Genomic DNA, 54752 nt, shown 5'->3' with positions numbered 1-54752 from the left:
ATTTCATGCGCGACGAGGACGGCGACGTCCACGCCGTGACCAGATGGACGAAGGACCAGCTGAAGTCCATGCCCGAGCATCACGACTGAGCACGGGAAGGTCCGGCGAGAGCCGGGCCTCCATTCAGCAGGTCGCGCTCGGCGGCCTGCAAGTGGCCCCCGCGCTCAACGAGACGACGGCGGTGGAGAAGCCGGCGACGCCGCTCCGCCGCGGCTCCCCCTCAAAAACTGGTAGATTGCCGTGAGCCGCACTGTCTGGTTGGATATTTCGAGCTTGTTGCCGGGGCTAACGAAGGAGGCCATCAGCCCTACATTGAATTGCTGTAGACCTGCACGCCGACGCGCTCGTTGCGGCGCCAGCGCACCACGGCCCGATAGACGGCGTCGTCATCGGGAACAATGAGCGTGAAACGGTCGGGCAATTCCACCTGCGGCCCGACGCGCAGTTCGGCGCCATGCTCGTGCTGGTTACGGACGGAGCACTTGATGCTGGCGTCGCCGGTGACGATCGTGGCCTCCTTCAGCACGAATTCTCGTGAATGAAGACGGCGCTCTAAGTGGGGAAAGGTGGCCATGATGCACTGGTCCCGAAACTTGCCCGGCGGGCTCAAACTCCCTCGCCCGACGCACCACCCTAGCGCGGACGTGTTTCCGTTCCGTTAGCGTTTTCTAATCACTGCCCACTCGCCGATCCCGTTTCCGCACAGGCGGCGCCGGACCGAACGAGGTTGCCGCAAGACGCTAATGCCGCTTGAAATACTGCACCTCGCGCTCGTGCTTTTCGGCAGCCTCGCGCGACTTGAAGGTGCCGAGATTCCGGCGTTTGCCGGTCCTCGGATCCACCTTGCGCGAATAGAGCCGGTAGTCGCCGGACTTCAGCTTGCGGATCATGGGACACCTCCTCTGCTCGTAAGTCTAATCCACTCGACCTGTCCAGGGTTCCAGCAGCGAACGTGATCCATTTCACGGAAGCGCCGCGCCGAATGTCGGAATCGACGCGGTAGCGACACGATTGGGTCGGATTATTTGTACTCAAACGACTTCCGCGGCGTTAGTCTTTGCGTCCGCGAGCATGCCGGACTGGAGGAGGGTGAGATGGCGACGGCCAAGCTTCACGGCGTTGAACTCGTCAAGGGCCAGAGGTGGACGGTGCGCGTCACCGCCTACGGCACAACGATGACCTTCCCTTTCGAAGCCGAGCAATATGCGCGCTCCTATGCCGATGGTCAGGCCTTCCGCCTTGGCGTCGAGGTGGTCGAGTTGAAGGACTGCGCCTGATCGGCTGCCGGCGTAGCGATCGCCGCCATGGGTTCGCCGCGCGACAAATCTATCGCCAAGCTCCGATAGCGGCGGACCTTATGCAGAAACTGGCAAGAAGTCGGTGTCGTGCCGCATCACTTTGTCGACCCGTTCGCAAACCACGAGCCTCGATCTACTTCATGAAGCATCTGGCGCTCTAGGTTTGCGGCAACCAGGCGACCTTCTCGCCATCCTCCTTGATGAATTCGCGCACGGGGTTGTCGAGCAGCGGCAGCACCGCCTCCGACGGCCGGCAGAGCCTCGTGCCCTTGGGCGTCTCCACGATCGGCCGGTTGATGAGGATGGGATGGGCGAGCATGAAATCGATCAGCTCGTCGTCGCTCCATTTCGGATCGGCGAGGCCAAGCTCCGCGTAGGGCGTGCCTTTCTCCCGCAACAGTTCGCGCGGGGTGATGCCCATCGCGGCGATCAATTCGAGTAGCCGTTCGCGGCTCGGTGGCGTCTTCAGGTATTCGATCACCATCGGCTCCTCACCGCTGGCGCGGATCATGGAAAGCGTGTTGCGCGAGGTGCCGCAAGCGGGGTTGTGGTAGATGGTGACCGTCATGGCTCGGCTTTCAGTGGCTCGGATTGCTCGATGGATTCGGGCCGCAGCAGCCATCCCATCAGCGCCAGCGCGATCAAGGCGCCGAGCAGTTCGGCGACGATGAAACCCGGGAGATCGGCCGGCCTGATGCCGGAAAAGCTGTCGGTGAGCGCACGCGCCACGGCGACGGCCGGATTGGCGAACGACGTAGAGGCGGTGAACCAGTATGCGGCGGTGATGAAGAGGCCCACCAGCCATGGCACAGCCCGTCGCTCGAAGCGCATGCCGGCGAGAATTACAGCGACCAGGCCGAATGTCGCGACAACTTCCGAAAACCATTGCGCCGGTCCGGCGCGCGGCTTGGTCGCGATCTCCAAGGCCGGCAGGGCGAACATGAGGTGCGCGGCGATCGTGCCGGCGATGCCGCCGGCGAATTGCGCGGCGAGATAGGCAGGCAGATCGCGCGCCGGCAGCGACCGGTTCAAACAGAAGACGAGCGAGACGGCCGGATTGAAATGCGCCCCGGAGATCGACCCGAGGATGGTGATCAACACCATCAGCATGGCGCCGGTCGCGAGCGTGTTGGCGAGCAGCGCCAGCGCGGTGTCATGCGTCAGCGTCTCCGCCATGATGCCGGAACCGACCACCGTTGCCACCAGCAGGCCGGCGCCCAGGGCTTCAGCAACGGCACGTCGCGGCAGATCGTAAGAGATCATTGCCGGGTCCCCTCGCCTGGCCGGCAGCACGGGGCGGCGAGCGCCGGCGCGCAGATTTCCGGCCGGCCCGAGCAGCAATCCTCCATCAGGAAGCGGATCAGAGCGGAAAGCGCATCGTATTCCGCGCTGTAGACGATCGAGCGTGCGTCGCGGCGCGTGCCGACCAGGCCGGCGCGCTCCAGTTCCTTGAGATGGAAGCTGACATTGGACGGAGAGACCTCGACCTGTTCGGCAAGCGAACCGGCGGCGATGCCGTCCGGCCCGGCAACCACCAGCAACCGAAGCAGTTTCAGCCGCGTTTCCTGCGACAGCGCACCAAAGGCCATCAGGGCTTGACGCTCATCCACGTTTCAACAATCCTTGAAATATTGAAACGAGGCATAGCCGACATGCTCACTCCTGACAAGAAATATCGTCCCCGCTCCTCCATTGGATCCTCGGACCTGACCATCGGCGATCTGCTCCACACGGTGGCTGATTACCAAGACAAGCCGCTGGTGTTTCGTTACGACGCGGCCGGCCGGTGAAATTTCCACCCCAACTAGGATAGTGGGTCGGTTTGAAATCGCGAGTTAGCCCAAACTCCCCCGTCCATCACGCTCTATTGAACGAATGTGAATGATCGCCAGCTTCCCCCAAACCCTTGATTGTGATGATTATCCGACCGCCAGAGCACACCAACAATGTCGCTCTCAGCAAGGAAAAGGGCTCGCGTCTAAACGCCGCGAGCCCTTCTCTTTTGCGTCACGCGCTTTTTGTAAGGGCCGCGCACTGTGGGCTTCTCGGCTTCGACAAGCGCAACGATGTTCGCGATTCTCCCAAAGCTGGTCGGTGACGCCCGTTTCCGTCTATTTCCAGACGGGGCCTAGGCGAAAGCGCCTATTCTGATCGGGGGTGGACTTCAAACTGACCTGCTACCCAAATTAGCGATCTCTTGTATTTCCAGAAAATGAGGATCATGCTTGGCTCAATGCGTGGCAACCTGATGCGCAGCGGGGTGGATAAAAGGGTAAGGCGCCATGGAATTCGCAGTCTGCTATGACCACAGCGTGATCGATCTGGCTTGGTCGATCTTCCTCGGCATCACGACGGTTTTCATGTTCTTGGCGCCATTGGCCGTTGCGCGGCTGATTGCGATCTCGCGCGGGGCACCTGTCGGACGGCTTCAGCCGGCCTGACAGCCGAGAAACCTCTCCTAGCCGACGATTTTTAGGCCAGGCACTTCGCCGAACAGCGCCGAGCAGTCGATCTCGTCCCGGAAAAGCGCGTCGGGATCGAGCACCAGCCACGATGTATGCGTACGAAGATCCCTCAGTCTGGCGTTCTTTTCGGCGCGCGCCTGGCGCTCCGCCTCGGCAATCGAGGCCAAGCCTGGCATCTCGGCCTTGTGAAGGTGAGAACTCCTCGACATAGCGAGACAAAACGCGGTCGCCCTGTTTTGCGTTCCAGCCCATCCGCCTGAAAACAAGTGCCGTGATCATACCCGCGAGCACGACCAAAAGCCGGATGGCCAAGGCCGCCCCAAGCCGCCGCACGTTTCATTCGCGCCGCCATCGCTACGAGCGGCCCGGCTCGAATCAGCGCAGACCCAGAAAACTCAAAATGGCGATCACGATGACGATAGCACCTACGATCCAGATGATGTTGTTCATGGTCCTCTCCACATGTCAGCGGTCAGGAAACGCGCCTGCCAAGGGGGCATAGGCCGAAGTTTCTTTCGGGAGCCCTCGCAAAGACCTCAACACTTAGAAACTGCTAATGTTCCGCCCGCATCTGAGCCGGGGGCCGGACTAGGCGTTCTTGGCACCTGCAAGCGGTTTCTGCAGCCTCGACGGCCGCGCTGTTAACCGCTCGCCTGAAGGCCGGACCAAGGTCGGTGTCGCAATTGCCGCGGCTGGCCTATACTCTTTTTCGTGGTGGGGTGAATCGCGCGTATGGTCAGGGAGACCTTGAAGCGACCTGTGCAAATCTGGAGCGGGCTGTCGCTGGCCTGGCAGTTTGTGATTGCCGGCGGCATCGGGCTTTTGGCGGTGATGCTCGTGGTTGGCCTCTGGGTGACGTCGCAAATCCGCGAAGGCGTGATGCACAACTCCGCCACCACGACGGCGCTGTATGTCGACAGCGTGATCGCGCCGCTGCTGCCGGACCTGCGCAAGAGCCGCGAGCTCGACGACACGGTCAAACGGGCGCTGGACGAGACGCTCGGCCAGGGCGCGCTCGGCAAGAGGCTAGTGTCATTCAAGCTGTGGCGGCGCGACGGCACGGTGCTTTACGCCGATAACTCGAAGCTGATCGGCAAGACGTTTCCGCCCAACCCCAATCTGATCTCGGCCTTTGCCGGCAATGTCGTGGCGGAATTCAACAACCTCGCCGACGATCCTGAGACCAGCGAAGAGAAAGCGGTGACCGCGCCGTTGTTCGAGATCTACAACCCCGTGCGCGAACCCTGGTCGGGCGAAGTGGTGGCGGTGTCGGAATTCTACGAAGTCGCCGACGATTTCCAGGAGACGCTGAACTCAGCGCTCAGATGGACCTGGCTGGTGGTGGCCGGCGCCACCGCCGCCTCGCTGGCGCTGCTGTCGGGCATCGTGTTTCGCGGCAGCCGCACCATCCAGACGCAGCGTGCCGCGCTCGAAGCCAAGGTCACCGAGTTGCAGGAGGCGCTGGCGCAGAACTCGTCGCTACGCCAACGCGTGCAGCGCGCCTCGCGGCGAGCCACTGCCATCAACGAACGCTACCTGAGGCGCATCGGCGCCGACCTGCATGACGGCCCGGCGCAGCTGGTGGCGCTTGCCGCGCTCAGAATGGACAGTCCGGTGCTGGTCGACCCCGCCACGCCCAAACCGCAGCGCGAGGCGGAAATCGCCGGCATCCATAAGACGCTGGGCGAAGCGATGCGCGAGATACGCGGCATCTGCAACGGCCTGGTGCTGCCGCAGATCGAGACGCAGGCAGTGGCCGACATATTGCGGCTGGCGGTCGCCGAGCATGAGCGCCGCACCGACACCAAAGTGCTGCTGACGCTGCCGGAGCGCTTGCCGGAACTCGGCACCTCGGAGAAGATCAGCATCTATCGTTTCGTGCAGGAAGGACTGAACAACGCCTTCCGGCACGGCAAGGGCAAGGGCCAGCAGGTGAGAGCCACGATGAAGGGCGGCAAGCTTTTGGTCGAGGTGCAGGATACCGGTCCGGGCTTCAATCCTGCGCGAAGCGAAGGCCTCGGGCTTGCCGGCCTAAGGGAGCGTATCGAAAGCATTGGCGGGCAGTTCGAGACGCTTTCGGGGCCGGGGGGAACAAGACTGGTAATCACATTGTCTGTCGAGGAGCAGCCGTGACCGCACCCATCCGCATCGCTATTGTCGACGACCATCCGCTGTTTCGTGAGGGCGTGGCGCGCAGCCTCGGCGAGATCGGCGGCTTCGAGCTTGTCGGCGAAGGCGCCAGCGCCGAGGACGCCGAAAAGCTGGTCCGCGCCAGCGCGCCCGACGTGCTGCTGCTCGACATCAGCATGCCCGGCGGCGGCCTCAACGCCCTGGCCAGCATCCTTTCGGCGGCGCCTGAGCAGAAGATCGTCATGCTCACCGTGTCCGAGACCAATGCCGACGTCGCCCAGGCGCTGAAGGCGGGCGCGCGCGGCTATGTGTTGAAAGGCGTCGGCTCCAAGTCGCTGGCCGAGATCCTGCGCGACGTCGCCAACGGCCAGAGCTACGTTTCGCCGACGCTTTCGGCCCGGCTGCTGTCGGATCTCTTGCAGCCCACCAGCCGCAAGCCCGACCCGCTCAGCCAGCTCACCGGCCGCGAGGCCGAGATCCTGGGGCTGGTGGCGGAGGGCCTGAGCAACAAGGAGGTCGCGATGCGGCTGTCGCTGCAGGAAAAGACGGTCAAGCACCACATGACCCGAGTGCTCGCCAAGCTCAACGTGCGCAATCGGACGGAGGCGGCGCTGCTGATGCATGAAGCGAGAGAGAGGAATTAGTGAATAGCGGAAAGTACAGTGAATGGTGAAGCGTCGGCGCGTTCCCATTCGGTGAAGTGCGTTTCGTTGATTACTGTTCCCTGTTCACCATTCACCGTCACTTCAAAAGCAAATCACCCCCGCCTCTGAAGGCGGGGGTGACATGCGAAGGCGCGGGAAAAGGGGGTAGCTTCTCTCGGCCCTCACAAGCCTAGCAGACGGGCCAGATCCTTCTCGGTCGCCCGGCGCTCGACGATAGTGCGGCCTTGCGCATCGCTCATCTCGAAGCGTCCGTTCTCGATCTCTTCCTTCATGCCGTTGCGGTGGATGATGGTGATCCTGTTGCCGTCGATCTCGACTATGTCGCCCGTCGCCGCATTGACACGGCTGGCGGCCTTGCCGCCGGGGCTGGTGTTGCCTTTGCCGCTGTTGTTGCCAGGACCGGCATTGGCATTGCCGCCACCGGCATTGCTGTTGCCGGAATTGCCGCCAGCGTTTCCGCCGCCGCTATTGCCCCCACCGCCGTTGCCGCCGCCATTGCCGTTGCCGCCGCCATTGCCGTTGTCGGCATAAGCGGTGGCCACCAGGAGCTTGGCGAGGCTATTGGACGTGAAATGACCAGGCGCGGCAAAAAGCGCCAGCACGGCCGCGGCGCGCAGCGTAAGGCGGACAAACCTCTTTGAGGCGGGTTCGCGCATTCCGTCCTTGGTTCATGCCGGTTCCGCCTCGGCCATGCCGAAGTTCCGCTATCAGCCCGCCAAGGCGGAACCGGTGTCTTGACCAGACAAGATTCACGCTTTGGTAAGGTTACGGAAGCGGCCCACGACCCATGCCATGTCCGGTCGGACCTTTTTGCAGCCGCTTGGGGACCATCGTCGCAACCAGCCGGGAACACAACTGGAGGCTGCGACTGCCGTCGCGTTAACCAAAATCGCTTGGAAAGCGGTTAGCAATTCATTATGACTGTCGCACGCGAGAACGGCGCGGACACTCAACGAACCGCGGCATGCTACGGCGCATACACCCTCCTGGGCGGAAAAGCGCCGTATCCTTTGGTTTGCGCATGAATTGTTTCCCGGACTGCGGGGGCATGCGCCAAAAGCCCGCCTTATCCGGCAGCCGTCTCAAGGGCCCCAAAAAAGTACCCCCGCCAAAAGGCGGGGGCAAGGTGAGCAGCGGGAGTTCTGTCGTAAGACGATCAGGACCGAAGAGACGAAGCAAAAGGTGGCAACCTGATTTTGCAGCGCTGGCTTTTGGCCCCTTAAGATCTAATCCAGATAGAACCTCGCTCTCACAAACTCTTTAGGCGATCGAGATCGGCCACTGTGGCCTTGCGCTCGACGATGGTGCGACCAAACTTGTCCTCCATCCTGAAACGGCCGTTCTCGATCCTCTCCTTCATTCCGTTCCGGTGCGTGACCTGGATGCTATTGGCACTGACCTCAACCTTGTCGCCGGTCGCAGCATTCACATGATCATCGACATCGGCGGCGGCGGCAGTGTTTGTTGCGCCCTTGCCTTTGCCGCTATTTCCGTTGCCGTTGTTGCCGCCCGAGTTGCTGTTTCCGCTGTTGCCGCCCGAGTTGCCGTTGCCGTTACCGTTGTTGCCGCCGCCGTTGCCGTTACCGTTGCCGCCGCCGCTGTTCCCACCGCCATTGCCGTTGCCATTGCCGCCTTTGCCGGCATAGGCCTTGGCCACGACGGGACCGTCGAAGGAGAGATGAAAAGGCGCGACAACAAGCGCCAGCGCAACAAGCGCCCGCAAGACATGCCTGCAGCCCATGCGCGATACGCGCATCCCAATCTCCCCTTGCCAGCCATCCGACCCTTCGGCCGAACTACCCCACCGGCAATGTCGCAACATCAGCATCCCTAATCAACCCGTCGTGGGGAAGTGGCCCACGACCCTTGTCTTGCTTTTTCAGACCTTTTTCGCGATGAAATCGGACCTAAGTCCTATCTCAACCAACAGATGTAGTCGGACGCGGCTGCGCACGGCTTTTTTCAGGCGTGAATGAGCGCGTTTCGCTGAAACGAATTCGAGCGACGCGCTTCGAGTCTTTTGTTCTGATGCTCTACCAAAACCGGCGCGACCTCGGGCGACATGCATTGAGCCTCTAACCAGGCGCCGGAACCGGCGCTCTCGCCGTCACGGCCGCGCCGAAAGCAGCGGCGATGACGGCTCCGATACCGGTGCACTGCAAAACGCTCAGGCTCTCGTGCAGGAAGAGAAACCCTGTAAGCGCGGCGCCTGCGGGTTCCAGGCAGACGATCATGCCATAGACTTTCGCCGGCATTTTGGCGAGCACCAACATCTCCAGCCAGAAGGGCAGCGCGCTGGAAAACAGCCCGACGACGACCGCGGCCGCCATGACATGCGGGTCGGTGAGATAAGGTTCGGCTGCGGTGAAGCCGAGAGGCAGCGCGACCAGCGCGGCGATCGCCATGCCATAGGCCGAGGTGCGGGCGCCAAGCTCGGCGCCGGCCTTCTGCGCGAAGATGATATAGAGCCCCCAGCAGGCGCCGGCGGCAAGCGCAAGCAGCACGCCGATCGGATCGAGCCCGCGGCTGATATCGGCGAACGGCGAGAGCAGCACGACGCCGGCGACGGCAAGCACCACCCAGACGAGGTCGAGAAGGCGCCTCGAGCCGAGTGTGGCGACAAAAAGCGGGCCGGTGAACTCGAGCGCCACGCAGATGCCCAGCGGAATGCGCTCGAGCGCGGCATAGAAGAGCAGGTTCATCACCGAAACGGTGACGCCATAGGCGGCGAGCCAAGGCAATCCCTTTCGCGTCGGCAGCACTTTCCATGGCCTGAGCACTGCCGCCAGCATCAACGCGCCGATGACGAGCCTCAGCATCGTTGTGCCCTCGGCCCCAAGGACCGGAAACAGGCCCTTGGCGAAGGCGGCGCCAACCTGCACCGAAAGGATGGCGCTGAGCAGGCCAAGCACGGGCAAGGCCCCCAGCGGCGCCTGCGGTTTTGCGATCGGCGTCGACGTCACTTCTCCATCCCCCGCGCCCAGTCCGAGGTGGAGATAGAGACTGGCGGTTCCCTTGTCTTGAGGCAACGGGGCCGGATGGTTGGACAAGACCTCTAAGGTCTCGCGACTGGTTTGCTGCACCGCACAAGACTTTGAAAGTCAAAACAGTTTTCACAACGCCGCTTAGCAATCTTCAGCTAAGTGAGGCGTTACTGTAAATACAGGCCGAAACACGCGCTCCGGTTGCAGCGAAAAGCCCCAACATCCTTGGCGATAAATACTACCAAAGTCGGACCAAACGCCCCTGCGTATATAGGACCATAGGCCAAATCGCCCGCGGACAACTTTGTTCTGCAACCTTCCCGATCACAGCTTTATTTCAAACCCGTAAGCATTGTGTGTTGCGCCGCAACATAAGCCGAGACAGATGTTAACCAACATGGGCAGTGGAGGATGCCGCTACGTTGAGCCGAATGGGCATTCCGCTGATAGCCAAGGACGGCACTCTCGCCCCGGACGGAGATTCGTCGACAGGCCGAGCCGGCGTGCTTTGCAGGTCCAGCGCAGGATCTTACGGCGGAGCCGGGGGACCCCGCCAATGACAGGTCAGCGCGACATCCAGCTTGATGCAGTGCGAGCTGTAGCCGTCACGCTGGTGCTTTACGCGCATTTCCTTGCGCCGAACGGCACCTCCTTCCTCGGCCATCTCGGCGTGCGGCTGTTCTTCGTGCTCTCCGGCTTCCTGATCACCCGGCTTTTGCTGGACGCGCGTGACAGCAACGCATTCGCTTCCGGGCCAGCGCTGCGCGCCTTCTACGCCAGGCGCATAATCCGGATTTTTCCGCCTTATTTCGCGGTGCTGGCCCTGGTCTGGGTCACCAATCTGGAAGAGTCCAGCTCGTCGCTTGCCTGGCATGCGCTTTATCTCTCGAACTTCTGGTATGCGCTGCGCAACGACTGGAACCCCTGGCTGCTCTGCCATTTTTGGAGCCTCAGCATCGAGGAGCAGTTCTATCTCGCCTGGCCGCTGATCGTGCTGCTGGCGCCGCGCCGGCGTATCGAGGCGATCACGATCGGCGTCATCCTCTTCTCGTTCGCGTACCGCTTCTACTGGCCGCTCACCGCCAACCCGGCGCTCGCCCGGGACCTGTTGCCGCCGGCCTCTATGGACGCGCTCGGCTGCGGCGCCCTGCTTGCCGTTCGCCGCGCCAGGGGCGCCGATGTGCCGCGCTGGATGCGGCTCGGCTGGCCGGCTTTCGCGGTCGTTTTCCTGCTCGTCGTCTGGTCCGATCCGGGACCGGCGAACTCGGCATGGGAGTGGGGGCACTGGGCGCTGGTGCAGGTGCTGCCGCTGGTGCCGCTGGTGGCGATCGTCGCCGCCTGCTCCAACGGCCTCGGCGGCAGGCTCGGCAAGCTGGCCGAACTGCCACCGCTGCTTTTCCTCGGCCGCATCAGCTACGGCGTCTATCTCTACCACCCGATTCTTCTCGCCTACGCCGTCAAGGCGCAGCCCTGGATCCCGCTCAACGTCTCGGAGCAAGGGCCTGGCCGCTTCCTTGTCGCAGGCGCCGCCACGCTGCTTGTCGCCTCACTCTCCTGGGCGCTGTTCGAAAAGCCGCTCAACAGTCTCAAGCGCTATTTCCCCTATGTCGCGCGGTCGCGCGCGGGCATTGCGGGCGAGACAAGCTGGATAGGCCCGCCGGCCGGCGTGTCCGCGCTCGACCTGCAGCGACCCGAGGCGAGGCGATGATGGCGGGCGCCGCTCCCCTCATCTCCGTGCTGCTGCCGGTCTACAATGCCGAGCCCTATGTCGGCGCTGCAATCCAATCGATCCTGCGGCAGGATTACAGCCGGCTCGAGATCATCGCGATCGACGACGGTTCGACCGACCGGTCGCTGGAGATCCTCGACCGCTGCCGCAGGGCGGATAGCCGCGTATCCATTATTTCGCGCGAAAATCGCGGTCTCGTCGCCAGCCTCAATGAGGGGCTGGCGAGCGCGCAAGGCGAGCTCGTCGCGCGCATGGACGCCGACGACTTCGCCTATCCCTGGCGGCTGTCGCGCCAGGCGGCGCTGTTTGCAACGCGGCCCGAGCTCGGCTTCTGCGGCTCGATCGTCGACATGCTGGTGCGTGGCCGTATCGCGCCCGGCAGGTTCGACCCGGTGTTCCGCCTCGACCTCGCCGTGCTCGCGAAGTTCTTCACGATCTTCATGCACCCGACCGTGGTCTACAACCGCCGGGTGATCGGCGAGGCCGACCTTCATTACGACGCCGCCTACCGGCATGCCGAGGATTTCGACCTCTTCCGCCGGCTCGCCGACCGTTATCCGGCGGCCCTGATGGAGGAGAGGCTGCTGGTCTACCGCGTGCATTCCGGCAGCGTGACCAGCCGGCATGTGGAGGAGATGCGGCGCACGCATCTCCGGATCGTCGGCGAAAACCTCGAGCGCGAGGGTCTGACAGACGATACCAAGGACCTGCGCGCCATCGGCGATCAAGTTTCCGTCGCGACGGTGGCCGGGGCGGCGGCCTTCATTCGCGCGCTGGAAGAGCGGATTGCCGCGCTGCCCGCGGCGGTGCGCCCGAGCTTCGAGGCCGGTGCGCTCAACCTCTTCTATTTCCTCTACCAGCTCGTCAACGACGAGGAGCAACCCGCGCTCACGCATGAGCTTTTGACGCTTTCCGCGAAATGGAACGCGATCCGCCGCCGCGAGCAATATGCGTTGCGCCCCGGGGCCTTGGCACCGTGGCTCAGCCAGGCTTCGATGTGGGCCGGCAAGCAGGCCGATAGGCTCGCCTACCGCTTCAAATCCACGCCGGCGGCATCGGTGCTGGCGTCTTACAGGATGGAGGCGGCATGAGCAGCTTTGGCCGCGTCCACTCGCCGGCGCTGGAGATCGGCGAAAGCCGGCGCGACAGCCAATCTCCCCTCACAAGCGGGGAGGTCAGCAGCCTCAGCGCTGAGCCCTCTCCATGAACGACGCGCGCCATCCGCTGCCCCGGCACCCGGCTCTGCCCGCGCCTCCCTGGCCCAGGCAGCGGCCGCAGGTCTCCTTCATCGTCTGCACGCGCGACCGCGCGGCGGTGCTTGAAGCCTGCATCGATTCGATCCTTGCCGCCTGTCTTGCGCATCCCGCCTTCGCCGCCGAACTGGTGGTGGTCGACAATGGCTCGCGCGACGGCACGGCGGAATATCTTTCCCGGATCGCCGCGAGCTCCGACATTCCACTTACGGCGATCTCAGAGCCGCGGCCCGGGCTGGCGGCGGCGCGCAATGCGGGGCTGGCGCGGGCGCGCGGGCACGTGCTGGTCTTCATCGACGACGACTGCAGGCTCGACCGCAACTATCTCGCCGATCTCCAACGGCATTATGCAAGCGGCGAGAAATGGCTGATCCGCGGCGGCCGCGTCGAACTCGGCGATGCGCGCGACCTGCCCTTCACCATCAAGCGCTGCGACGAGCGCCAGCGGCTGACGCCCGCCGTGCATCCGGGCGGCTTCGTGCTCGGCTGCAACATGACCATGCATCGCGACGTCGCCGCTCGCATCGGCCCCTTCGACGAACGCTTCGGCGCCGGCGGGCCGCTGCGCTCGGCGGAAGACACCGACTACCTGGTGCGCGCCATGCTCGCCAGCATGGCGGTGGAATATGTGCCCGACATGACGATCTTCCATCACCACGGCCGGCGTGGCCGCAAGGCGATCGATCGGCTGCACCGCGACTATCATTTTGGCAATGGCGCGCTGTGTCTCAAGCATTTCCGCCGCGCGCCATGGCTGCTTCGCCATTTCTATTGGGCGGCGCGTGCCGCCACGCGCGAGCTGATCGGCGGCCCGCGCTTCGACCAGGATCTCAGGCTCTCGCACTGGCCGATCGTTTTGATGAACCTCGCGGGCGCGGCGAAGTTCATGACGCTCGTGCTGGTCGGCCGGCCCGATCGGCAGCCGCCGCGGGCTGAGGAAGCCGCCGAGGTCAGGACGGAGGCTGGCGCGCCATGAGCGGGCACCCGACACTGGCGATGCTGCGGCGGGCGCTCGGCCGCCGTCAGCTCGGCCTGCTGCCCGCTGTCGTCGCGCTCGGGCTTGCCAGTGCTGCGCTCGAAGGCTTCGGCATCGGGCTGACCATCCCACTGCTCGGCATCATCATGGGACATGGCGAGGCGACCGGCATGGCCGGCCTTTCCGCCCTGCTGCAGAAGGTCGGCGCCGGGCTCGGCGAGCGCGAGCGGCTGATCGCGATTTCGGCCGCGATCCTCGGCTCGATCCTGCTCAAGAACCTGCTTGCCTTCGCCAATGCGGTGCTGACCGCGCATATCTACGGCAAGGCCGGCCAGTCGATCCGCGGCGCGCTCGCCGAACGCCTGCTCAGCGTCGGCTATCCGTTCTTCCTGAAGGAGAGCCCAGGGCGGCTGCTCAACATCATCTCCAACGAATCCTGGCGTGCGTCGGATGCCATGCAGGGGGTGCTCGGCGCGATCGTCAGCGCCTCGGCGGCGGTTATCCTGCTTGCCTTCCTGCTGCTCTTATCCTGGCAGATGACGCTGCTGGTGATGCTCGGGCTGGCGCTGGTGCAAGCGGCACATATGGCGCTGTCGGCGCATCTCAAGGCGCCGAGCCGCAGCGTCGCGGCGCGCAACAGCGCTTTAGCCTCGCAGATGCTGCACCTGGTGCATGCCGGCCGTCTCATCCGCATCTTCGGCCAGGAGGCGCGCGAGAAGGCGGCGTTCGAGAAGGCATCGGACAGCGTGCGGCGGGCGGCCTTCACGCTTTCCAACCGCCAGGGCGCGCTGGCGCCGCTCACCGAAGTGCTGCACGCTGTGCTGTTCCTGGCAGTTGTGATCGGCGCCTGGCTTGCCGGCTTGAGCTTCCCGTTGGTCGCCGCATTCCTCATCCTGCTTTACCGCCTGCAGCCGCATGTGCGCGCGCTGCAGATGACCTGGAGCCAGCTGCAGGGGCTTTCCGGCTCGCTGGAGGAGGTGACCTGGCTGCTCGACCCCGAGGGCAAGCCCGCGCCGCCCACGGGCAGCCGCCCGTTCGCGGGACTCGGCGAGAAGATCGCCTTCGAGGGCGTCAGCTTCAGCTATGCCAATGAGGAGCAGCGCGCGGCGGTGCTGCATGCGGCGAGCTTCGACATCGTGAGCGGCCGCTCGACGGCGCTGATCGGCCGCTCCGGCGCCGGCAAGACGACCATCGTCAACCTGCTCTGCCGCTTCGTCGAGCCCGATGGCGGCCGCATCCTCGTCGACGGCGCGCCGCTCGGCGAGATCGACCCGGCCGAATGGCGGGCCCACATCGCTTTGGCCAGCCAGGAGCTGGAGCTGGTCGACGGCACCATCCTCGACAACATCACCTACGGCAAGGACACGGCCAGCGCGGAAGAGGCGCGCCGCGCGGCCAAGCTCGCCGAGGCGCATGGCTTCATCGAGACGCTGCCGCAGGCCTACCAGACGGTGGTCGGCTATCGCGGCGTCAACCTGTCGGCCGGGCAAAGGCAGCGCATCGCGCTGGCGCGAGCGCTGCTGCGCGACCCCGACATTTTGATCCTCGACGAAGCCACAAATGCGGTGGACGGGCTCTCGGAAGCGGCAATCGTGGAAACGCTGAAATCGCGCGCCGGCCGCCGCACCACGATCGTCATCAGCCATCACCACTCGACCATCGCGTTCTGCGACGACCTGGTGATCCTGGAGCATGGGCGGGTGAAGAAGCAGGCGCCGTTCGCGGAACTGGCGGCACGCAGCATGGATGAGCTGTACCAGCCGGAGTGAGGGCTTTCTTTGCGAGGGAAGTGGCGAAGGTTGGCGCGAGACACCCCCCTCTGCCCTGCCGGGCATCTCCCCCGCAAGGGGGGGAGATTGGCAGCTCCGGCTGCCGCGCTCTTCCTGCTCCGTCGGAAGTTGGCGAAAGCGGCGACGACATCTGATCTCCCCCTTGCGGGCCCTTGCGGGGGAGATGTCCGGCAGGACAGAGGGGGTGCTGTCCCGCCGGCGCTAAACCAGCTTCACCCCGCCATCGCCAGTGGCGCGGCGCTCTTGTTGGGGATCTGGATGTCGATCTCCAGCGTCGACATGGTGGCGCCGCGATCCATCGAGACCTGGAGATAGTCCTGGTCGATCTGCACATGCTTGGCAATGACGGCCATGATCTCCTCGCGCAGGATGGAGACGAGGTCTGGCTGGCCACAGCTCTGGCGTTCATAGGCGAGCAGCAGCTGCAGCCGCTCGCGCGCCACAGGCGCACTGGTGCGCCGCTTGAAGAGGTCGAGAATGCTCATGCCGCCCTCCTTCCGAGAAGCCGTTCGAGGAAACCCTTGCGCTCGAAGGGGACGACCACCGGCAGGTCCTCGCCTTCCAGGCGCCGTGCCGCTTCGAGGTAAGCCTTGGCGGCGATGTTGATCGGCTCGCTGAGCGTCACCGGCGCGCCGAGGTTGGAGGCCCTGAGCACATCCTGGCTTTCCGGGATGATGCCGAGCAGCGGCGTCGAAAGGATCTCCAGCACGTCGTCGATCGACAGCATCTCGCCGCGCGAGGCGCGCGTCGCGTCATAGCGCGTGACCAGCACGTGCTTCTGGATCAGCTCGCCCTGCTCGGCCTTCATGGTGCGGGCGTCGAGCAGGCCGATGATGCGGTCGGAGTCGCGCACCGAGCTCACTTCCGGGTTGGTGACGATGACCGCCTCGTCGGCGAAGCGCATGGCAAGCTGAGCGCCGCGCTCGATGCCGGCCGGGCTGTCGCAGAAGACATAGTCGAACACCGAGCGCAGCCGGGCGATGACTTCGGCAACGCCCTCCTCGGTCAGCGCGTCCTTGTCGCGCGTCTGCGAGGCCGGCAGCAGATAGAGCGTCTCCAGCCGCTTGTCGCGGATCAGCGCCTGCGACAGTTTTGCGGTGCCCTGGATAACGTTGACGAGGTCGAACACCACGCGGCGCTCGGCACCCATGATGAGGTCGAGATTGCGCAGGCCGACGTCGAAATCGACCAGCGCAACCTTCTTGCCGGTCTTGGCCACGGCAGCGCCGAGCGCGGCCGTCGAGGTTGTCTTGCCGACGCCCCCCTTGCCCGAGGTGACCACGACTACCTTGCCCATATATCCAGCCTCCGTTGGCGATTTTTATTCTCTGGCCGTGCCGGGCACGGCGGACTCATGAAGGACAATGGCACGCGAAACCGGTCCGAAGCTTGCGCGGCCAAAGACTCAGCCGAGCGGCACCACGCACAGCGCATCGTTTTCGAGGAAGGCCTGCACCGCCTTGCCGCGCGAAACACCTTCCATCTCCTCGGCCGTGGTGTACCAGCCGTCGACGGCGAGCAGCTCGGCCTCATTCTTGCGGCAGAAGATGCGCGCCGATGTGTTGCCTTCCGAGCCGGCGATCGCCCGGCCGCGCAGCGTGCCGTAGACATGGATCGAGCCGCCGGCGACGATTTCCGAGCCGGACGCGACCGAGCCCAGCACGATGACGTCGCCATGCGGATGAAAGACCGACTGCCCCGAGCGGATCGGCGCCTTGATCATCAGCGTGCCGGCGGAAGGCTCGTGCCGTGCCGGTACAGCACCCTGCCCCGACCCGGCCGGTTCCGACTTGGCTGCTTCGGCGGCTCGCGCGTTCTGCGCATCGAGCTTCGCCAGTTCATCCTGCGGCGCCCTCATTTGCCCCGGCTGCACGTCCTCGACCGTAGCCGTCTCGACCGTGATCTCTTCCGCCTTCGCCTTGCGCGCGGCCCTGCCCAGCAACCCCTCGGCGGTCGCCTCCTTGGCGCCGGCGAGCAGCGGCGGCAAATCGGGCCCGAGCTCGGCGCCCTCGAGCTCGATCGCGTAGACGCGGATGCCGCGCCGGGCGAGCGTGCCGACAAGTGCTGCGATCTCCTCCGGCCCCGGCTTCAAAGTGTTGAGATCCAACACTACCGGGCGGCCGTTGAAATAGCCCGGCGAGTTGCCGATCCAGTGATCGAGCCCCTCCAGCCACTCGTCAATCGGCGCCTCCGGCGTCAGCGTGAAAGCGACGAAGGAGCGGGCGCGGAAGCGGATGGATTTGTTGTGCAAAGGGGCGGCGAAGGTCACGGCCAGACGAATCCTTACTCAATGGTTAAAGGGTGCCGGGCGAATGGTTAACAAAAGGTTAATTCTGCGGGTGGCGGCCGCTGAGGAACTGGCGCGGCTAAGTTTTGTGGCGGGGTGGTCACAGTACCCGCCGCAGCGTCTATCCAGCACGCAATTCGACAGGGCGTGCGCCGGTAGGGAACGCTCAGCGGGCTAGCGGGCCAACAATCTGCTCGGAATTTCGGTTCTCGGCGCTTTCATCGACGCAAAGCGGAAGCCCGCTATTGGAGTCGGGCGGCGCAGGCGCAATTAGTCGCCCGGAAGCTTTTCAGACAACGGCCGTCGATAATATTATTTCGCCTCGCCTTGTCGCCGCTGCGGTTAAGCGCTATGTTTTTCCAATCGAACTTGTTGAACGAATGTTGTTTCTGCGCCTCGGCGCCCTGACGATCTTCCCTCTCAATTTCGAAGACTGCGACGTTTGGCACGCAGCCAGGCGACGATGATTTGCGTCGATTTGAAAGGCAAAATCGTATGACTACTGGAACCGTGAAGTTTTTCAACGCCACGAAAGGCTTCGGCTTCATCGAGCAGGGCAATGGGCAGCCGGACGTGTTCGTCCATATCTCCGCCGTCGAGCGGGCCGGAATGCGCTCGCTAGCGGAGGGCCAGAAGGTGAGCTTCGACATCGTGAAGAACCAGCGGAACGGCAAAAGCTCGGCGGAGAATATCCAGGCGGGCTGATGCCGTGCATCCATGGCCTTTGACCGCGGATGTACCGGCATTGGCCTTGGAGCACTTTGGTTTGCGGATGTCTTCGGCCCGAAACCGGTTCCCGTTTTCGGGCGACATGTTTTGGGATTTCACGCATGTCTTTCCGTAACCGGTTCCCACTTCGGGAGACATGCTTTGGGAGGTCGGGCTTGCCCGGCCTTCTTCGTTTCAAATAGCGAGGTAGACCATGGCCGAAACCAGTGTGTTCAAGCCGAAGGGCGACGCCAAGAGCGAAGCCACCACGAAGACGGCGCGCACGATAATCGAGGGCGAAGCGGCAGCGCGGCAGGCAAAGACGGAACGGCTCCGCGCGGCCAGGCTCGCCCGCGGGCCGGTTGAAGCGGAGCCAAAGAAGAAGCCGGCAAGGCGAAAATAGCGACAGAGGTCTCTGGGGAAGTCCCACTTCTCCCGACGCGATTCGGCTCGAGTTCCCGCGGCTGGGGATCGCCGATCCAATGCCCTCCAGCTGAACTATCCCAAACGCCGGATGGCCGGGCCGTTGAGGACAGTTCCGTCCGGCGCGAACTGCGAGCCGTGGCAGGGGCAATCCCAGCATTGCTCGGTCGAATTCCAGTGCACGATGCAGCCGAGATGCGTGCAACTGGCCGAATGCCGGTGCAGCTTGCCGTCGCGATCGCGGCACACGGCGAACTTGCTCAAGCCGTCCTGAAGTATGCCGCCTTCGCCGGGCTCGAGGGCGTCGGCCGACTTAACCTCACCGGGCAGCAAATAGCCGGCAAGGTTCTTCACCGTCGTAAGGTTCTCATTGACGTAGTGCGCGAGCGCGGCGGGCGGCGTCCGGTCGGGGGCGTAGACGGCTTCCCAGGAGTTCGATCCGTCCACGATCAGATCGCGGATCAGCAGTCCGGCCAAGGCGCCATGCGTCATGCCCTGGCCGGAGTCGCCGGTGGCGATGAAGACGTTGCCGTTGCCGGGGCTTCGGCCAATGAAGCCGCAAAAGTCGATCGTTTCGAGGACCTGGCCGGACCATCGCGCTCGTTCTCCGCCAAGATCGGGCACCAATGCCCTGATCCAGGCTTCGAGCGCGACAAAGCGCGCCGCGCCGTCATCCGCTTCGCCCGATTTGTGATCGCGGCCGCCGGCGATGAGACAGTCCGTCTTGCCGGGACCGGGATTGAGGCGGACATAGTAATAGGGATCATCCATGTCCCAGTAGAGCGCATCCGGGAGGGTTCCCCTGGCGATGTCGAAAGCCATCGCATAGGTGCGGTAAGGCGCCATCTTGCTGTGGATCTTGACCCAGGTGTTGATCGGGGAATTGGTGGCAAACACCGCGTTCGAAGCCGTGACGGTGGAGCCGCCGTCGCATTTCAGGCGAACCTTGTCCCCCTCCTCGATTTCGATGACGGCGCTGTCGGCGAATGCCTTGCCGCCTCGTTTCTCGAAATCGGCCAGCAGCGCGCGCAAATATTTCAGCGGGTGGAAGGTCGCCTGGTCTGGATAGCGCAGGATGGGCGCCGTTTCATGGCCCTTGAGCGGCACACCCTTGCCATGCTCAGCCTCGGCGCCGATCTTTGCCGCAGCCGCATACTCCTTGTTGCATTCTCTGGCGGCCTCTTTCTCGTCCATCCATGCGGCCGGGAACAGGAAGCCGTCCAGCCGGCGGAAATCGCAGTCGATCTCCAGCGTGGCGACATGGCGTTCGATGCGGTCGACGGCGGCTTGCTGGCTTTCCTGGAATCCGCGCGCCAGAGCCTCGCCGCGCATGTCGATCAGCGCGCTCAAGCCGTCGTCGCAGATGGGTGCCAGATGGGCGGTCGTGCGCGATGTCATGCCGCCGAGCAAGGGACCGCGATCCACGAGCACCACCCTGCGTCCCGCCAAGGCCAGTTCGTAGGCGATGGAAACGCCGGCGATGCCGGCGCCGATGACGGCTACGTCACAATGCTCATCCTGCTCGAGGCGAGGCGCGTTGGGCAAGCTGGTGTCGAGTGTCCAAAAAGATCTGGTCGCTTCGCTGCTGACGTTCATTGCCTGCCTCGTCGAAACGAAATCGGATGCCCGCGCCGAATGCTGCTCGGCCCGGGTTGCAGATCATCGTGACCGGCTCCACTTCAACGGCTAGGTGCTCTTGAGCGTTCCGTTCATCCCGTTCGGGTAAAAGCCGCCCTTGCTCACACCCGACTGATCGGTCAGATAGACGATGCGCAGCACCTCCTGCGGCGTCCTTGTGAAGGCAATCGCATCCGGCGTTGAAGGAACGACGTTGGCCTTGCCGTCGACCTGAATGCCCTGGTCTTTGTCCTCGTTCCCATCGATCTTGTCGCGTGCGTCGGAAACGCATTCGCCGCCTTCCAGGCCTTCTCGCCCATGCGATAGAGCGACGACCGCGCCATTCCCATGTGATAGGCCTCGACCGCGAGAATTCCAGCCGCGGCAGCGAGGAATTCCTTGTTCTTCAGGACAGTTGCCGCACCGGCGTAGGCGGTGACACCGACGTCCTCGAACAGCATGCCGCCGAGCACGAAATTCATCTGGTTGCCAAACGCATCGAAATCGTCGCCGAGGCCGGCCGCCTTGGCGACCGCGGCAAAGCCGGCATCGAAATCGATCGCCGGCCGGTCCACCGCATTCGACGCAAGCGTCTTGCGATAGAACCTGACATGGGCAAGCTCGTTTTCCGCGACCTCGCGCATGAATTCACCGAGCGCGGGCGTATCGAAGGCAACCTTTTTGCCGCCGACGACATCGCCGGGTTTGGAACCGATGTCCGAGTCCTCGATGCCTTTTCCCGTGGTGCCGCGGAGGTAATATTCAGCCTCCATATATTCCAGGTTGAGCGCGAAGCGGAAAATGTCTTCGTCTTTTATGTCGTCCTGCGCGGCAGCAGACGAAGTCGCAGCAATGCCGGCCGCTGAAGCAAGGGTCGCTCCAAGACCGATTTGCAGTGCCCGGCGGCGACAAACATGAAGTGAAGGCGTGACAGCGGTCATAGCTTCCTCCCGAAGCCCGCCTGTCAACCGGTTTGGCCTCAATTAGCGGGCCAGCCGCCAAACTTCGCAGAAGGCAGAATGTTCCTGAAAAGAAGCCGATATGGCTTTGCCTGGGGGGAGCCTGATGCGGCCGCGATACGGCTCGCGTGGCGCCGGTGCGGTTTTGCGCAGTCGAAGGCTCGAGCCCTGTCGCCCGGGTCGGCGCCGGGCTTGCAGGCAGGGCGGCGACGGGTGCCTCACTTTCACCTCGGCGCCATGAACGAGGCCCGGGAGAGATGGCCTGCCGCGCTCGGCTTCCCGCTCCAGCCTGACGAGAGCTCAAGCCGCCAGTTGCACCCTCACCGGCTGCGGCGATCATGACGCCGGCGAGCAGGCCGTAGGCGGCTTGCCAGGCCTAGCGGACCTGAGGTGTGAAGGCCGCCTACAGTCCGCCACTGCGTCCGCAACAATAACGGATTCGGCCAATGTTGAGTTACAAAAGGGTGCCTCGCGCCAGATTCAGCGGCCCAGCGTCACTTCGCAGGAACGTGGGCCTGCCCTACTCGCACTGCCGGCGCGGGCCGCCGTCATAGGGCTGGTAGGTGTTGTCCTGCGGATCGTAGGAGCGATAGCGGCTGAAGCAGGAGTCGATATGATCGCCCGACATTTGCGGGCCCAGCAGCCGATCCCTGGAAGGCTGGTCCTCCGGCAAAATCTCTTCCGGCGGGCCGCCATAGGTCGTCGCGTAGCCGTCCCGTGTCGTGGCGTAGCCTTCCATCTCGGCCTGGTCGTCAGTCACCTCGCCTTGATTGGTCATCCAGGGCTGATCGGATTGGTGCCCGTCGGTCGAGGCTGTGCGATCGCCGCCCGGATCGAAATAGGGCGAGATGCAGGGGCGGATCTCCCCGCTGTAGGAGCGGTAGCTGTTTTCTTGCGGGCGGTAGCTGCGATAGCGGTTGGCGCACCATTCGAGATGCGCGGCGGGCAATTGTGCCTGCTGGGCCGGCGCCTGCTCCGAAGGCTGTTCAGCCGCATTGGCCTGGCCCGTCTGTGAAGCATTGGGCGGAGAGACCTCGGGCAAGGGCTGCAACTGCCGCGGCGCGGCGGCTTGCGGCGTTGGGAGAGCTGCGGTCTGCGTGGCCGTATCCGCCGCCCTGGCCCCCTTGTCCGCCTTAGCGGACGCGTCGGCGGCCTGCTGGGCCGGGATGCGCTCGAGATCCTGCTTCGCCGGATCGACGGGCCTGGCGTCCTTGGTCCAGAGCTCGGAAACGCCGATCGCCGGCGTTGCCTGGCGCACCGGCTTGGCGGCCAGCAGCCAGGTGGCGAAGGCGAGCCCTGAGGCAAACACGGCCAGGGTCAGCACGAAGCCGCCGACGATTCCCAACAATGCCTTCACGCTGCTCTCCTTCGAGCCCCCGCTTATAGAATGCGGGGGGCGGGATGGGAGTTCCTCTGCCGCCTGACGAAATGAGGAACTAGGCAACCACCTCGCGATACTTCCTCACCTTCCCGTCCTGCCCGCGAATCCGCCATGTCTCGCTGTCCCGGCCCTCGATGTGGCTGGGGCCGAGCGGCACCTTGCCGCCGCCATCGGGCAGATCGATGACATAGGTCGGGTTGCAGATGCCGGAGAGGCGCTGGCGCAGTTCCGCGGCCAGCGCCTGGCCCTCGGCAATCGTGGTGCGGCGGTGCGCCATGCCCGGCGCCAGATCACCATGGTGAAGATAGTAGGGTTTTACGCCTAACCGATAGATCAGCTCGCGGCAGAGCTCTTCCAGCAACTCGACCTTGTCGTTGACGCCCTTCAAGAGAACGCTCTGGTTGAGCAGAACAAAACCCGCCTGCCGCATGGTCCGACAGGCCGTTTCGGTGTCCGGCGTGATCTCGCGCGGGTGGTTGAAGTGGGTGACCACCGTCACCATCAGTCTTCCCAGCAGGGATGCCGTCAGGCCGGGCGTGATGCGCGACGGCAGCGCCACCGGCACGCGGGTGTGGATGCGCAGGAGCCGCACATGCGGGATGGCCTCGATACGGGCGCGGATTTCGGCGAGCGCCTTGTCGGGCAGCGACAGTGGATCGCCGCCGGTCAGGATCACTTCTCGGATCTCGCTATGTTGGGCGATGTAAGCGAGGGCCGGCTCCAGCGCCTCGCGCGTATAGCCGCGGCCGATCGAAGTCAGCGACTCCTTGCGAAAACAGAAGCGGCAATAGATCGCGCATTGATAGGTCGGGAACAAGAGCACGCGGTCGGCATGGCGATGCGTCAGCCTGGGCACCGGGCTGAAGGCGTGGTCGCCGATCGGATCGCCGAGTTCGCCCTCGGCAGTGATCAATTCGTCCGGCGACGGGATCACCTGCGCGCGGATCGGATCGTTCGGATCGTTCCAGTCGATCAGGTCGAGATAGGCTTTCGGCACGCGCACCTTGTGGGCGGCGGCGGCTTGCTGCGCAGCGGCGCGCTCGGCCGGTGAGAGCGGCAGGGCTGCGAGGTCGCGCACATGGCGCACGCCGGCACGCACGTCGTCCTGCCAGGCGGCGTCGGGGCCGCGCGCGGCTTCCTTGAGATCGGTATCTGAGGTCATTGGGGTCTCGGTACGAACTTGCGCGGGATATCGGCCGGATGATGGCCGGGTCAATCGTTTTGGTTGCCGCAGAGCGGTGGAGCGGCGCGCGAGACCGGCTGGGCCTGATGCCCGGCTTGTCTCGTGGCTTTGAGCGCGACGAAATTGGCGCTAATTTGGCGCAGGCTTCGGGGGACACGAATGGATTTCAGCGCAGGCCATGGCTACCTTCTCATCGGTGGACTCATCCTGGTCGGCGCCGGGCTGCTGATCATTTCGCTGATCGTCAATCTGCGCGTGGCGCACAGCGTGCGCGAGGAACTGCGCCATCGCGAAAAGCTGCTGGAATATTACCGCAACATCTTTTCGCAGCTGGGCGTGATCCTGATCGGCATCGGCGTTTCTCTGTTCATCTTCTTCTTCCAGCAGAACTATCAGGACCAGCGCAAGCGCGAGACCGAGCTGCAGCAGGTTCTCGCCAAACTGGCGGCGCGCGTTGCCCGCGGCGCCCCGGTCATCGAAACGCTGGGCGAGTTCGACGAGATACTGGATGAGGGCAGCGCCTATGTCGGCCCCGAACACGGCGGAAGCAACGCCGCGATCACCGCCAGGGGAACGGAGCTCGCCAAGCAGGTCGAAAAGATCCTGCTGGTCGAACGTGATGTCGATGTTCGAGACTTCGAAATCCTGAACCTGTCGCGCGACCTCGAAGCCACCTTTGTCGTCAACGAGATCGATCCGACGCTGTGGTTCAACATCGTCCGCGACGAGAACGAGATCAAATACGCGACGACGCAGCTAGCCCTCGACTACAAGGACCTGCATGAGGCGATCGGCGACGAGGCGGTCGAAGCCGCGGTCGCCAAGCCCGACAAGGAACCGAAGATCAAGCACGAGGTGCTCGACATACTCTATGACGCCGACCTGCTGCGCCAGCGCAGCAGGCGGTTTCTCGCCCGCGCCTGCTGGCTGTTCAGCAAGGGAAAGAGTTTCGTCGCCCTTGCACCGGTCGATGCGATCGAGACCGACACCAAATCGCAGCAGGAATGGATCGACCGCGCGAAACCGGTGCTGACGCAGACGAAGTCGGGCAGCGGCGACTGCTTCAAGCTGCTCCGCTACGGGCAGGCATCCTGAGCCCGCTGGTCTTTGTTTTGATACTGTCGTACACCCAGAATAGCCGCACGGCTCTGGGTGAAGCGATCAGTCACCCACCCGCTGCAGCCTGCCAAGACGATTGTCGTCGAGGAACTCGATCGTGATCGCCGAAGCCTTACCATCGGGGCCGACGACGAAGCTCACGCCCGCCGGCCGGTCCGGCGTCTCGGCGTCGGGATGGGTCAGGAAAAGATCGCCGTCGAAATGCGTCAGCGAATAGGACCGCGCTCCGGCCGGCCCGACCTCGAGCACAAGGCCGTCGCCCGCGCTCGACACGGTCGCGTCGCCGATGAAGTCGTTGGCGTAGCGGCCGGAATAGGCGCTGGCCGGCCGGGCCGGCCTTGGCGGAGACGGTGGCGCGGCATATTCGGCCTTGGCCGCGGCGATCGCCGGACCCAGCATCCCGGCATAGATTCCGTCCCAGGCCTCGACCCAGTCCTTTTCGACTTTTCCGTCGAAGACCAGATCGGCAAAGCTGTCGGACAACCCTTCCGGGACACCGGTCGGGAAGGCGTTCGTAAGGATAACGATGCCAAGCTTCTCCTGCGGAAACAGCGTCGCCACCGTACGCGCACCGACGCTGAAGGCGCCTGCATGGCCCCAGCTCAGGCCGTGCCGGCCGAAATCAATATTCCAGCCGAGGCCATAGAAAGACTCGCCTCCGGTTACGGGATTGCGGCCGAGCGCCATGTGAGGCAGATGCGTCTGTCGCAGCGCATCGGAAGCAATCAGCGTCCGGCCGGCATAAACCCCGTCGCCGAGCACCAGGCGCATCCATTGCATGAGATCGCGCGCGCTGGAATTCACGCCGCCCGCCGGCGCCTGAGGATCGACATTGCGCTTGACCTTTGCGGCCCAGACGCCGTCGATTTTGACATGCAGCGCGGCGCGATTGGCGCGGCTGATGAAGTCCGCGTGACGGGAGCTGGTCGCTGCCATTCCAAGCGGGCGGTAGAGCTTTTCCTCCGCGACCGTCTCCCAGGGCTTGCCTGTCGGCTTCGCGGCCGCCACGGCACCCTCGGTCAGCCCGAAATTGCTGTAGGAATAGCCGGCGCGAAAGCTCGATGATGGCGACACAAAGCGGAGGCGGCGAAGGATTTCGGCGCGGTCGTAGCCGATGCCCTCAAGGTCGTCTCCGGCAGTGCCGGGAAGGCCGCTGCGATGCGTGAAAAGATCGCGGATGGTGAGTTCGCCGGTGGGATAGGGATCGGCAAGGCGGAAGGCCGGATCGAGGTCGGCGATCTTCGAATCCCAGGATACCACCCCGTCGCTGACCAGCGCGGCCACGACGGTAGCCGAGATCGGCTTCGAAAGGGAGGCGATCTGGAACACCGTGTCGGCGTCGACCGGCTCCGGTCTGCCGGCTTCGCGATGCCCGAAACCCTTGAGGAAGATCACCTTGTCGTCATGCACGACGCCGATGGCAAGGCCGGGGACGGCACCATCGGCGACGGCGGCTTGCGCCAGCGCTTCGAGCTTCGGCAAGGCGGCGGCGATGCGCGCGGGCGTGACGGGATCGGCCGATGCCGCGTGCGGCCAAAGCGCCAGTCCGGCGATGAAGGCCAAAACCGTCAAATGACAGAGATCCCGACCAAGCCGCATCGCGCGCTCCCTTCCCTGCATTCACCCTAAGATTGTACAGGCCGGCACCGGCCTGGCCAAGCCCTGCGCGGCCCTGATCATCCTCCCAATCGACTGGTGTGGCGCCGGGTGCGTCCCTCACCTCTGGGCCTGCGCCCGCCTTAGAAGGTCCGTCCCCGACATCATGGCTGTGCTCTGGACACGAAAGCTTGCGTTCCTTCGCCCCTCTGTCCTGCCGGACATCTCCCCACTTGGGGGGAGATCAGATGTGGCGCCGGCTTTCGCCAATCATCGACGGTGCAAAGGGAGAGCCGTCAGCGGCACTGCCAATCTCTCCCCTCGTGGGGGAGATGTCCGGCAGGGCAGAGGGTAGCGCCGTAGAGCGCAACTGTCGCGGCGTGCCTCACCTCCTCGCCGACATCGAGCGGCAAGATCCAGCGGTTCCTGCTGAGGAAGGCGGAGGTAGAGAAGCGGAAGGCCGGATAAAATTCGGGTTCTCCCGGGGATTCCGCCACGCAAAAGCCGCCAAGTCAGGCGAAGGCCACAAGGGCTTTGGTTTGAATTGGGGCTATAGAATGCGGCTGGTCTGGGCGTTTTCGTTCGCGCTGGCGAGCGGCGTGGTTTTCGCGGCATCGCCGGAGGACGACTATATCGCCGCGCGCGACCAGGCGATTTCCAACATCGCGGCGCAAGAGAGCTCGAACGCGGAAGCGGAGACGCTCGATGCTGCCAACACCAAGGCGCTGGCCGATCTGGAAAAGCGTCTTTCCGCCGTTCTCGGCCCGCTTTCGGTCAAGGATTTTCCGGCAACCGGCACGATCAATCTGCAGAGCCTGAGCGCCTCCGATATTGGCTTCGGCATGCTGGACGGGCTGCGCTACGCCAAGAGCGACGCCGGCCCGAGCATCGTCGCGACGACACGCGGGCTGGTCGAGCGCTGGCTGCGGTCCAAGGCTGACGAGGAGGATGAAAGCCTCCGGCTGCCCGCCGGCATCGACGAGGCGCTCAAGCTAGACGCCTTCTATACCCAGGCTATCGGCAGCGACGCCGCATTCGTGAAGACGCTCGACTTTTCGCTGAAGAAGCCCGAAGGCGCCGATATCGCCGTCGCGCGGCTCGGCGGCTGGACGCAGGATGTCGGACCGATCTACGACCAGCAGGTCGTCGTCGCGGTGGTAAAGGGCGACCGCGTCCTGATCGCCGAGGCGCCCGCGTCACCGGCCGTGCCGAAGATCGCGGCCTGCGAGGCGCTTTGGACCGCGGCGGACGCGGCTGCCCAGAAATTTCAGCAGACCTATCAGAACTCGGACCTGAAGGACCAGCAGGCCTATGATTCCGCCAACGCCGCCTGGGAAAAAGGCGACGGCGATTATCGCGCCTGCATGGGCGAGCGCCTGCCGGGCGATCCGGCCTTCCCGGCACTGCTTGCCGAGGCCCAGCAGCTTGCTGACCGGATGACCGGGAAGTAGGCCCAGAGCGGTAAAGCGCCGAGCTGGCTAGACATCCTTCCCTCAGCTCGCGGCGGCCCTCATGTTGCGCCGGCGCCTGGCGGTGGGCCGCGCCGGCTCCACGATATGCCCGTTGGTGACATGCCCATTCGTCACGGGCACAACATCCTGCCGAGCCCGGGCGTCCGTCACCCTGTGCAGCCGCTCGTAAGGCAGCAGCTCCTTGATGCGGGCATTCAGCGTCTCGACCTCGGCGCGCAGGTCCTCGCATTCCTGTTTCTGGATATCGAGCTGGATCTGCTCCGACGCCTGCTGCAGCGATAGCTGCGAGAGATTGGTGCTGATCACCGACAAATTCTTCTTGTCCAATTCGCTCTCGTTCCTGAGAACGGCAAGCTTCTCTTCCGCGATCTGCCGCTCGGTCACGGCGTCATTCAACTGCGCCCTCAGTCCTGTCGCCTCGGCGACCGCATCGGTCTTGTCGATGGAGGCCTGCTCGAGCCGCGATTGCAGCTCCTGGATTTCGGAGCGCAAGCCGCGCAGCTCCGCCCGGCTCCGCGCAAGCTCCGCCGCGCCATCGCTTTCGGCAATGCGGGCGGCTTCGGTTACCTCGGCAAGCTTGGCCTGCGTCGTCTCCAACGATTTCTGCAGCCGGGCCTCCTCCTTCTCGTGGCTACCGAGCTGGGCCATCAGTTCGGCAACGCGCGTGGCTTCGTTGGCGTGGGTCGCCGCGAACTCGTCGAATTTGTGCCGGGCCTCGGCCTCGCGCTTTTGCGCCTGCTCCAGCTCGATCGAAAGCCCGACCTGCTTCTCGCGCAGCAGCTTGTTCTCGACAGCGCGCCTGTCGGCTTCGACGGTCTTGGCCGTCAGGGTCTTGACGATCTCACCGAACTCAGCCTCGCGCCTGGCGCTCTCATTGCCCATCTCGACCATTTCGAGCCGCACCGCTGCAAGCGCCTCGCGCAGCGACTCCCTGTCCTGGACGAGACTTGCCTCGCGCTGCTGCCAGGCCTCGGCCGCGCCGTCGCGTTCGCGCTGCTTGCGCGTAGCGTCAAGCAATTGTTCCGACAAGGCCTTGTGCTCGGCGCCCAGAGCGGCGTTCTCCAGCTCCAGCTCATTGGCGCGCAGCGCATCGCGATGCAGGGCGTTCAGGATATCGCGCGTCATGTGGTGCGCTGTGGCGATCTCGGCCAGCCTTGACCCGATCTCCTCCAGATGACCCTGTCCGTCGCGGAAGAGTCCGGAAACGGCTTCCAAGGCGGCCAACCGTGTCTGGGTGTGCGGCGTCAGCCGGGAGGCGGAAGCCTCGGACTGAGTCTCGCCCGGCGGATCCTCCTCGCTTGCCGCCAGGTCGGCGGCAGAATCGTATCCCGGGGACGTCTCTTCGTCAGCCGAAAGACATTCTTCGAAAGCCTCTGCCAGATCCGACTGGAGCTCTTGAAATTCCTTATCTACGTCCTCGGCCCGTTTGATCAGGGATTTGAAATTCATAACGGCACACCTCTTACGCTCACACCCGCCGTATTACTTAACGAATTGCTAATCTAGCCCTTAACGTTCCGTACGGGAAGCCTGACCAAAAGAAGGAAGGAATTAAGGTTATCGCGGATTTCCAGAGGCTTGCGCGGTGTTCCGTCAGCGGCATCTGCGCTCAGCGCGGTAAACGGTTAGAATGGCCTGCGTCGGCCGCACGTCATCGAGCCGCAAGCGAGCCTCTTGCGCCCGCTGCGAGCGGATCACTCGTTTGGAAAGGGAGCCGTTCCACGCTCCAGCCAGCACCCACGCCAGCGTTGGCCGTTCCATCTAGCCACGAGAGTTCCGTCATGCCGCAGGGGCCGGACCGGTCGGTCCAACCCCTGCACTGAGACATCAGCTCTTGATTTCGATACGCTTGGCCTGCGACTGCGCCTTCGCGGTCTTGGGCAGCATTACCGTCAGCACGCCGTTCTTGAAGCGGGCATCGATCTTGTCTTCTTCGATCTCGTAGCCCAGCGGGATGCGACGCTCGAAGCGGCCATAGACGCGCTCGGAGAACTGCCGCTCCTTGTCCTCCGTCTCGGAGCGCTTTTCACCCTTCAGCGTCAGCACGCCATCATCAAGCAGCACCTCGATGTCCTTCTCGTCCAGGCCCGGGACTTCGGCCGCCACCTTGATCTCCTTCTCGTTGTCGGAGATCTCAACGCTCGGCCAGCCGGCACCAAAGGCTGATACGCCGCCTAGGGATGGCAAGCCGGAACCGAAACCCCGGAAGACGTCGTCGAACAGCCGATTCACCTCGCGATGCAGCGACAGGAAAGGATCGCGTTCGCCGTCGCGGAAGACACTTGGAACCTGGTTGCCATTGTTTCGGCCCCAGGGAATCAGATCACGAACACTCATTTTTTCCTCCTTTCTGTTCATCCGGAAGACAAGGAAGCGCCGGGAACATCACCCGGCGCTTGGCGCAAAGCGCGGCGAGAAGGCTCAGGCCGCCTTGTTGTCGGCCTCGATTTTCTTTGTCGCGGCCTTTGGCGATGATTTGTCCGCCGTGATCTCGATCCGGCGCGGCTTCATTTCTTCCGGGATCTCGCGTTTGAGGTCGATTGTCAGCAGGCCGTTGACGAGGCTCGCATCGACGACCTTGACGTGATCGGCAAGCTCGAAGCGACGCTGGAATGCGCGGCCGGCAATGCCGCGATGCAGGTACTCGCCGTTGTCCTCGCCTGCCTTTTGGCCAGAAACCATCAGCATGTTCTGCTCCTGGGTAATGGCCAGTTCGTCCTGGCTGAAGCCTGCCAGGGCCATGGTGATGCGGTAGTCGTCCTCGCCGCTCTTGGCGATATCGTAGGGCGGCCAGTTGTCAGCGGTTTCGATGCGGCTTGCGGTCTCGAGCGCGTTCAGCATTCGATCGAAGCCGATGCTCGACCGGAACAGGGGAGAAAAGTCGAAACTGGTTCTCATAGCTACATCCTCCATTGAGCAACATAGATACGAGGAGCGCCAAGGCAGCGGCGCTCCTTGACCTTGCCGGCCACTTCAGGCGCCGGCAGGTTCGATTTGGGAATTGATTCCTTTGCCGTCAAGGGGTCCGGGACGTGCCCGTCAAAGCTGCATAATTACCTTTGTTTTCACGGCGCTAGCACTCGGCTGTTGCGAGTGCCAAAAAATTTCTTGCGGCCTCTTGAAACCGGCGCGTGCAAAACCAAATCCACATGCGCGAGGCCGAAAAGGATCGCGAGCCCCGCTCCGGTCCTTCCGGTCCGGAGTGGAGGAACCTCTCAAAATCTGTTTGTCCCGAAGGAGAACGATATGAAGTTCCATCCATTGCATGACCGCGTTCTGGTCCGCCGCGTCGAGGCCGAGGAGAAGACGGCCGGCGGCATCATCATCCCGGACACGGCGAAGGAGAAGCCGCAGGAAGGCGAGATCATCGCCGTCGGTTCCGGCGCGCGCGACGAGAGCGGCAAGCTCATTCCCCTCGACGTCAAAGTCGGCGACCGCATCCTGTTCGGCAAGTGGTCCGGCACCGAGATCAAGCTCAACGGTGAAGACCTGCTCATCATGAAGGAAAGCGACGTGATGGGTGTGGTCGAGCAGACATCGGCGTTGGGAAAAGCGGCTTGAACCGGCCCACCCGATCCGGTGAATGAAAGCTGCCTGCTGAAGGAGTGTTCCAATGGCTGCCAAGGAAGTGAAATTCCATTCCGACGCCCGCGACCGCATGTTGCGCGGCGTCAATATTCTCGCCGACGCGGTGAAAGTCACCCTCGGCCCTAAGGGCCGCAATGTCGTCATCGACAAGTCGTTCGGCGCTCCGCGCATCACCAAGGACGGCGTCACTGTCGCCAAGGAGATCGAGCTCGAGGACAAGTTCGAGAACATGGGCGCGCAGATGGTGCGCGAGGTCGCCTCGAAAACCAGCGATATCGCCGGCGACGGCACGACCACCGCGACCGTTCTCGCCCAGGCCATCGTCAGGGAAGGTGCCAAGGCCGTTGCCGCCGGCATGAATCCCATGGATCTGAAGCGCGGCATCGACAAAGCCGTCGAGGCTATTGTTCAGGAGTTGAAGACCAACGCCCGCAAGGTGACCAGAAATGACGAGATCGCCCAGGTCGGCACGATTTCGGCCAATGGTGATGCCGAGATCGGCCGTTTCCTTGCTGAGGCGATGCAGAAGGTCGGCAACGAGGGCGTCATCACCGTCGAGGAAGCCAAGACCGCCGACACCGAGCTGGAAGTGGTCGAAGGCATGCAGTTCGATCGCGGTTATCTCTCGCCTTACTTCATCACCAATCAGGATAAGATGCGCGTCGAGCTCGAAGAGCCCTATGTGCTGATCCACGAGAAGAAGCTTTCCAACCTGCAGGCGCTGCTGCCGGTTCTGGAGGCGGTGGTTCAGTCGGCGAAGCCCCTGCTCATCATCGCGGAGGATGTCGAGGGCGAGGCGCTCGCGACGCTGGTGGTCAACAAGCTGCGCGGCGGCCTGAAGGTTGCGGCCGTCAAGGCTCCGGGCTTCGGCGACCGCCGCAAGGCCATGCTGGAGGACATCGCCATCCTCACCGGCGGCACCGCTATCAGCGAGGATCTCGGCATCAAGCTTGAGAACGTCACGCTGGAGATGCTCGGCCGCACCAAGAAAGTGGTGGTCGAGAAGGAGAACACCACGATCGTCGATGGCGCCGGCAAGAAGGAGGAGATCCAGGGCCGCGTCGCGCAGATCAAGGCGCAAATCGAGGAGACCACCTCGGACTACGATCGCGAGAAGCTGCAGGAGCGTCTGGCCAAGCTCGCCGGCGGCGTGGCTGTGATCCGCGTCGGCGGTTCGACGGAGGTCGAGGTCAGGGAGCGCAAGGACCGCGTCGACGATGCCATGCATGCGACGCGCGCGGCGGTCGAGGAAGGCATTCTTCCGGGCGGCGGCGTGGCGCTGCTCAGGGCCGCCAATGCGCTCGACGCGGTGGCTGCCGACAACCCCGACCAGAGATACGGCGTCGACATCGTGCGGCGCGCCATCGAGGCGCCGGCGCGTCAGATCGCCGAGAACAGCGGGGCGGAAGGCTCGATCATCGTCGGCAAGCTGCGCGAGAAGACCGATTTCGCCTATGGCTGGAACGCCCAGACCGGCGAATATGGCGATCTTTTCAGCCAGGGCGTCATCGATCCGGCCAAGGTCGTGCGCACCGCGCTGCAGGATGCAGCCTCGATCGCCGGCCTGCTCGTCACCACCGAGGCGATGGTCGCCGAGAAGCCGAAGAAGGAAGCGGCACCCGCCATGCCCGCCGGCGCCGGCATGGACTTCTAGGACGCTGGGGAGGCGCGGCGCCGACACAGCCAATCTCCCCCGACAGGGTTCAAATTGGGGAGATTGGTCGGCAGGGCAAAAGGGAGCGCGAGGGAAACGGCACCCTTCTGAATTGACAAGAACCGGAAAAGCGAGAAAGCACTCCGCGACAGATCGGCTGGCGGGAGCGCCCCCTTTGTCCTGTCGGACATCTCCCCTCATCGGCGGAGATCGGCAGCTTCGACACGCCGCGGCGCGACGGGCCAGAGTTACTATGTGGGAAGATTCTGAATGACGACGGATACCAAGACGACGGAAACCAGGACATTCGAGGCGGATGTCTCGCGGCTGCTGCACATGATGGTGCATTCGGTCTATTCGGACCGGGAAGTCTTCCTGCGCGAGCTGATCTCCAACGGCGCGGACGCGTGCGAGAAGCTGCGCTTCGAAGCGATCACCCGTCCCGAGCTGCTGGGCGAGGACGCAAAGCCGCGCATCACCATTTCGGCCGACCCCGACAACAAGCAGCTTGCCGTCGAGGACAACGGCATCGGCATGGGCCGCGAGGAGATGGCCGAGGCTCTGGGCACCATAGCACGCTCCGGCACCCGTGCCTTCATCGAGCGCGTCGAGGCCGGCAAGGCGACTGAGGACTCGCAACTCATCGGCCAGTTCGGCGTCGGCTTCTACTCCGCTTTCATGGTGGCCGATCATGTCGATGTCATCAGCCGGCAGGCCGGCAGCGAGGAAGCCTGGCGCTGGTCTTCCGACGGCAAGGGCACCTACGAGATCGCTCCCGTGCCGCTTGCGGCAGCTCCCAGGCGCGGCACGCGCGTCGTGCTGCATCTGATGGACGATGCGAGTCCCTACACCACGCCTTACCGGCTCGAAGGGCTGGCGAAGTCGCAGTCCGGCCACGTGCCGGTGCCGATCACGCTTGTTGAGAAGCCGGGCGCCGAGCCGCGCGATATCGCCGACGGCACGGCGCTCTGGGTGAGGCCGAAGAGCGACATAAAGCCCGAGCAATATACCGACTTCTACCGCAGCATCGCCGGCCAGTATGACGAGCCGGCCGCCACCATCCACTTCCGCGCCGAGGGTCGGCACGAATACAGCGCGCTTGCCTTCGTGCCGGGCTCGCGTCCGTTCGATCTCTTCGACCAGGACCGCAAGGGTCGTATGAAGCTCTACGTGCGGCGCGTCTTCATCACCGACGATGCCGACGTGTTGCCGCGCTATCTGCGCTTCGTGCGCGGCCTGGTCGATTCCGCCGATCTGCCGCTCAACGTCTCGCGCGAGATGATCCAGGAAAGCCCGCTGCTCGCCGCGATCCGCAAGGGTGTCACCAACCGCGTCCTCGGCGACCTCGCTAAAACGGCCGATAACGATGCCGAGGCCTACGCCAAGATCTGGGAGAATTTCGGCGTCGTGCTCAAGGAGGGGCTCTACGAGGACTACGAGCGGCGCGAGCAGCTGCTGAAGCTCGCCCGCTTCCGCTCGACCGCTTCCGGCGAAGCGCTGCGCAGCCTGGCCGATTATGTCGCCGCAATGAAGGAAGGGCAGAAGGCGATCTTCTTCATGGCCGGGGAAGACCGCGCCCGGCTCGAGGCCTCGCCGCAGCTCGAAGGGTTCCGGGCGCGCGGTATCGAAGTGCTGCTTTTGACCGATCCGGTCGACAGTTTCTGGACGACGATGGCGCCAGAATTCGACGGCAAGCCGTTCAGATCGGTAACGCAGGGCGCGGCCGAACTGTCGGAGATCACGCTGCTCGACACCGCGTCCAAGCCGGATGCCGAAATCTCGTCCGAAATCGCGACCTTCCTGGCCTTCGTGAAGACGGCGCTGGGAGACGAGGTCTCGGACGTGAAGGCCTCCGACCGCCTGACTGAAAGCGCGGTCTGCCTGGTCGCGCCCGAGCACGGTCCCGACCGCCAGTTCGAGCGGCTGCTCAACGCGGCCGGCCGCCTCGACAAGGCGGCGAAGCCGATCCTCGAGATCAACCCGCGGCACGAGCGCGTCACGGCGCTGGCGAAGCTCGGCGACGGCGAGCGCGCTTTCAAGGAAGACGCCGCGCATCTGCTTTACGACGAGGCGCGCGTGCTGGACGGCGACAAGCCGGCCGATGCCAGGGCGTTTTCGGCGCGGCTTGCTCGCCTGATCGAGCGCGGTTTGGCGAGGGAGTAGTGGGGCGTTGGGCGCCTCACGGAGCCCGGATCCTGCCGTGACTTCTCACGAGGAGGCGGCGCAAGGGTGAGATCGGTCGCGATCCTTCGCGCCCCCCTCTGTCCTGCCGACGGGTCAAGGCTTCTCCACGCTACTACGCTCGGAGGTCAGAGCGCCGCCCTACCCCCTCAGCCCCGGTGCCTCTTGCCCCGTCCTGGCGACATATTCCGTATAGCCGCCGCCATAGGTGTGGATGCCATCCGGCGTGAGCTCCAGCACGCGGTTCGATAGTGCGGACAGGAAATGGCGGTCGTGCGAGACGAACAGCATCGTGCCTTCATATTGCGCCAGCGCCTCGATCAGCATCTGCTTGGTCGCCATGTCGAGGTGGTTGGTCGGCTCGTCGAGCACCAGAAGGTTCGGCGGATCGAACAGCATCAGCGCCATGACCAGCCTTGCCCTCTCGCCGCCCGAGAGCACGCGGCACTTCTTCTCGATCTCGTCGCCGGAAAAGCCGAAGCAGCCGGCTAAAGCCCTGAGCGGCGCCTGGCCGGCCTGCGGGAAATTGTCTTCCAGCGTCTGAAACACGGTGCGCTCGCCGTCGAGCAGTTCCATGGCGTGCTGGGCGAAATAGCCCATCTTGACGCTCGGACCGCGCGCCACCGAGCCCTCATCCGGCTCGGAGGCGCCGGCCACGAGCTTCAAAAGCGTCGACTTGCCGGCGCCGTTGACGCCCATCACGCACCAGCGCTCGCGGCGGCGGATCTGGAAGTCGAGGCCGGCATAGATCGAGCGGCTGCCATAGGATTTGTGGATGCCCTTCAGCGTCGCCACGTCCTCGCCGCAGCGCGGCGCAGGCTGGAACTCGAAGGCCACCGTCTGGCGACGCTTGGGCGGCTCGACGCGGTCGATCTTGTCGAGCTTCTTCACCCGGCTCTGCACCTGGGCGGCGTGCGAGGCGCGCGCCTTGAAGCGCTCGATGAAGGCGATCTCCTTGGCAAGCATCGCCTGCTGGCGGTCGAACTGCGCCTGCAGCTGCTTGTCGGCCAGCGCCCGCTGCTCCTGGTAGAATTCGTAGTTGCCGGAATAGGAGGTGAGCCCGCCGGCGTCGATCTCGATCACCTTCGAAACGATGCGGTTCATGAACTCGCGGTCATGCGAGGTCATCAGCAGCGCGCCGTCATAGTCCTTGAGGAATTTCTCCAGCCAGATCAGGCTCTCAAGATCGAGATGGTTGCTCGGCTCGTCGAGCAGCATGACGTCGGGCCGCATCAGCAGGATACGGGCGAGCGCGACGCGCATCTTCCAGCCGCCGGAGAGTTTTGCAACGTCGCCGTCCATCATCTCCTGGGAGAAGCCGAGGCCGTCGAGCACCTCGCGGGCGCGGCCGTCGAGCGCATAGCCGTCGAGTTCCTCGAAGCGGTGCTGCAACTCGCCATAGCGCTCGATGATCGCGTCCATCTCGTCGGCGCGGTCGGGATCGCCCATGGCGTTCTCGAGCTCGCGCATCTCGGCTGCGACGGCGCTCACCGGGCCGGCGCCTTCCATCACCTCGGCGACGGCGCTCATCCCCTCCATGTCACCGACATCCTGACTGAAATAGCCGATGGTAACGCCGCGATCGACCGAGACTTGGCCTTCGTCCGGCTGCTCCTGGCCGATGATCATGCGGAAGAGCGTAGTCTTGCCGGCGCCGTTCGGGCCGACGAGGCCGACCTTCTCGCCCTTCTGCAGGGCGGCCGAGGCTTCGATGAAGACAATCTGACGGCCGTTCTGCTTGCCGATATTTTCGAGACGGATCATGGGACGGTCCGGGAAACTGCGCTGAGATGGCGGGATTTGCCCGGGGCATACGCGAATGAGGGTGCGGAGGGAAGAGGTAGAAGCGCCGCATCCGCGCGCTCGGCTATTCCTTCGAGGCAGAACCCAGCCGCAGTGAAATTGATTGGCGTCGCCGACCGATCGAGCGCTTAGTGCTGGAGCCAACCACTTGATGGGCTCTGGTAAGGGAGGTCAACCATGGCCATGTACCTGACGCGCTTCAGCTACACGCCCGAGACCTGAGCGCGAATGATCGAAAACCCCGAGGATCGCCGCAAGGCGGCCAGCTCATACATAGAATCGGTCGGCGGAAAGCTGCACGGGTTCTGGTATGCGTTCGGCGAACACGACGGGTGGAACCTGTGGGAGGCGCCGGACAATGTTTCGATGGCGTCCGTCGTGCTCGCCATCGGTGCCGGAGGGGCACTCAGCTCCTGCGAGACCACCGTCCTCCTCAGCGTCGAGGAGACGATGGACGCGCTAAGCAGAGCGAAAGCGATCCGTTATCGGCGGCCTGGAACGTAGAGCCGAGAAAAGCCGCCTCGGAGGGGTGTCACCTCGCGTCGTGGAAGATGATACCGAGCGTGTGTCGCCTGCCCGAGCGTAGGCGGCTGACGCCGTGGCGCAGGTTGACGCGATAGTAACCTCGCGTGCCCTCCACGGGCCGGTTGTGCACGGCGAAGATCACCGCGTCGCCGCGCTTGAGCGGCACCACCTCGGCGCGGCTCTGCATGCGCGGGCGCTGCTCGGTCAGCACGAATTCGCCGCCGGTGAAATCCTTGCCGGGTTCGGAGAGCAGGATCGCCACCTGCAGCGGAAAGGCGAGCGCGCCATAGAGATCCTGGTGCAGACAGTTGAAGTCGCCGGGGCCGTATTGCAGCAGAAGCGGCGTCGGCTTGGTTTGGCCCTCGTCGTGGCAACGCTTTAGGAAGGCGGCGTGGTCGGAAGGGTAACGGAGCGCGGCGCCCATCTTCTCGTTCCAGTCATTGGCGACGCCGGCGACCCGTGGATAAAGCGCAGTGCGCAGGCCCTCGATCAGATCAGGCAGCGGATAACGGAAATAGCGGTACTCGCCCCTGCCGAAGCCATGGCGCGCCATCACCACATGGCTGCGGAAATGTTCTTCGTGCGGATAGAGCGCGGCGATTTCGGCGCATTCCTCCGGCGAAAGCAGGCCGGGCATGACAGCGCAGCCCTGGGCGTTGAGCTCGGTGACGAGCGCGTGCCAGTCCTGCGCGGCGACACAGGATTCGGCCGAGCGTCCGGCGCGTTTGGTGTTGAGGGAATGGACAGTCATGAGCGCCTCCTTCGATGCCATCAAAGTGGGGCGGAGGCGAAGCGGCGGCCACCCGATTCCTGCGGAAATGGCGCGCGGTCTTACTGCGAACCAGCCACAACGAAGCCCGCGCGACCCTGAGCGCGGCGGAATGCCTGCTGCAGGCGCGGGTTGAGGCGCACCGCGTCGCAGCCGGCCTGGATGGTCCGCTCGACCTGCTCCGGCGTCAGCCTCAGCCGGGTCGGGATGACGTTCAGCGCGGCTGCCTCGTCTGGCGGCAGGTCGGCGAAGGAGACCAGTTCAACCACCATCTGGACGTCGCGGCACTTCCAGCCGGACAGGCCGCCGCGGTAGCGCGCTACCACCGCCGCCGGCAGGCTGCAGCGATATTTGACCAGCTTTTCGCGCCACAGCCGGAATTCGAGCTTGAGGGAATCGAATTCGTCGCGCACCGAGGACGCGATCGAGGTGCCGGCGGTGGCGTCGATCATGTCGACCAGGCCCGGTCCCTGCTTGACCTTGACCCAGTCGGGTTCTTTCCTGCGGCCCGCATCGGCAACGATCATGATCAGCGTTCGCATCCTCACCGCCGCCTGCGGCGACAACGGGCTGTGCGGACTGCCGGCGGTGTCGAGCGATTCCGCGAAGCCGACCACCGCGATGTTGTCGGTCAATCCGCCGTCAAGCAGCTTGATGTAGTTGACGCGGTCGTTGTTCTGGTAGGAATCCATGGCGCGAGCCGCGGCCTTGACCCGTTCCGGTGCCTCCGGATCGTTGAGACCGCGGTCGATCCAGTCCGGCTGCTCGTAGTTGCATCTGGTTGTCGGCGTGGTCGTCGAGACGACAACCGGCGCGAACACCGCGGGGAACGCCGCCGAGGCCGCCACCGCATCGGCGATACGAAGCTTGTCCAGATCGCTGCAGATGGCCGCGAAGCGGTCGTAGGTGAAGCCGAAGGCCGTGCCGTTGTAGATGTCGGATGCGTGGATCCAGACCAGCGGGGCGCCGGGACGTCTGAAGGCACTGTATGTGGCACCGTCGAACAGGTTCCTGTCCAGCCACGCGGCAAAGGTGCTGCGGTCGTTGACGCCGCCTTTCCACAGCCGCGCCAGATTGGCCGGAGCGAGCTTGGCGGTGTGCAGCGAGCTCTCGGCATCGCGCAGCAAGAAGCGCTCGCGAAGCTCGCGGTAACCACGCCCTTTGTAGCCGAGATAGGCCGCCGTCACCGCACCGCCAGAAACGCCGCCGACGACGCTCACGTCGTCGATCAGCGTATGCGCTCGCCCGCCGCTGCCGACCTCGACATCGTCGAGCGCCTGAAGCACGCCATAGCTGAAGGCGGTGGCACGCGTGCCGCCGCCCGAGAAGGACAGCGCGACCACGGTCGACCCGTCGGCGGGAGCATCGGGAATGTAGTCCGGCGAGCCAGGCCCGACTTGGGTCACATGGGGTGTTGATGGGCTCGACGTCATTGGCGACGCATCCGGCCAGCAGCGCCGCTGCCAACACAAGCAAGCCCACACGCCAACGCATCGAGGTCCCCCCGATCGCTCGTTCCCGGGCTCAGTCTATGCGCAGCAGGCAGAGCAAGGCAACGGCCAGCCCCGGGGGTCTTCGCCTCAAGCGTTCCGGCGATACCCCTCCAGCCCGGGATCGAGATCCACCTTCACTCCATTGGTGAAGACGCAGGTCGCCACCATGATGCCGGCGAAGGCGACGAGGTTGACGAGCAGCGTTTCGTCGTAGTGGGCCTTGAGCGCGGCCCAGGTCTCGTCGGCAACGGCATTGGCGTCCGCGGCGAGCGCCCTGCCGAAGGACATCAGCAGCGCTTCGTCGGGGCTGGGTTCAATCAGATCCGGATCGAGGCCGGAGTCGAGTAGCGCGCGACGGAAGAAGGTGACCGGGACCTCGGCGCGCATCGTCTCGGCGATCGCCTTCGAAAACAGCCAGATCGCCCGGTCTTCGAGCGTCGGACGCAGGAGATCGCGCAGCGTGAACCATTCGGCGTAGATGCGGTGCGCGGCCGGGGAGTGAAGCAGGATGCGCTTCATGTTGGTCATGCGGCCGCGCAGCGCGAGCTCCCGATCATGCTCGGCGCGGATTTCGTCGGAGGCAGTCGCATAGTCGATCGCAGAAAGATGCGCCACTGCCCCTCACCCCAGCGTCGCGTGCAGCGCCGGCGCGCCGCGCAGGGTGTTGGAGACGGTGCAGATCGTCTCGGCATCCTCGACGATGCGCTGCTTGGTCGCGGCGTCGAGGTCGCCGGCAATCTCCAACCGGATATTGAACCCCTCCACCCGCGACGGCTCGTCCTTCGCCTTCTCGCCGCCGACATCCGCCTTCACCTCGCCAAGCCGGTCGGCGACGCCGAGGCGGGTGGCGGCGATGCGGGCGCTCAGCACCATGCAGGCGGCCAAGGAGGCATAGAGCAGGTCGAGCGGGTTGAAGCCCGGCGCGCTGACCGCAGTCACCACGTCGACCGTGCCGCCGGTCGGCGTCGTTACCGCCGGCAAGCCGCCCGGCGGCAGCACGGCGCAGGCGCCGGTAGCACGGGTTCTGATCTTCAGCTCGCTCATCGAAAGTCCTTCCCCGGTTTGGAGGCCATTGATAGCGGACGGGAATCTATCTCGGCAACCATCCAGGGCACAGCTGCGGTTTTCTTCGTGCGAGGTGGTCCGTGGAAGGGCTGATCTGCCGCGTTCCGGCTTGGCAATTTGCCTCCGCCAGTCAACAATTCGCGGCACCGCGCTGCTGGGCCAATGGCAAACGGGATTGAGGGTCATGCCACCACGGAAATTTGCCACGCTCGCCGCTCTCGCCGTCGCTGTTCTTTGGCCCGCCGCCGGCCAGCCGGCGGGCAGCGTCCATCCTGGCCCGATGTCGCGCACGCAAGCCTTCGCACGCGCCGAAGCACTGACGGCGCTCGGGCGAAAAATGTTCTTCGACCCATCGCTGTCGGCTTCGGGCAGACAGGCCTGCTCGTCCTGCCACGATCCCAACCACGCCTTCGGCCCGGCCTCCGCCGCGCCGGTCGAGATGGGCGGGCCGAACCTCGACCGGCCCGGCCTGCGCGCCGTGCCGTCGCTGCGCTACCTGCAGGCGGCGCCGGCCTTCACCGAGCACTTCTACGACTCCGAGGACGAGGGCGACGAAAGCGTCGACAACGGCCCGACCGGCGGATTGACTTGGGACGGGCGCGCCGACCACGGCAAGGACCAGGCGAGGATCCCGCTGCTGTCGCCCTTCGAGATGGGCAACAAGGATGAAGCTGCCGTGGTCGCCGCCTTGCGCAAAGCGCCCTATGCCGATGCGTTCAAGGCGGCGTTCGGCGCGGATATTTTCGACCATCAGCAGGATGCCTTCGACGCGGCGGTCGAGGCGCTCGGCACCTTCGAGCAGAGCAGCGCCGATTTCTACCCCTATTCCAGCCGCTACGACGCCTTCCTTGCCGGCAAGGCGCAGTTGACCGCGCAGGAGTTGCGCGGCCGTGCGCTGTTCGAGGACGAAAACAAAGGCAATTGCGCGAGCTGCCATCTGAGCGAGCCGGCAAATGACGGCGAGCCGCCGCAATTCACCGATTACGGCCTGATCGCCATCGCCGTGCCGCGCAACCAGGCGATCCCGACCAACGCCGATCCCAATTATCTCGACCTCGGGCTGTGCGGGCCGCTGCGCGCCGACTTCAAGAGCCGGAGCGAGTATTGCGGCCTGTTCAAGACGCCGACCCTGCGCAATGTCGCGCTGCGCAAAAGCTTCTTCCACAACGGCTATGTCCACTCGCTGCGCGAGGCTGTCGCCTTCTACGCCACTCGCGACACAGATCCCGGCCGCTGGTATCCGAAGAACGCGGACGGCACGGTCGAGAAATTCGACGATCTGCCAAAGGCCTACTGGGGAAACCTCAACACCGACCCGCCCTTCAACGGCAGGAAACCAGGCGAGAAGCCGGCGCTGACCGACGCCGAGATCGACGACATCGTCGCTTTCCTCGGCACGCTGACGGACGCGGACCAGGCCGGGCAGTAGGGCGGCTAAAAGCTCTCCGCGGACTTCCCCGGCCAAAATAATCGGTGGACGCGTCTTGTTTGTGTGGCTTCCGTCACAGACCGACAGAAAGCATCTGCTACATTAGCATCTCGTCAGAGCGAGGGCTCAAATGAGATTCGTAGCGGTGCAAGAACCGCCTCATCATAGCTGGGCGGTGTTCGACATCGCCAATGACAAGCCCGCCGAACATGCCGGGCGCGCGCTCATCGGTCTTACGTCGCACGAAGCCCGGCGGTTCGGCGCCGCGGCCAACGATGAAGCGGGGTATCGGGAAACCAACGCGCTGGGGTCGCATCCAGGCGGATAAGGCATGGCACCGACGGTTCGCAATTCGCCGGGGAACGACAAGCGAACAAGCGGTTGAGACGGCGTGCTGGCAGATTGATTCAAGTGCCTCACCCGGCCGGCGCGTAGCGGTTCACCACCATGCCGCAGGCATAGGCTTTCGAGCCGGTGAGCTTCAGCCTGGCGAAGCCCGCCTGGTCGAAGATGCGACGGCCCGCACCCAGCACCGCCGGGTTGATGAAGAGCTGGAACTCGTCGACCAGCCCGGCGGCGATCAGCGCCGAGGCGAAGCCGGCGCCGCCGAACACGGCAATGTCGCCGCCCTCGCCCGCCTTCAGCGCATTGATCTCACGCGGCAGATCGCCGCTCGCAACCCTGGTACGCTCCCACCGCGACGCCTTCAGCCTGTCGCTCAGCACCACCTTGTAAGCTGCGATGATACGTTGGGCAAAGGCATAAAAACGGTCTCGCGGAAATTTCCTCGCCGCATTGCCCCAGTGATTGAGGTAGCCCTCCTCGGCCATCTTGCGGCTGAGCAGAATCGTGTCGACGGTTTCGAACACGGCATTGAAGTCCTGCTTGAGCTCGTCGTCCCAGTTGCTCTCGTCGCCCCATTCCCAAAGCTGCCAACGACGGTTCTCGTCGGCGCCGACGAAGCCGTCGACCGACATCTGCATTTGCAGGATGAGCTTTTTCATTGCGCGGTCCTCTCGCATCTCCAAACACGGTTTACTTTTGAAATCATTTGACGCGCGGAAGGAATGCTGTCAATTGAAAAGTGATTTACAAATGGAACTAACTTCATGTCGACGAAGGAAAGGTCCGGCTGCCCGATCAGCCTGTCGCTCGAGCTCATCGGCGACCGCTGGACGCTGCTCATCATCCGCGACTTGGCCTTCGCCGGGAAAAGGCATTTTCGCGAGTTCCTGCAGTCGGACGAAGGCATCTCGTCGCGCACGCTGGCCGAGCGGTTGCAGACCCTGGTCGACGAAGGCGTCCTCACCCGCAGCGACGACCCGACCCACAGGCTGAAAGCGATTTACCGGCTGACCGAGGCCGGCATCGACCTTTTGCCGATACTCGCCACGCTTGGCGCTTGGGGCAGCAAATATCGAAAGGCGGATGAGGATTTGGCGCGGGTTGCCAAGGAGCTAGCGGCAGGTGGCCAGCCGGCGCTGGAGCGGATGAAGAAGAGGTTGAGGAAGGAGCATTTGGGGTAAGGCGTTCCACGCCGCCAATTGCCCAAAGTCGAGTTCTACGGCGAAGGATCGCGGCGTCGATAAGATCCTGCCCGTAGGTTCCGTTTCCAGTCTATGCTCCCCTGCGCTAGACTCCGCCTCAACAGGATCGACCGCCATGCTCGTCCAGGCCTGCATCAACGGCGCCCGCGCCGCGGATTTCCACCCCGCCCTGCCGCTCGACCCGGATGCCATGGCACGCGACGGCGCGGCCTCGGTTGCGGCGGGTGCCGCCGAACTGCATGTGCATGCGCGCGGCGCCGACCGGCAGGAAAGCCTTGCCCCGGAAGCGATGGACCGGACGGTGACGGCGCTGCGCCGCGCCTGCCCCGGCACGCTGATCGGCGTTTCGACCGGCGCCTGGATCGAGAAGGACGACAGGCGCACGATTGCCGCCATCGCCGGCTGGCATGAGCTGCCCGACTACGCCTCGGTCAATCTCAGCGAGGCGGCGGCGCCCGAAGTGATGGAAGCGTTGCGCAACCGCGGCGTCGGCATCGAGGCCGGGCTGGCGTCGATCGGCGATGCGCTCAGGCTGGCCAGCCTCGATCATGGCCGCCGGGTGCTGCGCGTCCTGATCGAGATTTCCGAGCAGACGCTGGAGGAGGCCTTTGCCGTCGCCGACGGCATCGAAAAGCTGCTGCAACGCGAAGGCATTCACCGCTCGATCCTGCTGCATGGCGAGAACGCGACCGTGTGGCCCTTCGTCGAGCGGGCGGCGGTGCGGAAGTTTTCGACCCGTGTCGGGCTCGAGGACGGTAAGGAGTTGCCTGATGGGACGGTGGCGGACGGGAATGCGGCGCTGGTGAAGGCGGCGGTGAGGACCTATCGCCGGGCGTGACTTGGCTCCTCGCCTCATGGGGAGGACCCAAGGCCAAAAATCAGCCGAACTTCGTCAGCGGCTTGGCGGTTATCTCGACCCATTCGCAGCGCCGGCTACGGTGGTAGAAGGATTGGAAGGGCGGCGGGAACGACGGATCCGCGAACGTCCCTACCGGAATCGCAGTAAGGCCGGGCTGCGTGTCGATGCGGTAGTGCACCGTGGTCCCGCAATCAGGGCAGAAGCTGTAGGTTATCCGCCCGCCCTGCTCGCCGGTGCGCGTGAACTGCAGCGCGCGCCCGTCTATCGTCACATCGGCCTCGGCAAAGCGCACATTGTAGCTGAAGGCGCTGCCTGTGCGCCGCTTGCAGTCGAGGCAATGACACACCGAGATGCGCACCGGCTCGCCCGCGCAGGTGGCCGACAGCTGACCGCAGGAACATTCGGCGCGTCGCGTGACCATGCTGGCTCCTTTCGACCGAGTCTCGGCACCTTATGCAGTTCGGCGGCGCGGTGAAAGCACCTATCCGCCGAGCGTCGCCTACCCCTGCCAGGCCGTCAGATCCGCCAGTATCCGCGCCTTCACCGCCGGGTCGGCGTAGCTCGCATGCACCGATGTCGCGGCGAGCTGGCGGATTATTTCAGTTTCCCAGGCGAAGGTCTCGGCGCAGGCGGCGTAAGAGGCTTCGAGCGTCGTGCCGAGCAGCGCCGGATCGTCGGTGTTGATGGAGACGGGAACGCCGGCTTTGCGCAGAGCGTCGATCGGATGCTCGGCAAGCGAAGGATAGACGCCGAGCGCGATGTTGGAGATCGGGCAGACGCCGAGCGGAATTCGCCTCTGTGCGAGCAGGTCGACCAGAGCCGGCTCCTCGATCGCGCGAACGCCATGGTCGATGCGATCGGCGCCAAGCAGCTCGATGGCGTCGCGAACGCCCTCGGGACCGCTCGACTCGCCGGCGTGGACGGTGCGTCGCAATCCGGCCGTGGCGGCGCGGCGGAACGCCTCGGCGAAGCGCGGACCGGTGCGCCCGGCGGCCGCCTCGTTGCCGTCGATCGAAAGGGCCACGACGCGCCGGTGCCTGATCCTGCTCAGCAACTCCACCAGTTCGATGGCGTCCTCGGCCGACTGTGTGCGCAGCAGGCTAACGCAGAGCCCGACCGGCGGGTATCCATCCTGCTCGGCCGCCGCGAACCCGGCATCGAAGGCGTCGATCATCCCGGCGATGTTCCGGTGCCAGTGCGGCCAGTGGGTCGGGTTGACGATGACATCGGCATAGCGCACGCCGCTCTTGGCCATGCGCCGCGCAAATTTATAGGCGGCGATGGCCAGCTGCTCGCGCGTGCGAAACGTGCCGCACAGCCAGTCGAGCATTTCGAGGAAGCTCTTCAGATCATGCGCCTCGAAGAGCCTGTCGCGCGGCGCGCGCAGCGGCATGCCAGCCTCCGCGCAATTCCTGATCACGTCGTCGGCCTCGAAGCAGCCCTCGACATGGATGTGCACTTCGGCCTTCGGCAACCCGATATAGTCGGTCAATGAAGCCTCCCGAGCTTTGTGGCCGCATCAAATCACGAAAGGCGGGATCAAGGCTTCAAGAAATGACTGAAAGATTTGTGTGTGACGACAGCCAGTCATCCCGCGTTGCGGGGGAGATCGGCAGTTCGGCCTCACTGCGTGTCCGCGTGGGCTCTCAGCTCGGCGCGCTTCTCGTCCGACACCACCGCCAGATCCAGCACCTTCTGCAGACCAGCCGCATGGCGGAAATTGGGCTCGGCCTGCACGCCGCTTTTCACCGCCTCGACGAAGCGCTGGTAGTTGGTCGGCACGGTGCCGGCGTCGAGCTCTTCCCATTTGGCGTCCTCGACATTGGCACCGATGCAGCCCTTCAACATCGAGCCATTGAGATTGTGCGCCACCTCGATGCCGCCCTTGTCGCCATAGATACGCAGCCTGAGCTCGTTGAGATGGCCGCTCGCCCAGCGGCTGGCATGCACCACGCCGAAGGCGCCGTTGGCGAAATCGAGCGTCATGGCGAAGCTGTCATTGGCGTCGAGCTGGTAGTCGCCGATGCGGTTGCCCGGCGCCTTGTCGAAGGCGCGCAGCCGACAGAATACGTGGTCGATATCGAGGGCGGCGCCGTAGCTGGCGAAGTCGAGGATGTGGATGCCGACGTCGCCGAGCACGCCGTTTGAGCCGTGGCCGCGCGAGAGCCGCCACAGCCACTTGGGGTCGCTTCGCCAGTCGCCCCAGAATTTCGATACCAGCCAGCTCTGCAGATAGGAGGCCTCGACGTGTCGTACCGTGCCGATCTCGCCGGCCTGCACCATTTGCCGCGCCTTCTGCAGCGGCGCGACGTTGCGGTAGGTAAGGTTGACCATGTTGACGACGCCGGCGGCTTCCGCCGCCTCGGCCATCTCGCTTGCCTTGCCGAAATTTTCGGCCAGCGGCTTCTCGCACAGCACCGGCTTGCCGGCGCCGATCAGCGCCATGGTGGTCGGGTGGTGGATGCGGTCGGGCGTGACATTGGCGACCGCGTCGAAACCGCCCCAGTCGAGCGCCGCCTCCAGCGAGGTGAAGCGCTTCGCGATCTTGTAGGCGTCGGCATATTCCCCGACGCGGGCCGGATCGACATCGACCGCACCGACGATGTCGACGCCTTCGATGGCGCCGAAGCGGCGGGCATGCTCCTGCGCCATCCAGCCGGTACCGAGTATCAAAAGCCGCATTTTGCTCCTCCAGAGGAATTGGTTCGATTCAATGATATTAGGCGGACGATCTAATTGTTGCTTGCACGCAATCCCAAACAGAAAACGTTTTAGCGGAAACCAGCCTCGCCGGGCGCATGCAGCTTGCCGCCGCGTTCGACGATCGGCTCCAGCGCCTTCTCCACCGGCACGTTGGGTGCTTTGAGGATGGCGGAATTCCTGCCCTGCGGGTTGTGCGCCCACTTCACTGCGTTGCGCAGCACCTTGTGCACGGTCGCGTCGTGGTAGGTCGGATAGGTTTCGTGGCCCGGGCGGAAGTAGAAGACATTGCCGGCGCCGCGCCGGTAGGTAAGGCCTGAGCGGAACACCTCGCCGCCCTGGAACCAGGAGATGAAGATTGTCTCCAGCGGCTCCGGCACGGCGAACTGCTCGCCATACATCTCCTCGTTCTCGAGCTCGAAATACTCGCCGATGCCTTCGGCGATCGGGTGGCTGGGGCTCGTCACCCAGAGCCGTTCGCGCTCGCCGGCCTCGCGCCATTTGAGCGTGCAGGGCGTGCCCATCAGCCGTTTGAAGATTTTCGAGAAATGGCCGGAGTGGAGCACGATCAGTCCCATGCCTTCGAAGACGCGGCGGGCGACGCGCTCGACCATATCGTCGGCCACCGCGCCATGGTCCTTGTGACCCCACCAGACGAGCACGTCGGTCTCGGCGAGGCGGGATTCAGGCAACCCATGCTCCGGCTGCTCCAGCGTCGCGGTCGAGGCGGAGATCGCCTTGTCGGCGTTGAGCGCGTTGGCGATGGTCGTGTGCATGCCTTGCGGATAGATGCCGGCGACCACCTCATTGGTCCGCTCATGGATGTTCTCGCCCCAGACGACAGCGCGAATTGTCATGGATTGCCTCGTGATGGTGAGAGGGTGGAGCCGCCCGGCGCAATAGATAGCGTCTTCGGCCGGCATTGGAAGCGGTTTTTGCCCTTCGCTCCGCTGCACATGACGAAGAGCCCGAAAGCATCGTTCGCGAACAACCACATACGCCTGTATGCTTCCGCTTTGATTCAACCACCTCCACCCAATTGGCAACCGTCCTTTCCCGTGCGCAATATCAGCTATGGGCGAAGTGCTTATAGGGGCGGCGATTTTTGCTTGTCTGGCCGGGGCGTCGCTGGTCAGCCTGATGGTGCATGAGCGCTTCCCTGCTCACCACCTTGGCGACGATACCAGCGCGGTGGTGCGGCTCGCCGCGAACCTCTTCATAGTGATGTCCTCGCTGGTCCTCGGCCTGATGATCAACTCGGCCAAGAACACGTTCGAATCCATCAACGTCAACGTCCACACCTTCGCCACCGATCTCATTCTGCTCGACAGAACGCTCCGACGCTATGGACCGGAGGCGGACGGCGCCCGGCAATCGCTCACCGCCTATGTGCAGCGCGTCGTCGATACCTCGACCGCCGACAGCGACACGACGGTCGTCCCGAACAGGCTGTCGGAACTGCTGCTCAATCAGGTCGGCGATATCGTGGGCGGATTGACCCCTGCGGATGCCAAGCAGACCGCCGCGCAACAGGCGGCGACACAGCAGCTGCAGAAGGTGATCGCGCAGCGCTGGATTCTGGCCGAGCAGTCCGAGGGTGCCATCCCCGCGCCGCTGATCGCGCTGCTCGTTGCCTGGCTGACGCTGATCTTCGCCAGCTTCGGCTTCCGAGCACCGTGCAATGGAACCATCATCTTCACGTGCCTCGTGTCCGGGGCGCTGGTGGCCGCGGCAATCTATCTGATCATCGACATGGACAGCCCCTTCTCCGGCCCGATCCAGGTCTCGCCGGCGCCCCTGCAGAGGGCGCTGGCGGAACTGACGCAGTGAAGGTCAGGCACGACCGAACATCTCGATCAAAAGCTTCGCCGCCACCGCCGCGCCGTCGGCGCGGACCAAACGGGCAACCTCGCTCGCACGGATGCGGGTTTCGGGCGCCAGCGCCGTCTCCATCGCCGCCGACAATGACCCCGCTGTCGGAACCGGGCCGTCATGAGTTGCGCCGATGCCGAACTCGGCCACCCGCCGCGCCCAGTACGGCTGGTCGCCGATCTGCGGCACCACCAGTTGCGGCGCTCCTGCCCGCGCGGCGGCGACGGTCGTTCCGGCACCGCCGTGATGCATGACGGCGGCGACGCGGCGGAACAGCGCCTGCTGGTTGACATCGCCGACGGCGAAGCAATCGTCCCGGTCGTCGGTAAGGCCAAGCTCGGCCCAGCCACGCGCGATCACCGTGCGCCGGCCCTTGGCGCGGACCGCCTCGATGGCCGCACGGCCGGCCTCCTTGGCCACGGCAATGGAGCCGAAGCCGACATAGACCGGAGGCGGGCCGGCTTCGAGGAATGCCTCCAGCCCGTCGGGCAGCGGCCGCTCGTCGGCCAGGATCCAGGCGCCGGTCTGCCTGGCATCGGTCAGGTCCGAGGGCAGCCACGGCCCGAGCGCTGGGTCGCAGGCGAGCAGGACCGGATCGCCGTAGACATAATCGCGGACATTCTCCGCCGCAGGCAATCCGAGCGACGCGCGCCAGCTGTTGATCGCTTGGCCGAACAGCGCGTTCTTGGTCGCGATATCCGTCTCCCACAGCAGCCGGTTGTCGGTCACCCCGGCTGGAAGCGGATGTCCCGGATATTCATGCGGCCGGTTGTGCGCCGACGGCAGCCAGATCGGACAGAAGGTGGCAAGGATGTAGCGCATGTGCCGCTGCCCGGCGACCAGCCGCGCGGCGGCACAGGACGGAAACAGGCCGCAGGCCACCACGGCATCGCAGCCTTCGGCGGCCGCCATGAGCGTATCGTATTGCCTGGCGAGGATCTCGGCCGCCTGGCCGGAGATGAGCGCGGCCACGTCCTTCGGCGATTCCGATGCCCTGCGCCGCGTCATCTCCTTTACCCATTCGCGCACCGGTGCGAAGGCCGGCACCAGCTCCACACCGGCACGGGCGCACAGCGCTGCAAATTCTTCATCGCCGGGGACACTCACCCGCACCTCGGCGCCGAGCGCCTGCAGTCGCTCGCCCAGCGCCACCACCGGCTCGACATCGCCGCGCGAACCGTAAGTCGACAGTAAAATCCGCATGCAAACTCCCTTTCCTAAACTGAGGTCAAGGGCAGCGTACATACGGCATTGCCGGGGGCTTGCCGCAAGCCCGGGCTGCGCCATATATGCTTTCTGGGAGAGGGAGTTCTCCCTTCCCTCATCCGCAATTCGATGGAACCGGTCACTGCCGCTGTCGCAAGAGACGTGGCGAAGACATCAAGCGCGTGCGTCGACCGCGCCGCGCGTCAACGGCGGTAAAGACCGCAAATCAAAGGCAGCCTACCGGCAACAAGCTGCTGCCGGCATAGTGGCGGGCGGAGTCAGCCCTGGCGGCCTTCCTGGGCGACCTGGGTGGGCGACCCGTTCAGGCGCGGCACAACGACCAGGCGCTTGATCTTCCCCTTCTTGAAGGCAGAGAGGAAGCGGCCATAATCCTTGAAGGCCACGCAGCCGCTGGATTGGGCTGGGGCGCCGCGCAGCAGATAGGTATGGGCGAGCAGACCGTTGCGGTTATATTTGTTCCTGCCGCTGGTCGGCGTCAGCCGGATGGCCTCGACGCCGTGGAAGCGCGATTCACGCAGCGACAGATTGTAGGTGTCGGGCGGCGTCGGGCCGGAATTCTTGCGGTTGGCGAAGCGCGGCTGGTCGGCCATGGCGCCCTTCCCCGAATGCGCCTCCAGCTTGGAGCCATCGGGCATGTAGACCGTCGCCGTCGAGATGTCATAGACGGCGACGCCATTGCCCGTCGAAGGACTGTTGAACAGACCCCTGAAGGCGTTGCCGAGACCGCCGCGCTCGGGCGTGTCCGGCTTGGCGTAGGCGAGCATCTCGGAGGCTTGCGCCTTGCTGCGCTTGGCCGGCGCGGCCTCAATCGGCTTCGCACCCTGCACACCCGGAAGCGCCTGGTCGGAGCTCCTCAGCGAGCGCGGCGTCTGCGCACCTTCGGCGGAGTCGACAACGGTCGGCTGCGGCTTGGCCGGCTGCGGTTTGGCCGACTCCGGTTTGGCAATTTGGGGCCTTGCCGCCTGGCTTGCCTGCGGCTTGGCCGGTTCCGGCTTCCTCGCGGCATTCTGTTCAGGCTCTTCCGTCACGCGCTCGAGGGCGGTGCGCGGCCTCAAACCAGGCACTGCGATGCTGTCGGGCAAACCATCCTGCGGCGGCAGCGAAGCGACCTGCACTTCAGCTTTTCCGTCGTCGCCGGAAGCGCCGGCCGTCATCTCAGGCGCGTCGCCGCTGGCGAGCGCGACGGCGGTCGGCACGTCGACCGTCTCTTCGGGCATGACATTGGCAAGCGCCAGCGCCAGTTCGGACGCGCGCTGAACGTCGACCTGATTTCCGCCAAAGCGTGACTCGGCCGGGCCGCTCAAGGTCAGCCCACTCCGGGCCGAACCGCTGTCGGCCGCGCCGCCGAAGCGGCTTGCCGACGGCAAGCTCGCCAGCAGGACCGGAGCGTTCTCGGCGCGCCGGAAGGCATCGGCCAGTTTCTGCGGCGAAAGCCCGGCGCGCTTGATGACGCTGTCGAAACGGTCGGCGACGTCCGCGGCGGAAGCCGCGACAACCTTCTCATGCGATACGCTATCCGGTGCCGGTTTCAGCCGCGCGGCCTTGCCGTCATGCACCAAGCTGGAGGGGTTTGGCGTGGAGCTCGCAAAGCTGGCTGCGAGCCTGAGGCAGCCGGCATCGCAGCCGCGGGTGAGCGAGCCCGTCTTGTGCGCACCGTTCGCGGCAAGGCGCGGCGCCCAGGCGTTCGCGACCTTGCGGCGCTGGTCGCCAAGCACGATGCTATGCGGCGCAAGCAGGCTCTGCGGCAATCCGTTGGAGGCGGCGGTGAGCGAGGTACTCACGGAATAGAGGCCGGCCATGGTCGCGACCGACCACAGGGCCAGGGCAGCGCCGACAGCAGGCACCACAACCCAACGATGACCACCAGATTTCTTCGAAGTTACCCCCTCTTCAGGAGCGTCACCCCGGTTCTTCAAACGCAAAAACGCCATACGACCACTCTCAATCGGCATGCCGGTTTGCGGACCTGGCACCCGTCACGATCACAGTTCGCCTGGTGCCCCCTGCACCTTCACGCGTCTGTTGCCGATTGATTCAAAAGATGGACAAAGATGGTTAACCAATCCCTCCACCAATCGCCATTGTGGCGACGGTCCATACGAAAAAAGAGCCCTCCATGGTCTGCGCCACGGTAAAAATGCTCTCCCTCAGCCGCTTTGCTGCCCGTTTTTGCGGACCGAGTCAAGCAAGCGCGAAGGTTCTACCCTTTCGGGCGATCGCCAGCTAAGAACGGATTGAGGTTAAAAAACGGCAGGAAGAGCCTGGCGCGACCAGCTGCGGCATCTCTTCCAGGGCGGCAGATCGCAACGTCAACCCCGATGCGGGAAGACAGCCTTCGCCGCGCCAGACAATCAAGGACGGAGCTGTCGAGCCGGATTGCGTCGCGACGGTGCGGTGCGGCGCTCCGCAAGCGATTGCAACAACTCCGCTTCGGCGCTGAAGCCGTTTTGGAAGGCTTCGAGCACGTCGGAGGCAAGCTGTTCTCTTGCGCCCCCGTCTTTTGACGCCAGACGGCGCTCGTTGCACAACTGATCGAATACTTTCTGGAGGAGCTCCAGCTCGACTGGCGTGAATATTCCGCTGTGTTTGGTGAAAGCCATGACGCTTCCCTGCCCCTTAGATGGGCGAAAGCGCGATCTACTCTTTCAAGCGTCCGTGTGCCTCGCCAGAGTGCGGACGACAAGGCATCCTACACCTTTCCGGCCGGCCTATCGATTCCGTCGGTAATCGTAGATCGGACCGTTCAAGCTGCCCCGCTTCCGTCGGCCAACGTCGCTTGGAGCTGTTCAACCTTTGAATCGCTTGCCCAATCCAGCCGATTGTTTTTATACAGCTTCCAGCGAAATCCTGGAGCTGCTTCAATCCCCGGCAAACGGGCGCATTCAGCGCATTTGGTCCGAATCGTCGGCAACGCCGACGTGATGCCGATAGACCATTCCCCAACCCTTCCAGCCGGTGAACAGAAGGATGAGGACAACGATCAGCGACAGGACAAGTCCAACCGGCACTACCGCTGCCTCCGCGTCGGCATACCGCGAGTACCAGTTGTAAATTTCGATGAGAACGACGACCACGTTGCCGCCGGCGTGAAGCCATGCGTCTTGGAGATTGCGGATCTGGGTGTCCCCCAGGACATCGGTCAAGCCGGCAAGAGCCGCCAGCACGGCCATGGTCAGACCTGCCCCCAGCAGCCAGAGCGTAGCGGTGACCCAGCCCGGATTACCGGTTCGCCAGAAGATAAGGTCGCAAACGAAGGTCGCGACGAAGAAGGCGATCGGGAACGGTATCAGCATTGCATGAACAGGATGGCCGGCAATGCTTGCCGTGCTGTGCGGATTGCGAGGGATCGTGTGCTGGACCATCGTAGGGCCTCCTCGAGGCGTGGCGAGCGCCGCCCTCAGGCCACATCACAACGCATCAGGGGCTCGGCGGCAGAAAGCCGGATATATGCAAACTCCGGTTGAGCCGGAATGTTCCATAACCCGACTGCGCTGCGCGGAACGGAATTCACGCACCGCTATAGGCGCGTATGCCAGTGTGGGCTCGACTCGAAAGCGAGCTGAACGATAGTGTGCTCTTGGCGCGCGTGATCCAATGCCACGCATCCCGGCGGTGGCTTATTGTCACGGCACTCTTCTTCGCAACGAAATCCAAGCCAGAGATCGGCAAAACTGGAGCAGCAACGGATTACGCCACTTCGGTGATTGCGGACAGGCACGGCAGCGGTGAGGTCGCCGCCAAAATTCAGTCGACATCATCGTGGCTGAACTCTAGGCCAACCTATCGAGCCAGGCGCGCATCGGCCAAACCAGGGACAGGTTTTGTCTTGCCGCTGAGCCGCGCTCCAAAGGTGAGCGTGCGTGGAAAATTGCGGACGACTGCCTCCATCAACGCGGCGCCGCCGGGGCCGAGGGCTAGCCGAGCCAGGGCTTCGGCGGCTAGGACCCGCGTGGAGAATACTCTTCGCCAGACCGCCTCGTAGCGTTTGCCGGCCGCTTCCCGTCC

56 protein-coding genes and 3 pseudogenes (1 of these 59 running past the window's edge) are annotated in these 54752 nt (G+C 64.4%); 24 read left to right on the top strand and 35 right to left on the bottom strand.

Features of this window, described 5'->3' with window-relative positions:
- A protein-coding gene (locus A9K71_RS08040; protein ID WP_066992941.1) for a photosystem reaction center subunit H crosses the window boundary here: on the top strand, positions 1 to 89 show its final stretch. It extends 196 nt beyond the left edge of the window; 89 of the gene's 285 nt are visible here — the last part of the coding sequence; its start codon lies beyond the left edge, outside the window; it ends in the stop codon at positions 87 to 89.
- Positions 90 to 307: 218 nt separating this feature from the next.
- On the opposite strand, the gene A9K71_RS08035 is transcribed toward A9K71_RS08040, so the two are convergent.
- Together A9K71_RS08035 and A9K71_RS31255 are read right to left on the bottom strand one after the other, a co-directional pair.
- Entirely contained in the window at positions 308 to 574 is a 267-nt protein-coding gene (locus A9K71_RS08035; protein ID WP_066992939.1) for a PilZ domain-containing protein, read from the bottom strand.
- A 166-nt stretch (positions 575 to 740) separates the two neighbouring features.
- Complete coding sequence (locus A9K71_RS31255; RefSeq protein WP_095778956.1) at positions 741 to 890, bottom strand: hypothetical protein; 150 nt, start codon at positions 888 to 890, stop codon at positions 741 to 743.
- Positions 891 to 1094: 204 nt separating this feature from the next.
- Here A9K71_RS31255 and A9K71_RS08030 point away from each other — a divergent pair, with 204 nt between their 5' ends.
- Positions 1095 to 1277, top strand: a complete 183-nt coding sequence (locus A9K71_RS08030; RefSeq protein ID WP_066992937.1) for a hypothetical protein — start codon at positions 1095 to 1097, stop codon at positions 1275 to 1277.
- Positions 1278 to 1455: 178 nt separating this feature from the next.
- On the opposite strand, the gene arsC is transcribed toward A9K71_RS08030, so the two are convergent.
- Genes arsC through A9K71_RS08015 form a run of 3 tightly spaced genes read right to left on the bottom strand, consistent with a single transcriptional unit; the run spans position 1456 to position 2908 of the window.
- The gene (arsC, locus tag A9K71_RS08025) at positions 1456 to 1866 is read right to left on the bottom strand and encodes an arsenate reductase (glutaredoxin) (protein WP_066992934.1); all 411 of its coding nucleotides are present in this window, start codon (positions 1864 to 1866) and stop codon (positions 1456 to 1458) included.
- Positions 1863 to 2561, bottom strand: a complete 699-nt coding sequence (locus A9K71_RS08020) for an MIP/aquaporin family protein (RefSeq protein WP_066992932.1) — start codon at positions 2559 to 2561, stop codon at positions 1863 to 1865. Before A9K71_RS08020 ends, arsC begins: the two co-directional genes overlap by 4 nt.
- Entirely contained in the window at positions 2558 to 2908 is a 351-nt protein-coding gene (locus A9K71_RS08015) for a metalloregulator ArsR/SmtB family transcription factor (RefSeq protein ID WP_066992931.1), read from the bottom strand. The genes A9K71_RS08020 and A9K71_RS08015 overlap by 4 nt, the downstream gene beginning before the upstream one ends.
- Here A9K71_RS08015 and A9K71_RS31250 point away from each other — a divergent pair.
- Positions 2894 to 3088 carry a hypothetical protein gene (locus A9K71_RS31250; RefSeq protein ID WP_156752609.1) on the top strand — a complete coding sequence of 65 codons (195 nt, stop codon included), beginning with the start codon at positions 2894 to 2896 and terminating at the stop codon, positions 3086 to 3088. The two genes, A9K71_RS08015 and A9K71_RS31250, sit on opposite strands and share 15 nt — an antisense overlap.
- 492 nt (positions 3089 to 3580) lie before the next feature.
- Positions 3581 to 3739, top strand: a complete 159-nt coding sequence (locus tag A9K71_RS31965; RefSeq protein ID WP_164747355.1) for a hypothetical protein — start codon at positions 3581 to 3583, stop codon at positions 3737 to 3739.
- Between the two features lie 17 nt (positions 3740 to 3756).
- Here A9K71_RS31965 and A9K71_RS08010 read toward each other — a convergent pair whose 3' ends face one another.
- Positions 3757 to 3939: a hypothetical protein gene (locus A9K71_RS08010; RefSeq protein ID WP_066992926.1), complete on the bottom strand. Its 183-nt coding sequence runs from the start codon at positions 3937 to 3939 to the stop codon at positions 3757 to 3759.
- A gap of 556 nt (positions 3940 to 4495) precedes the next feature.
- Between A9K71_RS08010 and A9K71_RS08005 the strand changes: the two genes are divergently transcribed.
- On the top strand, positions 4496 to 5896 hold the full coding sequence (locus A9K71_RS08005; RefSeq protein WP_066992923.1) for a sensor histidine kinase: 1401 nt from the start codon (positions 4496 to 4498) through the stop codon (positions 5894 to 5896).
- The gene (locus tag A9K71_RS08000; RefSeq protein ID WP_066992920.1) at positions 5893 to 6537 is read left to right on the top strand and encodes a response regulator transcription factor; all 645 of its coding nucleotides are present in this window, start codon (positions 5893 to 5895) and stop codon (positions 6535 to 6537) included. The genes A9K71_RS08005 and A9K71_RS08000 overlap by 4 nt, the downstream gene beginning before the upstream one ends.
- A gap of 182 nt (positions 6538 to 6719) precedes the next feature.
- On the opposite strand, the gene A9K71_RS07995 is transcribed toward A9K71_RS08000, so the two are convergent.
- From A9K71_RS07995 to A9K71_RS07985, 3 genes are all read right to left on the bottom strand, one after another.
- Complete coding sequence (locus tag A9K71_RS07995) at positions 6720 to 7214, bottom strand: hypothetical protein (protein WP_066992917.1); 495 nt, start codon at positions 7212 to 7214, stop codon at positions 6720 to 6722.
- A gap of 593 nt (positions 7215 to 7807) precedes the next feature.
- Positions 7808 to 8314, bottom strand: coding sequence for a hypothetical protein (locus A9K71_RS31245; protein ID WP_066992914.1), 507 nt, complete (start codon positions 8312 to 8314; stop codon positions 7808 to 7810).
- Between the two features lie 319 nt (positions 8315 to 8633).
- Entirely contained in the window at positions 8634 to 9521 is an 888-nt protein-coding gene (locus tag A9K71_RS07985) for an EamA family transporter (RefSeq protein WP_066992911.1), read from the bottom strand.
- Positions 9522 to 10098: 577 nt separating this feature from the next.
- On the opposite strand from A9K71_RS07985, the gene A9K71_RS07980 reads away from it, so the two are divergent.
- The 4 genes from A9K71_RS07980 to A9K71_RS07965 all read left to right on the top strand — a co-directional run bounded on the left by A9K71_RS07980 (position 10099) and on the right by A9K71_RS07965 (position 15269).
- Positions 10099 to 11250 (top strand): acyltransferase, encoded by a 1152-nt coding sequence (locus A9K71_RS07980; protein WP_066992908.1) that lies wholly within the window; start codon positions 10099 to 10101, stop codon positions 11248 to 11250.
- Positions 11250 to 12362, top strand: coding sequence for a glycosyltransferase (locus tag A9K71_RS07975; RefSeq protein WP_066993196.1), 1113 nt, complete (start codon positions 11250 to 11252; stop codon positions 12360 to 12362). The genes A9K71_RS07980 and A9K71_RS07975 overlap by 1 nt, the downstream gene beginning before the upstream one ends.
- A gap of 112 nt (positions 12363 to 12474) precedes the next feature.
- Positions 12475 to 13500, top strand: coding sequence for a glycosyltransferase (locus A9K71_RS07970; RefSeq protein WP_082980391.1), 1026 nt, complete (start codon positions 12475 to 12477; stop codon positions 13498 to 13500).
- Complete coding sequence (locus tag A9K71_RS07965; RefSeq protein ID WP_066992905.1) at positions 13497 to 15269, top strand: ABC transporter ATP-binding protein; 1773 nt, start codon at positions 13497 to 13499, stop codon at positions 15267 to 15269. The genes A9K71_RS07970 and A9K71_RS07965 overlap by 4 nt, the downstream gene beginning before the upstream one ends.
- A 233-nt stretch (positions 15270 to 15502) precedes the next feature.
- Here A9K71_RS07965 and minE read toward each other — a convergent pair whose 3' ends face one another.
- From minE to minC, 3 genes are all read right to left on the bottom strand, one after another.
- Complete coding sequence (gene minE, locus A9K71_RS07960) at positions 15503 to 15775, bottom strand: cell division topological specificity factor MinE (protein ID WP_066992903.1); 273 nt, start codon at positions 15773 to 15775, stop codon at positions 15503 to 15505.
- Positions 15772 to 16587, bottom strand: a complete 816-nt coding sequence (gene minD / locus A9K71_RS07955; RefSeq protein WP_066992901.1) for a septum site-determining protein MinD — start codon at positions 16585 to 16587, stop codon at positions 15772 to 15774. The genes minE and minD overlap by 4 nt, the downstream gene beginning before the upstream one ends.
- 108 nt (positions 16588 to 16695) lie before the next feature.
- A complete protein-coding gene (gene minC / locus A9K71_RS07950) occupies positions 16696 to 17559 on the bottom strand; it encodes a septum site-determining protein MinC (protein WP_066992899.1) in 864 nt (287 codons plus the stop codon).
- Positions 17560 to 18072: 513 nt separating this feature from the next.
- On the opposite strand from minC, the gene A9K71_RS07945 reads away from it, so the two are divergent.
- Complete coding sequence (locus A9K71_RS07945) at positions 18073 to 18282, top strand: cold-shock protein (protein WP_066992896.1); 210 nt, start codon at positions 18073 to 18075, stop codon at positions 18280 to 18282.
- A 217-nt stretch (positions 18283 to 18499) separates the two neighbouring features.
- Entirely contained in the window at positions 18500 to 18688 is a 189-nt protein-coding gene (locus A9K71_RS07940) for a hypothetical protein (RefSeq protein WP_066992893.1), read from the top strand.
- A gap of 95 nt (positions 18689 to 18783) precedes the next feature.
- Here the strand turns inward: A9K71_RS07940 and A9K71_RS07935 are convergent, their stop codons facing one another.
- The gene (locus A9K71_RS07935; protein ID WP_066992889.1) at positions 18784 to 20304 is read right to left on the bottom strand and encodes an FAD-dependent oxidoreductase; all 1521 of its coding nucleotides are present in this window, start codon (positions 20302 to 20304) and stop codon (positions 18784 to 18786) included.
- Between A9K71_RS07935 and A9K71_RS31960 the strand changes: the two genes are divergently transcribed.
- On the top strand, positions 20246 to 20398 hold the full coding sequence (locus A9K71_RS31960; RefSeq protein ID WP_164748317.1) for a hypothetical protein: 153 nt from the start codon (positions 20246 to 20248) through the stop codon (positions 20396 to 20398). The genes A9K71_RS07935 and A9K71_RS31960 overlap by 59 nt on opposite strands.
- On the opposite strand, the pseudogene A9K71_RS07930 reads toward A9K71_RS31960, so the two are convergent.
- The 3 genes and pseudogenes from A9K71_RS07930 to A9K71_RS07920 form a co-directional block, all read right to left on the bottom strand.
- Positions 20395 to 21266: pseudogene (locus A9K71_RS07930) on the bottom strand (ferritin-like domain-containing protein). The gene A9K71_RS31960 and the pseudogene A9K71_RS07930 sit on opposite strands and share 4 nt — an antisense overlap.
- A gap of 538 nt (positions 21267 to 21804) precedes the next feature.
- Positions 21805 to 22641, bottom strand: coding sequence for a BA14K family protein (locus A9K71_RS07925; protein ID WP_082980390.1), 837 nt, complete (start codon positions 22639 to 22641; stop codon positions 21805 to 21807).
- Positions 22642 to 22720: 79 nt separating this feature from the next.
- Positions 22721 to 23827 (bottom strand): KamA family radical SAM protein, encoded by a 1107-nt coding sequence (locus A9K71_RS07920; RefSeq protein WP_066992885.1) that lies wholly within the window; start codon positions 23825 to 23827, stop codon positions 22721 to 22723.
- Positions 23828 to 24007: 180 nt separating this feature from the next.
- On the opposite strand from A9K71_RS07920, the gene A9K71_RS07915 reads away from it, so the two are divergent.
- Entirely contained in the window at positions 24008 to 24943 is a 936-nt protein-coding gene (locus tag A9K71_RS07915; RefSeq protein WP_066992882.1) for a hypothetical protein, read from the top strand.
- Positions 24944 to 25009: 66 nt separating this feature from the next.
- On the opposite strand, the gene A9K71_RS07910 is transcribed toward A9K71_RS07915, so the two are convergent.
- Positions 25010 to 26566 carry a serine hydrolase gene (locus A9K71_RS07910; RefSeq protein ID WP_066992880.1) on the bottom strand — a complete coding sequence of 519 codons (1557 nt, stop codon included), beginning with the start codon at positions 26564 to 26566 and terminating at the stop codon, positions 25010 to 25012.
- Positions 26567 to 27120: 554 nt separating this feature from the next.
- Between A9K71_RS07910 and A9K71_RS07905 the strand changes: the two genes are divergently transcribed.
- Positions 27121 to 28014, top strand: coding sequence for a hypothetical protein (locus tag A9K71_RS07905; protein ID WP_066992878.1), 894 nt, complete (start codon positions 27121 to 27123; stop codon positions 28012 to 28014).
- 42 nt (positions 28015 to 28056) lie between these two features.
- Here the strand turns inward: A9K71_RS07905 and A9K71_RS07900 are convergent, their stop codons facing one another.
- The 3 genes from A9K71_RS07900 to A9K71_RS07890 form a co-directional block, all read right to left on the bottom strand.
- Positions 28057 to 29484: a hypothetical protein gene (locus tag A9K71_RS07900; protein WP_066992875.1), complete on the bottom strand. Its 1428-nt coding sequence runs from the start codon at positions 29482 to 29484 to the stop codon at positions 28057 to 28059.
- 378 nt (positions 29485 to 29862) lie between these two features.
- Positions 29863 to 30372, bottom strand: coding sequence for an Hsp20/alpha crystallin family protein (locus tag A9K71_RS07895; protein ID WP_066993187.1), 510 nt, complete (start codon positions 30370 to 30372; stop codon positions 29863 to 29865).
- 84 nt (positions 30373 to 30456) lie between these two features.
- Positions 30457 to 30933, bottom strand: a complete 477-nt coding sequence (locus A9K71_RS07890) for an Hsp20 family protein (protein WP_066992873.1) — start codon at positions 30931 to 30933, stop codon at positions 30457 to 30459.
- Between the two features lie 348 nt (positions 30934 to 31281).
- Between A9K71_RS07890 and groES the strand changes: the two genes are divergently transcribed.
- From groES to htpG, 3 genes are all read left to right on the top strand, one after another.
- Positions 31282 to 31596 (top strand): co-chaperone GroES, encoded by a 315-nt coding sequence (gene groES / locus A9K71_RS07885; RefSeq protein WP_066992870.1) that lies wholly within the window; start codon positions 31282 to 31284, stop codon positions 31594 to 31596.
- Positions 31597 to 31648: 52 nt separating this feature from the next.
- On the top strand, positions 31649 to 33277 hold the full coding sequence (gene groL, locus A9K71_RS07880) for a chaperonin GroEL (RefSeq protein WP_066992865.1): 1629 nt from the start codon (positions 31649 to 31651) through the stop codon (positions 33275 to 33277).
- A 270-nt stretch (positions 33278 to 33547) separates the two neighbouring features.
- Positions 33548 to 35440, top strand: a complete 1893-nt coding sequence (gene htpG / locus A9K71_RS07875) for a molecular chaperone HtpG (protein WP_066992862.1) — start codon at positions 33548 to 33550, stop codon at positions 35438 to 35440.
- A 159-nt stretch (positions 35441 to 35599) separates the two neighbouring features.
- Here the strand turns inward: htpG and A9K71_RS07870 are convergent, their stop codons facing one another.
- Complete coding sequence (locus A9K71_RS07870) at positions 35600 to 37222, bottom strand: ABC-F family ATP-binding cassette domain-containing protein (protein ID WP_066992860.1); 1623 nt, start codon at positions 37220 to 37222, stop codon at positions 35600 to 35602.
- Between the two features lie 267 nt (positions 37223 to 37489).
- Between A9K71_RS07870 and A9K71_RS07865 the strand changes: the two genes are divergently transcribed.
- Positions 37490 to 37765, top strand: a complete 276-nt coding sequence (locus A9K71_RS07865; protein ID WP_245299554.1) for a GYD domain-containing protein — start codon at positions 37490 to 37492, stop codon at positions 37763 to 37765.
- A 28-nt stretch (positions 37766 to 37793) separates the two neighbouring features.
- Here A9K71_RS07865 and A9K71_RS07860 read toward each other — a convergent pair whose 3' ends face one another.
- The 4 genes from A9K71_RS07860 to A9K71_RS07845 all read right to left on the bottom strand — a co-directional run bounded on the left by A9K71_RS07860 (position 37794) and on the right by A9K71_RS07845 (position 41092).
- Positions 37794 to 38537 carry a 2OG-Fe(II) oxygenase gene (locus tag A9K71_RS07860; RefSeq protein WP_066993184.1) on the bottom strand — a complete coding sequence of 248 codons (744 nt, stop codon included), beginning with the start codon at positions 38535 to 38537 and terminating at the stop codon, positions 37794 to 37796.
- Between the two features lie 80 nt (positions 38538 to 38617).
- Positions 38618 to 39988 (bottom strand): patatin-like phospholipase family protein, encoded by a 1371-nt coding sequence (locus A9K71_RS07855; RefSeq protein ID WP_066992857.1) that lies wholly within the window; start codon positions 39986 to 39988, stop codon positions 38618 to 38620.
- A 147-nt stretch (positions 39989 to 40135) separates the two neighbouring features.
- Positions 40136 to 40663 (bottom strand): hypothetical protein, encoded by a 528-nt coding sequence (locus A9K71_RS07850; protein ID WP_066992854.1) that lies wholly within the window; start codon positions 40661 to 40663, stop codon positions 40136 to 40138.
- Positions 40664 to 40669: 6 nt separating this feature from the next.
- On the bottom strand, positions 40670 to 41092 hold the full coding sequence (locus A9K71_RS07845) for an OsmC family protein (RefSeq protein ID WP_066992851.1): 423 nt from the start codon (positions 41090 to 41092) through the stop codon (positions 40670 to 40672).
- 205 nt (positions 41093 to 41297) lie between these two features.
- Between A9K71_RS07845 and A9K71_RS07840 the strand changes: the two genes are divergently transcribed.
- Positions 41298 to 42542: a cytochrome-c peroxidase gene (locus A9K71_RS07840; protein WP_066992849.1), complete on the top strand. Its 1245-nt coding sequence runs from the start codon at positions 41298 to 41300 to the stop codon at positions 42540 to 42542.
- Positions 42543 to 42958: 416 nt separating this feature from the next.
- Here the strand turns inward: A9K71_RS07840 and A9K71_RS07835 are convergent, their stop codons facing one another.
- The gene (locus A9K71_RS07835; RefSeq protein WP_066992845.1) at positions 42959 to 43546 is read right to left on the bottom strand and encodes a dihydrofolate reductase family protein; all 588 of its coding nucleotides are present in this window, start codon (positions 43544 to 43546) and stop codon (positions 42959 to 42961) included.
- A 105-nt stretch (positions 43547 to 43651) separates the two neighbouring features.
- Between A9K71_RS07835 and A9K71_RS07830 the strand changes: the two genes are divergently transcribed.
- A complete protein-coding gene (locus A9K71_RS07830; protein ID WP_066992843.1) occupies positions 43652 to 44068 on the top strand; it encodes a helix-turn-helix domain-containing protein in 417 nt (138 codons plus the stop codon).
- 136 nt (positions 44069 to 44204) lie between these two features.
- On the top strand, positions 44205 to 44927 hold the full coding sequence (locus tag A9K71_RS07825; RefSeq protein WP_066992841.1) for a 3-keto-5-aminohexanoate cleavage protein: 723 nt from the start codon (positions 44205 to 44207) through the stop codon (positions 44925 to 44927).
- A gap of 40 nt (positions 44928 to 44967) precedes the next feature.
- Here the strand turns inward: A9K71_RS07825 and A9K71_RS07820 are convergent, their stop codons facing one another.
- From A9K71_RS07820 to A9K71_RS07805, 4 genes are all read right to left on the bottom strand, one after another.
- Entirely contained in the window at positions 44968 to 45369 is a 402-nt protein-coding gene (locus tag A9K71_RS07820; RefSeq protein WP_066992839.1) for a GFA family protein, read from the bottom strand.
- 78 nt (positions 45370 to 45447) lie between these two features.
- The gene (gene add, locus A9K71_RS07815; RefSeq protein WP_066992837.1) at positions 45448 to 46440 is read right to left on the bottom strand and encodes an adenosine deaminase; all 993 of its coding nucleotides are present in this window, start codon (positions 46438 to 46440) and stop codon (positions 45448 to 45450) included.
- A gap of 131 nt (positions 46441 to 46571) precedes the next feature.
- Positions 46572 to 47630 carry a Gfo/Idh/MocA family oxidoreductase gene (locus tag A9K71_RS07810; protein ID WP_066992835.1) on the bottom strand — a complete coding sequence of 353 codons (1059 nt, stop codon included), beginning with the start codon at positions 47628 to 47630 and terminating at the stop codon, positions 46572 to 46574.
- An 89-nt stretch (positions 47631 to 47719) separates the two neighbouring features.
- Positions 47720 to 48505: a ThuA domain-containing protein gene (locus A9K71_RS07805; protein WP_066993181.1), complete on the bottom strand. Its 786-nt coding sequence runs from the start codon at positions 48503 to 48505 to the stop codon at positions 47720 to 47722.
- A 217-nt stretch (positions 48506 to 48722) separates the two neighbouring features.
- On the opposite strand from A9K71_RS07805, the gene A9K71_RS07800 reads away from it, so the two are divergent.
- On the top strand, positions 48723 to 49478 hold the full coding sequence (locus A9K71_RS07800) for a DUF4239 domain-containing protein (RefSeq protein ID WP_066992832.1): 756 nt from the start codon (positions 48723 to 48725) through the stop codon (positions 49476 to 49478).
- Between the two features lie 3 nt (positions 49479 to 49481).
- Here A9K71_RS07800 and A9K71_RS07795 read toward each other — a convergent pair whose 3' ends face one another.
- The 4 genes from A9K71_RS07795 to A9K71_RS07780 all read right to left on the bottom strand — a co-directional run bounded on the left by A9K71_RS07795 (position 49482) and on the right by A9K71_RS07780 (position 54109).
- Positions 49482 to 50723 (bottom strand): glycosyltransferase, encoded by a 1242-nt coding sequence (locus A9K71_RS07795; protein WP_066992829.1) that lies wholly within the window; start codon positions 50721 to 50723, stop codon positions 49482 to 49484.
- 281 nt (positions 50724 to 51004) lie between these two features.
- On the bottom strand, positions 51005 to 52591 hold the full coding sequence (locus A9K71_RS07790) for a DUF2778 domain-containing protein (protein WP_245299553.1): 1587 nt from the start codon (positions 52589 to 52591) through the stop codon (positions 51005 to 51007).
- 507 nt (positions 52592 to 53098) lie between these two features.
- Positions 53099 to 53347: a hypothetical protein gene (locus A9K71_RS31955; RefSeq protein WP_066992826.1), complete on the bottom strand. Its 249-nt coding sequence runs from the start codon at positions 53345 to 53347 to the stop codon at positions 53099 to 53101.
- A 282-nt stretch (positions 53348 to 53629) separates the two neighbouring features.
- Positions 53630 to 54109 carry a DUF2231 domain-containing protein gene (locus tag A9K71_RS07780; protein WP_066992823.1) on the bottom strand — a complete coding sequence of 160 codons (480 nt, stop codon included), beginning with the start codon at positions 54107 to 54109 and terminating at the stop codon, positions 53630 to 53632.
- 235 nt (positions 54110 to 54344) lie between these two features.
- On the opposite strand from A9K71_RS07780, the pseudogene A9K71_RS32415 reads away from it, so the two are divergent.
- A pseudogene (locus A9K71_RS32415) lies at positions 54345 to 54498 on the top strand (SAM-dependent methyltransferase); the annotation flags it as partial.
- A gap of 29 nt (positions 54499 to 54527) precedes the next feature.
- On the opposite strand, the pseudogene A9K71_RS32240 reads toward A9K71_RS32415, so the two are convergent.
- Positions 54528 to 54752 (bottom strand): annotated as a pseudogene (locus A9K71_RS32240) (monooxygenase); the annotation flags it as partial.

Source organism: Mesorhizobium sp. WSM3873, assembly GCF_001672445.1.
Taxonomy (GTDB): Bacteria; Pseudomonadota; Alphaproteobacteria; order Rhizobiales; family Rhizobiaceae; genus Mesorhizobium.
The sequence above is the reverse complement of the archived record's forward strand: the minus strand, read 5'-3'. Positions and strand labels throughout refer to the sequence as shown.

What these genes read in the sequence shown, in the direction of transcription:
- A9K71_RS08035 (WP_066992939.1), bottom strand. Translation starts at nt 574, where the DNA reads ATGGCCACCTTTCCCCACTTAGAGCGCCGTCTTCATTCACGAGAATTC.
- A9K71_RS31255 (WP_095778956.1), bottom strand. Translation starts at nt 890, where the DNA reads ATGATCCGCAAGCTGAAGTCCGGCGACTACCGGCTCTATTCGCGCAAG.
- A9K71_RS08030 (WP_066992937.1), top strand. Translation starts at nt 1,095, where the DNA reads ATGGCGACGGCCAAGCTTCACGGCGTTGAACTCGTCAAGGGCCAGAGG.
- arsC (WP_066992934.1), bottom strand. Translation starts at nt 1,866, where the DNA reads ATGACGGTCACCATCTACCACAACCCCGCTTGCGGCACCTCGCGCAAC.
- A9K71_RS08020 (WP_066992932.1), bottom strand. Translation starts at nt 2,561, where the DNA reads ATGATCTCTTACGATCTGCCGCGACGTGCCGTTGCTGAAGCCCTGGGC.
- A9K71_RS31965 (WP_164747355.1), top strand. Translation starts at nt 3,581, where the DNA reads ATGGAATTCGCAGTCTGCTATGACCACAGCGTGATCGATCTGGCTTGG.
- A9K71_RS08010 (WP_066992926.1), bottom strand. Translation starts at nt 3,939, where the DNA reads ATGCCAGGCTTGGCCTCGATTGCCGAGGCGGAGCGCCAGGCGCGCGCC.
- A9K71_RS08005 (WP_066992923.1), top strand. Translation starts at nt 4,496, where the DNA reads ATGGTCAGGGAGACCTTGAAGCGACCTGTGCAAATCTGGAGCGGGCTG.
- A9K71_RS07995 (WP_066992917.1), bottom strand. Translation starts at nt 7,214, where the DNA reads ATGCGCGAACCCGCCTCAAAGAGGTTTGTCCGCCTTACGCTGCGCGCC.
- A9K71_RS31245 (WP_066992914.1), bottom strand. Translation starts at nt 8,314, where the DNA reads ATGCGCGTATCGCGCATGGGCTGCAGGCATGTCTTGCGGGCGCTTGTT.
- A9K71_RS07980 (WP_066992908.1), top strand. Translation starts at nt 10,099, where the DNA reads ATGACAGGTCAGCGCGACATCCAGCTTGATGCAGTGCGAGCTGTAGCC.
- A9K71_RS07975 (WP_066993196.1), top strand. Translation starts at nt 11,250, where the DNA reads ATGGCGGGCGCCGCTCCCCTCATCTCCGTGCTGCTGCCGGTCTACAAT.
- A9K71_RS07970 (WP_082980391.1), top strand. Translation starts at nt 12,475, where the DNA reads ATGAACGACGCGCGCCATCCGCTGCCCCGGCACCCGGCTCTGCCCGCG.
- A9K71_RS07965 (WP_066992905.1), top strand. Translation starts at nt 13,497, where the DNA reads ATGAGCGGGCACCCGACACTGGCGATGCTGCGGCGGGCGCTCGGCCGC.
- minE (WP_066992903.1), bottom strand. Translation starts at nt 15,775, where the DNA reads ATGAGCATTCTCGACCTCTTCAAGCGGCGCACCAGTGCGCCTGTGGCG.
- minD (WP_066992901.1), bottom strand. Translation starts at nt 16,587, where the DNA reads ATGGGCAAGGTAGTCGTGGTCACCTCGGGCAAGGGGGGCGTCGGCAAG.
- A9K71_RS07945 (WP_066992896.1), top strand. Translation starts at nt 18,073, where the DNA reads ATGACTACTGGAACCGTGAAGTTTTTCAACGCCACGAAAGGCTTCGGC.
- A9K71_RS07940 (WP_066992893.1), top strand. Translation starts at nt 18,500, where the DNA reads ATGGCCGAAACCAGTGTGTTCAAGCCGAAGGGCGACGCCAAGAGCGAA.
- A9K71_RS07935 (WP_066992889.1), bottom strand. Translation starts at nt 20,304, where the DNA reads ATGAACGTCAGCAGCGAAGCGACCAGATCTTTTTGGACACTCGACACC.
- A9K71_RS07920 (WP_066992885.1), bottom strand. Translation starts at nt 23,827, where the DNA reads ATGACCTCAGATACCGATCTCAAGGAAGCCGCGCGCGGCCCCGACGCC.
- A9K71_RS07915 (WP_066992882.1), top strand. Translation starts at nt 24,008, where the DNA reads ATGGATTTCAGCGCAGGCCATGGCTACCTTCTCATCGGTGGACTCATC.
- A9K71_RS07910 (WP_066992880.1), bottom strand. Translation starts at nt 26,566, where the DNA reads ATGCGGCTTGGTCGGGATCTCTGTCATTTGACGGTTTTGGCCTTCATC.
- A9K71_RS07905 (WP_066992878.1), top strand. Translation starts at nt 27,121, where the DNA reads ATGCGGCTGGTCTGGGCGTTTTCGTTCGCGCTGGCGAGCGGCGTGGTT.
- A9K71_RS07900 (WP_066992875.1), bottom strand. Translation starts at nt 29,484, where the DNA reads ATGAATTTCAAATCCCTGATCAAACGGGCCGAGGACGTAGATAAGGAA.
- A9K71_RS07895 (WP_066993187.1), bottom strand. Translation starts at nt 30,372, where the DNA reads ATGAGTGTTCGTGATCTGATTCCCTGGGGCCGAAACAATGGCAACCAG.
- A9K71_RS07890 (WP_066992873.1), bottom strand. Translation starts at nt 30,933, where the DNA reads ATGAGAACCAGTTTCGACTTTTCTCCCCTGTTCCGGTCGAGCATCGGC.
- groES (WP_066992870.1), top strand. Translation starts at nt 31,282, where the DNA reads ATGAAGTTCCATCCATTGCATGACCGCGTTCTGGTCCGCCGCGTCGAG.
- groL (WP_066992865.1), top strand. Translation starts at nt 31,649, where the DNA reads ATGGCTGCCAAGGAAGTGAAATTCCATTCCGACGCCCGCGACCGCATG.
- htpG (WP_066992862.1), top strand. Translation starts at nt 33,548, where the DNA reads ATGACGACGGATACCAAGACGACGGAAACCAGGACATTCGAGGCGGAT.
- A9K71_RS07870 (WP_066992860.1), bottom strand. Translation starts at nt 37,222, where the DNA reads ATGATCCGTCTCGAAAATATCGGCAAGCAGAACGGCCGTCAGATTGTC.
- A9K71_RS07865 (WP_245299554.1), top strand. Translation starts at nt 37,490, where the DNA reads ATGATCGAAAACCCCGAGGATCGCCGCAAGGCGGCCAGCTCATACATA.
- A9K71_RS07860 (WP_066993184.1), bottom strand. Translation starts at nt 38,537, where the DNA reads ATGACTGTCCATTCCCTCAACACCAAACGCGCCGGACGCTCGGCCGAA.
- A9K71_RS07855 (WP_066992857.1), bottom strand. Translation starts at nt 39,988, where the DNA reads ATGACGTCGAGCCCATCAACACCCCATGTGACCCAAGTCGGGCCTGGC.
- A9K71_RS07845 (WP_066992851.1), bottom strand. Translation starts at nt 41,092, where the DNA reads ATGAGCGAGCTGAAGATCAGAACCCGTGCTACCGGCGCCTGCGCCGTG.
- A9K71_RS07840 (WP_066992849.1), top strand. Translation starts at nt 41,298, where the DNA reads ATGCCACCACGGAAATTTGCCACGCTCGCCGCTCTCGCCGTCGCTGTT.
- A9K71_RS07835 (WP_066992845.1), bottom strand. Translation starts at nt 43,546, where the DNA reads ATGAAAAAGCTCATCCTGCAAATGCAGATGTCGGTCGACGGCTTCGTC.
- A9K71_RS07830 (WP_066992843.1), top strand. Translation starts at nt 43,652, where the DNA reads ATGTCGACGAAGGAAAGGTCCGGCTGCCCGATCAGCCTGTCGCTCGAG.
- A9K71_RS07825 (WP_066992841.1), top strand. Translation starts at nt 44,205, where the DNA reads ATGCTCGTCCAGGCCTGCATCAACGGCGCCCGCGCCGCGGATTTCCAC.
- A9K71_RS07820 (WP_066992839.1), bottom strand. Translation starts at nt 45,369, where the DNA reads ATGGTCACGCGACGCGCCGAATGTTCCTGCGGTCAGCTGTCGGCCACC.
- A9K71_RS07810 (WP_066992835.1), bottom strand. Translation starts at nt 47,630, where the DNA reads ATGCGGCTTTTGATACTCGGTACCGGCTGGATGGCGCAGGAGCATGCC.
- A9K71_RS07805 (WP_066993181.1), bottom strand. Translation starts at nt 48,505, where the DNA reads ATGACAATTCGCGCTGTCGTCTGGGGCGAGAACATCCATGAGCGGACC.
- A9K71_RS07800 (WP_066992832.1), top strand. Translation starts at nt 48,723, where the DNA reads ATGGGCGAAGTGCTTATAGGGGCGGCGATTTTTGCTTGTCTGGCCGGG.
- A9K71_RS07795 (WP_066992829.1), bottom strand. Translation starts at nt 50,723, where the DNA reads ATGCGGATTTTACTGTCGACTTACGGTTCGCGCGGCGATGTCGAGCCG.
- A9K71_RS31955 (WP_066992826.1), bottom strand. Translation starts at nt 53,347, where the DNA reads ATGGCTTTCACCAAACACAGCGGAATATTCACGCCAGTCGAGCTGGAG.
- A9K71_RS07780 (WP_066992823.1), bottom strand. Translation starts at nt 54,109, where the DNA reads ATGGTCCAGCACACGATCCCTCGCAATCCGCACAGCACGGCAAGCATT.